The following is a 57,671-nucleotide window of genomic DNA, read 5'->3' as shown; positions in this document are numbered from 1 at the left end:
CAGCGTCCACACGCAGGGCGCCTATACCGGCGAAGTCGCCCCGGTCATGCTGGCCGATTTCGGCTGCGACTGGGCGCTGTGCGGGCATTCCGAACGCCGCGCCATGCACGGCGAATCCAGCGCCTTGGTAGCCGCCAAGGCCGCGTCCGCGTTGGCGGCGGGGCTGGCGCCGGTCGTCTGTGTGGGCGAGACCCTGGCCGACCGGGACGCCGGCCAGGTCGAATGCGTCATCGGCGATCAGCTCGACCCGGTCCTGGCGCTGGGCGCCGAGGCCCTGGCGCGCATGGTCATCGCCTATGAGCCCGTCTGGGCCATCGGTACCGGCCGCACCGCCACGCCGGAACAGGCCCAGGCCGTGCACGCCTTCATCCGCGCGGCTCTGGCGCGGCACGGCGCCGGACGGACCCGCATCCTCTACGGCGGCAGCGTCAAGGCCGCCAACGCGGCGTCCCTGTTCGCCCAACCCGACATCGACGGCGCCCTGGTGGGCGGCGCGTCGCTCGTCGCCGATGAATTCCTCGACATCGCGGCCTCAGCCGCCTGATCCGAGATACCCATAAGGTCCGGAGTTCTATCATCATGCAATGGCTTTCCTCGATCCTGCTGACCCTGCAGGTCATTTCCTCGATTCTGGTCATCGTGCTGGTCCTTCTGCAGCAGGGCAAGGGTGCCGACATGGGCGCCGCCTTCGGCAGCGGATCCGCCGGCAGCGTGTTCGGCTCGGCCGGCGCGGCCAACTTCCTGTCGCGCGCCACCAAGTGGGCGGCCATCGTCTTCTTCGTCACCACCGGCGGCCTGGCCTGGGTGGCCCACCATCCCGCCGGCTCGCCCATCGAGTCCGGCATCATGCAGGGCTTCACGGCACCGGCCAAGGAAGCCGCCCCGGCGGGCTCCGCCGTCCCCGACGTGGGCGGCGGCAATGCCGTCCCGTCCGTGCCCGCCGCCCCGTCCAAGGGCGCCGAGTCGTCTTCCGCGCCGGCCGCGGCTGTGCCCGCGGCGCCTTCGGCGGGCGACGCCTCGGTGCCGTCCGTGCCGGCCCCGGTCGAGAAGAAATAAGGCGGTTTTCGCCGGTCCGGGCGAGCTCTTCGCCAACCGGGGCCGGTGCGTTTTTTCATGCTAGAATGCCCGTCTTTGCCGCAAGGCAAAACGCCGTCGTGGTGGAATTGGTAGACACGCTATCTTGAGGGGGTAGTGGCGAAAGCTGTGCGAGTTCGAGTCTCGCCGACGGCACCACAGTTAAAAATCAGGCTGTTCCAGAACAGCCCAGAAAGTACCGGAAACCCGCATGAACATTAGGTTCTTGCGGGTTTTTTCATGTCTGGGTGAATCAGGGCGGGTCAGACAATCCCATGTTTTTGGGTATCTGTTTGGGTATGTTAAAAATCACATACCCAAGGATGGCCCAATTAAAGACCCGACATGCCCAAAATCGCCAAACAATTATCTGACCTGGCAGCCCGCAAGGCGAAGCCGCGAGATGCCGCCTATAGCTTGCCATCTGGACAAGGCCTTCATCTTGTTGTGTTGCCGTCCGGTACCAAGCAGTGGCTGGTTCGATTTCGCACGCCAGAAGGCAAGCGCGGCAACCGGGTCATCGGCATCTATCCCGACATGGGCGTGGCAGACGCCCACAAGGCCACAGAGGCGTTGCATCAGCAGGTCCGCATGGGTGACAGGCCCGAAGGTTTGTACGATCATCAGCGGGCTGCCCTGGCGTCTCAGACTGCGGAGCAGATCGCCGCGCAGCAGGCAGCAGAGGAAGCCAGAAAATATTCCTTTACCGTGGTGTCCGACGCCTGGCTGGAAGATCGCAAGCCTGGATGGGCACCGGCCACCTATGACAAATCAAATTTCATCGTTCAAAGGCGTCTGCAGCCGGAACTGGGGCATGCGGATATGCGGACCCTGGCCAGCAAGGACGTGGTGCCGGTATTGATCCGCCTGGCACATGACACGCCGTCCATCGCCATCAAGGCGCGACAATGTCTGAACGGAATCATCGAATATTGCATCGTCCGTGGTATTCGGGGTGACGACCAGGTGCTGCGGCTGCATCGGGTATTGCCGCGGCATCGAGGCAGCCACATCCCGGCGATTACCAAGGTCCAGGAGATCGGTCCCTTGATGCGCGCCATCCTGGCCTACGAGGGGCGCGTGGTGCGCGGTGGCCTGCTGCTGGCTGCCTACACGGCCAGCCGTCCAGGGATCGTGGCATCTGCCCGTTGGGAGGAAATGGACCTGGATCGTGCGGAATGGTTCATTCCGGCCAGCAAGATGAAAACGCGTATCGAGCACGTTGTCAGCCTGCCGCGCCAGGCGGTCGCCATGCTGCAGGAAATGCGGCAGTACGGCGGTGGAGATTTCGTGTTTCCTGGTGTGGGCAAGCGCGGCAATCCGCACTTGCACCGGGATGCGCTGAGCAAGGCCCTGCGCGATATGGGATTCAAAGGGCAGCACGCCACCCATGGGTTTCGTGCCATGCTGCGCACTGTGGCGCGTGAACGCCTGAAGGTGGATATTGATGTGCTGGAGGCCCAGTTGGCGCATGCCAAATCCGACGAGGTGCAGGCGGCCTATGATCGGGCCAGGTTCGAAGATGAGCGCCGGGTGGTCATGCAGACCTGGGCCGATTTTCTGCACGAGCAGGCGGAATATGCCAATGTCGTGCAGATGAAGCGGGCGTAGAAATTGGATGGTCGGCCTAGCTGGCCAGGGTTTTATTGCGCTCGATCAGCGCATGCAGGCTGGCCGCCGTGATGCCGCTGGAACGCTTGCTGATCTTGACCAGTTCCAGCTCGCCTTCGTTGACCAGCCGATAGATGGTGGACCGAGATACGCCCAGTTTGGTCTCGGCGATATGGATCCGATAGAGTAGGGCATTGCCGAGAAGAGGTTGAGGTGCCGAGGTGGGGGAAGTGCTTACCATCGTCATGAGTCGATCCTTCTGGATAGCCGTGAAACAGTCTGGCTTGGGTGATAAAAACAGATTTCTGCTTTGGTAGATGCCCAGAGGGGCACCTGCCAAAGCGGGCTCTCCGGAGCCCTTGGGGCCGACCCGCCAAGATGCCGCGATGGGGGTCGGGTGCCTGGATCATCCCCGGCAGGGCCAGCCGCTGGCCCGCCAGTGGCGGTTCGTCTGGATGCCGGGGACTGCGGTCTTTCCCGCTGTCGTCAAGGGATTACGTCGCCATCCTTGAGGGTGGACGCTGTTTGGCGCTCCGGGCGCTTCCGCGCAGGGAAGTCCCCGCCGCACGCAGCCATCCACGCCCCACGCGAGGGGCTGGCTGCGATTGGCGGATTTCATCGGTTTTGCTTCAACCCCGATGCGTTACAGGTTGCTGCGCAATCGCGTGCCGCGTGATCGGGCAGGGCGCAGTATTCATCGCTTGTTTCTTGTTAAAGAGCTGGTCTGCCTGAAGCAGTTAATGCCATTGTCAGCATGTTGGTAAGTTCTGTCAATAGGCAATCAGCTGATTGATTTTCTAAGCGATTCAAGGTTCTACTGAGGGTGATTGAGCTTAGCGGATACCTGCGCGAGCTGGAGATACGGAGCCGGGACAAATTGTTTGTGCCTGTGACTACCCCACGTTCGGGTGATGGGCATAAAATCGCCAATCCCCCTAGGGGGTCGAAAAAATGTTTGGTTCAGGCCGGTTCAGCTTGTTTCATGCAATAAGCGCCGTGTTTTGACTGGCCGTTACAATTTGGCCGGTAATGGATGAACCTTTGCGCTGCAAAACAGCACAAAACAACAACCCCCCGTCACATCCAAATAACGGATTTATCTTATAAAATCCATATTATTAGTATGGTTATGGAAGCATATGGCCGATTTTCAACCTGTTCGAGATGCCTGTGAAGTCATGGGCGGAATGACCCCGTTGGCCAAAAAGCTGGGGTTGCCTGTACAGGTGGTCAGCAGCTGGGCAGCAGGGACGCGTCCGGTGCCCATTATTCGCTGCGTGGAGATCGAAGAGCTGACAGGAGGGGCTGTCACCCGCAAACAACTGCGGCCCGATGACTGGTGGCAGATCTGGCCCGAGTTGCGGGGGGAGGATTAACCTAAGCGGCCTTTCAGCAGAAAGTAGTCATCGATGGCTGCTTGCCATCGACGTGATTTTATTGTCACAGCCGATCCAATACTGTAAAGTGCAGTACATTTTCAGTGGTTGCCGGAGAGGCTATGAGCAATACCAAGACCGCTACGCTCACGTTTCGTGTCGATCCTGGGCTCAAGAACGGGCTGCGTATGGCTGCAGACCAAGAGCACCGATCTCTTTCCAATATGGTGGAGTTCCTGATTCGCGACTATTGCGAGCGTAAGGGGATCCCGGTCTCGCCCTCCGAAGAAGTCAAGAACAACAACGGAGTGCAGTCATGATCAGGACAGTCAAACAGGCCTGCCGATTCAATCCCATCATTCGTGATTACCGGATGAGCCAGGCGATTGAAAACCTCGCGGATCTCATCAACGATGCAGGCGATGGTCGCGAATTTTTCTCGCGCAACTTTGTCACCCATGGTATGGAACAGCTGTTCCGCGAAGGGTTGCTGCGTCTGTCTGGGAAATCCGACCAGGGGGTCTTCGAACTGACTCAGGCCATGGGCGGCGGTAAGACGCACATGATGATTGCCCTCGGGTTGTTGGCCCGACATACCCATCTCCGCAATGAAGTCTTGCCCGCTGATCTGGCCTCACGACTTGAATTTGGCCAAGCACGCATTGCCGCCTTCAATGGCCGTAATAATCCGGATAATTACGTCTGGGGTGACATCGCCACCCAACTGGGCGAGGCAGAAGCCATCCGGCCCTATTGGGTCAATGGCCCCAAGGCGGTGGATCAGCGCCAGTGGAAGGCGATTATCGGCGATCAGCCCACCCTGATTCTGTTGGATGAACTACCCCCTTATCTGGACAACGCCAGTACGCACAAGCTGGGGGATGGCACGCTGGCCAATATGGTGGTCTACAGCCTGTCCAGCTTGATGAGTGCGGCGCTAGAACTGCCGAACTGTGCCATTGTGATTGCCAACCTGTCGGGCAGCTACAAGTCTCAGACCAAGGCGTTGACGGATGCGATCTCGAATCTGCAGCAGGAAACCCGTCGTCAGGCGATGACGATCACACCGGTGCAGCTGGCAGGCAATGAAATCTACGAGATCCTGAAAAAACGCCTGATCGACGAGCTGCCGGATGAACGGTCTATTTCTGAAGTGGCTGAGGAGTACGCGCAGCAGATCAAGAAAGCAGAGGACGGTGGCTACATCATTGCCAGCAGCATCGAACAGATCGCCGAGCAAGTCAGGGAAACCTATCCCTTTCACCCCTCATTCAAGCACCTGGTGGCGCTGTTCAAGGAAAACGAAGGGTTCCGTCAGACACGGGGGCTGATGCAGTTCACCGCCCGCCTGCTGAAAAGCGTGGATGAACGTGCGGCCGATGATGTTTTCCTGATCGGTACCCAGCACCTGAACCTGAATGACGACCAGGTCAAGGACGAGATCGAACGCATCGCGCCCAAGCTGATGCCGGCGGTGACACGTGACATTGCTGATGCAAGCAACGCCATTGCGGAACGTATTGATCTGGAGTTGGCTAGCGACGCCGCACAGCAGCTGATGACGATTCTGTTGTCATCCAGCCTGTCGCGTGCCGTGGGTGGGCGTATTGGCCTGTCGGAAAGCGAGCTGATCGAATTCCTGGCGGCCCCGCAGCGCAAACCTGACGAGTTCCTGCAAGCTTTGCAGCGGCTACGTGAATCTGCATGGTACCTGCACCGTGAAGAGCAGCGTTTCTTCATCAAGGAAACGGAGAATCTTTCACGGCAGATCGAACGCAACGCTAAAGAAGTTCCCCAGCCCAAGGTGGATCAGGCGCTGATCAATCGCCTGACCGGGGTGCTGTCACCCAATAGCCGCATCGCCTATCAGGATGTACAGGTCTTGCCACGGTTTGAAGATTTGCGGCTGGGCGGCCCGCGCACGCTGATTGTCGTCAAGCCTGATGGCAAGGTGCCTCCCAGCGAGCTGCAGAATTTCTTTGATTATCAACAGGAAAAAAACAATCTGCTGGTCCTGACTGGGCAGGACAGCCTGATGGCGGATGCTGTAGAGGAACGGCTGCGCGAACTGTATGCGATCGAACAGATTTCCAAACGCTTGAAATCCGGCGATACCCTGTACGAAGAAGCGCGTGACCGCCTGGAAGAAGCTGAAGGCCGCTTTGGCAAGGCCCTGTCCGCCGCCTACAACTGCCTGTATGTGCCCATGAATGACGCGACTGACGGGCGCGACGTGCTGGGCAAGGTCAGCATCGATCAGGGACTCAAGCTGGGGCAGGGGGACCAGTCTGCTGAGGCGCAGATTGAAGCGCTGCTGGCCAGCCCACGGGCCGACTATAAACTGATTGCCGCGCTGGGCAGAGACAATTTTGATGAGTGTTTTGCCTTGGCAGAGACCTACCTGTGGCCCTCGGGCAGGGATAATCGGCGTACCCCCTGGAAGGACGTGGCCGCGCGTGCCAAATGCTCGCCCATCTGGCCCTGGATGCCGGGGGCCGGTGGCCTGGATGCGCTCAAGGCCGAGGCGCTGAAACAAGGCCGTTGGCGTTTGGGTGAGGATGGCTATGTTGAGAAGGGGCCGTTCCCCAAAGACAAGGCCACCGTTAACGTGTCGGTGATCAATGTCCGGCAGGAGACAGGTGAAACCGTTCTGTCCCTGACCCCGCGTCATGCAGGGGGCAGCCCTGCCGTCTATTGGTCTACGCGCCCCGACGTGTCCGAGCAGGATCAGCGGGTGGATGATCTGGATAATTTCAGCACGGGTGAAGGCACCGTGTACTTTGTCGTACGTGAGCCGACGGGGCAGTACGAGAGTGGTCCCGCCACACGTTGGCTGGCTGACCTGAAGATCCGCCACCAGGTCGAACCCATTGCGGATAAGCGCAAGGTGACCTTGGCGGTGACGCCCCATGCAGAGATTTTTTACACCCTGGACGGATCCAATCCCAAGGACGGCATCCGCTATGAAGCACCGTTCGAGATTGGCTCGGCCAGTTGCCGTCTGCTGGTGTTTGCACAGGCAGGTGAGGCCAACAAGACAGCCGATTTTCCGATCCCCGCCAGTGGTGACAAGACGGTCCAGGTTGTGGATACCGCACCCGCCCGCCTGCAGGGCAAACGTATTTCATTGGATACGACCGAACGTGTCTTTGGTGTCATCAACCGCTTTCGCGATCAATCCGGTGCCCGCTTCAAGGGCGTGCGCGTTGAAATTGGTGAGGGCGAGAACACGGTCAGCATCCGCTTTCAAGAACGTGAAGTCACGGCCGCCATCATCGAGGGCGTGGTCAATAAGCTGCGCGAACTCTTGGGTGAACCGGATGCCCTGGTCAACGTGATGGTTGCCGACGGCATTCAGTTCGATACGGGCTTTGACCTGAAAGAGTTCGCGCGCCTGGCTGGGGTTGAACTGAAGCCGGGTGATGTCAGTCAGGAGCAGTGATCGTGGTAAAGCCTGCAGGCAAGACCAAACCCCAGGCGCGTGAGCCCATCCCGCACACGCTGGGCTTTGGTGTGCCTGCCACATCGGACCCTCATCACTTCAGGGTGGTCATCCCCAAGGCCAATTCCGCCAAGGTGCAAATCAGCGAACACCTGGGGTTGCAGGCAGCCAGTCAGGATGCAGCGGTCATCGACCGGGTATTGCTGGATCGCCCCCGCTGGACGGCGATCCGTGCCGAGGTGCAGCGGGCCTTTAACGCCCGCCTGGCCGCCCATGGCCTGAAAACGGTCACCTGGCGGGTGGGTGATAACCCGGTGGATCGTCTGCTGGGCAAGGAACTCTGCGTTCTGGCTTGGGCTGTCGAGCAGATGGACCCGGACAAGATCCCCGTGGCGGTGCGCAACTGGTTGGCCCTGCGTCCCGAAGAGCGTTGGTGGCTGTTTGGCATGACCGCCATGAGTACCGGCGGTTTGGCCGATGCGGACAGAGGCTGGCGTGCCGCCTTGAAGCATGCCTTGGGCGATGTAGCGCAAAGCGAGCTGTTAGCCCCCAGAGCCCGCAAGAGCAGCAGCAGTCAGACGGATTCAGTACAGTCCAGCCTGGGGCTGTTCGGCGAGGATGTCTGATGGATGCACAAAGCCTTTTTGATCAGCTTCAGCTGCTGGATGAGTCGGAGCGCGTCGAAGCCAAGACCGCTACCAAGATCGGCACGTCGGTGCTGGAGACCGTATGCGCTTTCGCCAATGAGCCAGGCTTGGGCGGGGGCTGGCTGCTGTTGGGGGTCGAGCAAGATGAATCGAAACGCTTGCCAGCCTATCGGGTCAGAGGGATATCCAACCCGGACCAGCAGGCCAGTGACCTGGCCACGCAAGCCCGTACCGTTTTCAATACCGCGATTCGCCTGGATATTCGCCCAGAGATCCTAGACGGCAAGACCGTCCTGGCGGTGTTTGTGCCCGAGATCAGCCCGTCGGACAAGCCCGTTTATTTCAAGGCGCAAGGTTTGCCCAAGGGGGCCTTCCGGCGGATTGGCAGTACAGACCAGCGCTGCACAGAGGATGACCTGGCCCTCTTTTTTGAGGGCCGTAAGCACGAGAGCTTTGATGCCAGTATCGTCCCGGATGTGATGGTAGAGGATCTGGCACCAGAGGCCATCACGGTTTTTCGCACAGCCCGCGAGCGCATCAGCCCGACTGCCGAAGAGCTGCATTGGAATGACGATGAACTGCTGCAGTCACTGGGGGCGCTGCGTCGTGATGGTGCTGGGGCCTGGCAGCCGACGGTCGCCGGGTTGATCTTGTTCGGCAAGCAGGTTACGTTGCGCAGCGTGTTTCCGATGACGCGGGTCGATTACATTCGCGTGCCGGGCCGTGAATGGGTGCCAGACCCCGACCATCGGTTCGATACCCTGGAATTGCGGGATTCCTTGCCCCGATTGGTCCGCCGGGCCCAAGCCGCGATTATGGACGACCTGCCCAAGGCCTTTGGCTTGGCAGAAGGCGAGATTCAGAGGCAGGACCGGCCCTTCATGCCGGATCGTGTCATTCGGGAAGCCGTCGTCAATGCCCTGGTGCATCGCAGCTATCGCTCGCACGCGCCTGTGCAGATCATCCGTTATAGCAACCGCCTGGAGATCCGCAATCCAGGCTTCTCACTGAAGGCCCCAGAGCATCTGGGGGAGCCTGGGTCCGTGCCGCGCAATCCGAAAATTGCCGCCGCCATGTATGACGCGGGCTTTGCCGAGACCAAGGGCAGTGGCATTCGTGTCATGCGCGACTTGTGTCGGGAAGCGGGCCTGGTTCCGCCGCTGTTCGAGTCCGATCGCGGGCAGGATCAATTCGTCTTGCGGCTTTTCTTCCATCATTTTCTTGGGGAAGCCGACCTGGCCTGGCTGGCTCGATTCAAACGCCTGCATTTATCTGACAATGAAGCGCGGGCGCTGATTGTGGCGCGTGAGAGTGGTGCCCTGGACAATGCCAGCTACCGTGAGCTCAATCGGGTGGACACGCTGACCGCCAGTCAGGCGCTCAAGCGACTGCGGGATGCTGGGCTTCTGGAGCAAAAGGGGCGCGGATCGGCTACTTGGTACCAGCCAACCGCCGAGATGTTGGGTGATGTGCCTCAAGAGGACTCAACGGCCCCGCATGGCGTCCCTGGCGGTACAGCACCGTTACCTAGGGACTTGGGCTCCTTATCTAGGGACCTGCCCCTCTTGTCTAGGAACCCTGATGCCTTAGCTGGCCAGCTGAATGCGGCCACTGATACGGCCCGCCAAGCTTTGCTGGCCGCGTTGCCAGGGACATTGGGGGTGAAGATTGGCAGTCTGGGCAAACGTAGCCCACCGGCAGATGTGAAAAATGTATTGCTGGCGTTGCTGACCCATCAAACCTGGTCCCTGAGCGACTTGGGCGTGCTGTTGGATCGCAATCCCGAGTATTTACGGCAGAAATACCTGCAACCTTTGTTGAGCAGTGGTCAGATCGCGATGATCCGCCCTGACAAACCGAATGATCCGGACCAGGCCTATCAGGCCGTCCATCAAAAGTGATGATGACCCCATGAGTGCACAGACAGCCCCCGCCCTGGTTCCTTTTGCGTTGAAAGATGCACCTGCTTTAATCGAGACGGTGTTTCCAGCGCAGAAGGTGTCGTTTGAGGCGCAGAAGGAACGGATGTCTGGGCGTGCTCAAACGCTGACTGGGCTGGGTTCATTTTGGAAAGGCCGGAAGCCTTTGATTCTGGTGCGTGCCATCGTGTTGGCTAGCCTGTTGCCGACCACTGAAGACGCCCAGGCCGATCTCGCCATCTTCGAAAGGATAATGGCTTTCGACGACGAGGGCTTGGTGCGTCGTGCTTTGGCGGCCAATGCCTTCTCGGTGACTAAGCTGCAGGAGATGATCCCGATCGCCGACCCGGAACGTTACTTCGGCGCACGCGGCTGGCGGCGCGACGTCACCGAAGATGACAAGCTGGCGCTGTATCGGCAGGCACTGGCCACACTGTCGAGCTACGAAGAAAAGGCGGGCATTGGCAAGCGGCCGGAAGAAGTGGATCAAGATTGGCTCTATGCTCCTGTGTGGGCCGAGATCAATCGCCATTACGCCCATATCGGGTTGAATGTCAGCTCATTCGATGAACTGGTCGAGCAACTCGGCATCCTCAGGTACGGCCATCGCCCGCGCGTGGGTGACACCTTCAGCGGCGGCGGCTCCATCCCCTTTGAGGCCGCACGCATCGGCTGCGACACCTATGCCTCCGATCTCAATCCCGTGGCCTGCATGCTCACGTGGGGCGCTTTCAACGTCATCGGAACCAGCGCTGCTCAGCGCGCTCAGATTGACCTGGCCCAGAGCAAAGTGGCGCAAGCGGTGGATGCCGAGATCACCAAGCTTGGTATCGAACACGATGAACGTGGCAACCGTGCAAAGGCCTACCTCTATTGCCTGGAAACACGTTGCCCGGAGACGGGGTGGCTCGTGCCCATGGCACCGAACTGGGTCATTTCGCGCTTCAAAGGAGTGATTGCTGTCTTGGTTCCGAACTACAAGGAGCAGCGTTTCGATATCCAGATCAAGTCGGGGGCATCGAGCAAGGAAGTTGCTCTTGCAGAGATTGGTACCGTGCAAGGTGAGTCACTTGTCTACACGCTTGACGACAAAACCTACCGTACCTCAATCAAAACCCTCCGGGGTGACTACCGTCTTCAAGACGGCACAACGGCCAACAAGCTGCGTCTGTGGGAGAAGAGTGATTTCCAGCCGCGCATGGACGACATCTTTCATGAGCGGCTCTATTGCATTCACTGGATTACTAAAGAAAGCATCGGCAATCCGCGCTTGGAAACGTTCTTTGCCGCGCCGACACTGGCTGATCTTGAGCGCGAACAGAATGTAGAAGATCTTGTTGCCGAGAATCTGAGCCTTTGGCAAAAAGAGGGGTTTGTTTCGGACATGGCTATTGAGTCCGGGTACAACACCGATCAGCCGATCCGAGAGCGTGGATGGACGCACTGGCATCATCTGTTTAATGCACGGCAAATCCAGATGCTGCAATGCATTTTGCGACACGGGCAAATGACAAATACGTGGCTGGCTAGCCTTGGCATCTTGAACCTGCAGTCCAAGCTGTGCGCGTGGCACAACGATGGACGCAAGGGCGGGCTACAGAATGTCTTTTCTAATCAAGCACTGAACACGTTGTACAATTGGGGTTCGCGTGGTCTCGTTGATCTCATCGATTACATCCAGCTTGATACCAAACAGTCACCTGTCCGACAATCGCTCACTTTGAGCGCAACCCCTGCGGACAAGCTCATTGAGCGTTCGGAGCTCTGGATCACCGACCCGCCATACGCCGATGCGGTGAATTACGACGAAATCACCGAATTCTTCATCGCCTGGCTCCGCAAGAACCCGCCTGCACCCTTCGACGATTGGGTGTGGGATTCGCGCCGTGCGCTGGCGGTCAAGGGTTCGGGCGAGGATTTCAGGCGCGGCATGGTCGCTGCCTACAAGGCGATGGCCGAGCATATGCCCGACAACGGCATGCAGTGCGTGATGTTCACGCATCAGAACACCACTGTCTGGGGCGACCTGATCGGCATCTTCTGGGCTGCGGGGCTGCAAGTGGTGGCTGCCTGGTATATCGCGACTGAAACCACCTCGGAACTCAAGAAAGGTGGCTACGTTCAAGGCACGGTCACCCTGATGCTCAAAAAGCGCCCTGCAGGTGAGCGTGTTGGTTTCAAGCAGCGCCTGTTGCCCGCCGTACGTAAAGAAGTCGAAAAGCAGATCGAAACCATGCTGCACCTGAATGACTCTGTTCGGGATCAGCACGATGAGCCCGTGTTCAATGATTCTGATCTGCAAATGGCGGGTTACGCAGCTGCTCTGAAGGTCTTGACGGTTTACACCAAAATTGGTGACGAGGATGTCACGACCTTTGCCTTGCGCCCACGCGCAAAGGGTGAAGTGACAGTGGTTGATGAAATCGTGCAACAGGCGGCAGAGACAGCCTCCAATTTATTGGTCCCAGAGGGCCTGGCCTCGGATGCCTGGCAGCGGCTGACCGGTATCGAGCGTTTCATGCTGCGCATGATGGACATGGAGACAGCAGGGGCTGCCAAGCTGGACAACTACCAGAATTTTGCCAAGGCATTTCGGGTGGATGACTATGCCCGCGTGATGGGCAGCATGAAGCCCAACAGCGCCCGTCTGAAGCGAGTGACGGAATTCGCTTCGCGCGACCTGAGCGACGCCACTGAATTGGGTGCAACGCATCTGGGGCAGCTCATCATCGGCCTGCAGCAGATGCTGAAGGACACCGAGGCGCAGATCGTCGTCGATCAGCTGCGTGCTGAGATGGCCGACTTTCTGGAGATCCGACCACACCTGGTTGAGTTATTGGCTTTCATCGAGCAGACCACTCAGGAACCGGAGGTGCGCAGTGCGGCCGAGGTGCTGGGGGCACGCCTGAAGAACTTGCGGCTGGGTGATTGAGCGTTGGATATAGGAAGATCATGAAAGCAGATTTTTTGGATGCGCATCTGCGACATTGGGAAGATGCCGAGCGCCTGTTCCAGGCAGGACGCCTGGCGAATGCTGACCATCTGTATGGGATGGCAGCAGAATGCGGCTTGAAGAGCTTGATGCTTGAATTTGGAATGCCTTTTGATATATTGAAAGATCGCCCCGATGAGCGAAAGGATCGTGAACACATCAACCTGATCTGGACCCGATTCGAAGTTTATCGTAGTGGTTCGGCGCGAGGGACGGGCTATGTGTTGTCAGCCGCAGGCACGGAGCCCTTTGCTGACTGGCGTGCGTCAGATCGCTATGCCCATCAGTCCGGATTTTCCCAGGATTTCGTACAGGGTCACCAGAAGGGCGCATCGCTGGTCATTGATCTGGTCAAAAAAGCACAACGGGAAGGATGGCTGGCATGACACGAGGGATTTTCCACTTGGTTCCCGAGCCTGTCGTAACCTTTGACCGCATCCTGGAGTCAGTCCAGGACTGGCTCAAGGGGCATCATGGTTCGCTTTCTGATTTGCTGGGGCATGATGGAAGCTGGCTGCTGGTCAATCGTGATCTGAATGGTCGTGTCCGGCTCATTTTGCCGGAGTCTTGCCGTCAAGATGATGCCCTGCGCGGCATGTGGGAGCATCTTGCCTCGCAGTTGCTGTCGCGCCTTGGTCCACACGCCTATCCTGAACCTGTTCAGGTGCTGTATGAGCATGACCTGGATCTGGCGTGCCAGGGGGCAAGCCGCTATCCCTTGGGCCGGTTTTCCAACGTCTGGATGCTGGACCGTTTGGCAACCGAGACAGACTGGGCGCATATCGAACCAGAAACGACCGGAGCCCCCCGCATTGTTTTTTACTCGATCAAAGGCGGTGTGGGCCGATCGACTGCATTGGCTGCCACAGCCTGGCAGCTGGCCCAATCGGGCAAGCGGGTGCTGGTGCTGGATCTTGATCTGGAATCCCCGGGGCTGTCATCGGCCTTGCTGTCTGCCGACGGCCAGCCAACTTATGGCATCACGGATTGGTTGGTTGAAGACCTCGTCGACAATGGCGATGCTGTCCTGGACGCATTGGTGGCTAAAAGTGATTTGTCGCATGACGGTGAGATTCATGTTGTGCCTGCGCATGGCGCGGCCTATGGGGAATATATTGCGAAACTGGGGCGTGTCTGGATGCCGAAGGTGCATGCGGATGGTCGTCGAGAATCGTGGTCGATGCGGCTGAATCGCTTGCTGGTTAAGCTGGAAGAAAAAATCCAGCCTGATGTGGTGCTGATCGACTCACGGTCCGGGATTGATGAAATTGCCTCGGCCTGCGTCACCGAGCTGGGTGCTAATCTGATCTTGTTGTTTGCATTGGAAGGCCAGCAGACCTGGACAGGCTACCGCATGTTGTTTGAGCAATGGCAGCGGGCCGGGGTGGCTGAACATATTCGTGAGCGTTTGCAGGTCGTGGGAGCCTTGGTGCCTGAATTGGGCCCGCTTGATTATCTGGCTAGCCTGCGTGAGCACGCGCATGATGTATTCATCAGTACGTTATATGATGAACTCAAGCCTGTGAAACTGGGGGTAGGCCGTAAGCTTGATGGGACATGGCAAGTGGGAGGGCTTAGTGAGGGCTGGAGCTTTGACGTGGCGGATGAAGGAGCACCCCATTACCCCTGGGCCGTAAAATGGCATCGCAGCTTTGCGGGCTTGCAGTCGTTGCAGGGCCGCCTGGCGGTCATTGACCAGCCAGAAGTTCAATCCCTATTTGGCCCGCTACTTGATGGGGTTGCCCATGTGGTGGATATTACGAGGCAATTGTCATGACAACGGTGCAGGAAATCCGGTCAGCCATCCTGGCGGCGTCGCTGGAGACCAGCAACCACGGTGAAACGCCAGAGGAAGGCACACTGTATTTGCCGCTTTCACATCTCAAGGCGCTTAGGCTGGATGCACATATTGTCGTCGGTGGCCGTGGTGTCGGTAAATCGTTCTGGACGGCTGCCTTGCAGTCACCCGCTTTGCGGGAGCAGTTGAGTGCCAATGCCTCAGAACTGAAGGGCATAGAAGTTTTTACCGGGTTTTCCGAAAAGCCTGCGATTGAAAATTACCCAAATGCGGATACGTTTTCGAGGGTTTTGGCAAACGACGACGATCCTTTTGATTTGTGGCGTTCCGTGGTCTTGCGCTGGGTCGCGGGCCGGGCTGGGGCCAAGATACCCGATGACACTTGGCCGGATACGGTCAATTGGTTGAAGAATAATCCCGAGTCTGCCGCGCGTTTGATGCAGCAGGCACGTAGCTGGAAAGGGCTGATCGTTTTTGATGCACTGGATCGTACCAGTGATGACTGGTCGAAGATGGATGCCATTGTCCGAGGCCTGTTGCGCACGGCTTTATGGTTGAAGGCGTTTCCTGGCTTGTATGCCAAGGTGTTTCTGCGAGAAGATCAGGCCGAACGGACTGTATTTGCCTTTCCAGATGCTTCGAAGCTGACAGCGACCAAGGCTGAACTCAGTTGGGCGAGACACGATCTGCATGGTCTACTTTGGCAGCGCCTGATCAATGCGCCGGGGGTTGGTGGCCAGGTCTTACGCGATCTCTGTGGTCATACCGGTCTGCAAAATCAAATATGGCATTTGTTACCTGAGATGAAGCGTGAATCTGATGCTCAGAAAACCGCTTTTGAAAGGCTTGCAGGTCCTTGGATGGGACGCGATAAACGCCGGGGGGTGCCTTATACCTGGTCTGTAGGGCATCTTGCGGATGGACGTGGACGGACCTCGCCGAGATCATTTTTGGCAGCGATTCGGCAGGCGGTGGAGGACTCCAACGGAAGATATGATGAGCATGGCTATGCCTTGCACTACGAGAGCATCAAGCGAGGAATCCAGAAGGCATCTGAGATCCGAGTGCAAGAAATTGCTGAAGATTACGCCTGGGTGCCTGAGGTGTTGTCAGTGCTGGAAGGGATGAATGTGCCGGTTGAGTTTGAAATGGTAAGGGCAAAATGGGAAGAGTGTTTTCCTCAAGGTAGGCCAAGTATAAATCCGGGACAATTGCCCGCTCAGCATCTTGATCGTGGCTGGGAGGGGATCCGCGAAGACTTGCAGCGCCTCGGTCTGCTGGAAGTCAAGAGGGACGGGCGCATGGATATGCCGGATTTGTATCGTGTGGGCTTTGGTTTGGGCCGCAGGGGTGGCGTCAAGCCTCGAAGTTCAACGGCATGAGCATCCGGCGTTTCTCCTCGCGTACGCATCGTCTGGATGCCAGCTTTCTGATGCCGCACCTGGCCGGTGCCAAGAGCTACAAGCGCATTGCGGGTTATTTCACCAGTTCCCCCCCTGTGTCAGACTAGTTGTCGCATCGGATTTGGAACGATTAGATGAATTTGACGACCTACAGCACGGCCTTCAAAGAGGAGGCGATCCGCAAGACCCTGCAGCGCGGCACGCGCACGGTGGCTGACATGGCCCAGGAGTTGAACATGTCGGTCCATACGCTGAAGAACTGGATTCGCAATCCGAAGATGGCTCATTTGCGCAGGCAATCCTCAGAAGAGGCCCCCGCCAGTCGGTGGACATCCGCACAGCGGCTGCAGGCCCTGCTTGAGACCCATTCTCTGGCCGAAGAGGCGCGCAACGCCTGGTGCCGGGAACGGGGCATCTTCGCCCATCAGCTCACGGCCTGGAAGCATGAGCTCGAACAGTCGGGGAACAAGCCCGCAGCCGATATCCAGGAGCTGCGTCGGCTCAAAGAGGAACTGGTTGGCGTGCGCCGTGATTTGGCCCGCAAGGACAAGGCGTTATCGGAGGCGGCAGCCCTGCTGGTACTGCAAAAAAAATACCAGGCGCTGTGGGAGGACGAGGACAAATGACCTCACTGACACAGCGCCGACAGATCATGGCATTGATTACTGAGGCGGTCACGGCTGGTGCTCGACAGGCACGCGCCTGTGAAGCAATCAATCTGAGCGCACGCACACTGCAACGTTGGCGGCGGGCCCCGGAGCAAGGCGATGGGCGCCCCACGCGGGTACAGCGGCCCTGCAACCGCCTGAGCGATGCCGAGCGTGATCGCATCCTGCGGGTGGTCAACAGCAGCGAGTACGGCCACCTGCCCGCTTCTCAGATCGTGCCACGCCTGGCGGATACGGGGGTCTATCTGGCCAGTGAATCGACGATCTACAGGCTGATGCGTACCGCCGGGCAACTGGTGCATCGCACGCCTGATCGCACGCCTGGCCCGGTGCATCGGCCTCGGGCGCTGACGGCTACTGCGCCAGGGCAGCTCTTCAGCTGGGACATCACCTATCTGCCCGCCACCGTGCGGGGCCAGTACTACTACCTGTACCTGTTTCTTGACCTGTTCAGCCGTCACATCGTGGGCTGGCAGGTCTATGACACCGAGGACAGCGCCCGTGCCAGTGAGCTGATGCGCGATATCTGCCGCCGCGAGGGCATCCTCCCAGGGCAGGTGGTGTTACACAGCGACAATGGCTCCCCGATGAAGGGCGCCACCATGCTGGCGACACTACGGGAGCTGGGTGTGGCGCCATCGTTCAGCAGGCCAGCGGTGAGCAATGACAACCCGTACTCAGAGTCCTTGTTCAGGACTCTGAAGTACCGCCCCCGCTACCCTCGCAAGCCCTTCACCGGTCTGCTGGCTGCCCGGGCCTGGGTCGGTGAGTTCGTGCGCTGGTACAACACCGAGCACCGGCACAGCGCTATCGGCTTCGTGACGCCTGAGCAGCGTCACTGTGGGCGCGATCGCGGCCTGCTCGAACGGCGCCATGCCCTCTATCGGGCGGCCCGCGAAAAGCACCCGGAGCGCTGGAGCGGCAGGACCCGCAACTGGACAAGAGTCGACGAGGTCTTCCTCAACCCGCAGAAGGGTCACGCGTCCTGTGCCAAGCGAAATTCAGACCTCAAGCGGGCGGCTTGAGTCACTCAGAAAATGCGACAGATAGGTTGACAATCACCGTTCCTTGTTTGAAGTCTCGGGCGAGGTGCTGGAACAGATCCCCGAGGTCAAGATCGTCTGCAACGTGGATATCCACCCGGATGATCTGAAGGTTGCCCAGTTCCGAGAGAGCAAGATCCTGGGCCGTTGGAACGAGCGCAGCCTGGAAGCCGAAGCCCTGCTGAACCGCGAGCGTTACCGGCGTCTGGATGCCTTCCTAGCCCGCCACGGGCAGGCGGTACGCATTGCCCCGGATGAGGTGTGCGGGTTTGTGCACGGCAAGGCCGGCGTGATCACCCTGGCTGATGGCCGACGGCTGGGCTTTATCGGCTCGATGAACGAGACGCGCAACGGCTGGCAGCGCCACTATGAAATTCTCTGGGAGGACGAGTCCCCCGAAGGAGTGGCCTGGATCGAGGCAGAGTTCGATTTCCTTTGGAATGCCGCCAAGCCCTTGCCGCAGGCTGTTATCCGTGAGGTTCACCGGCGCAGCTACCGACGCGAGATCGAGTTCACGGAGGTCGATGACGATGAGGCGCTGGCGCCAGCTGCCTTGGTGGAGTCCCCACTGTACCGCGAGGGCCAGCAACTGCAGCCGTGGCAACAGGGGTTTCTGACGGAATGCCTGCGGCATCAGCGGCTGTATGGCGTGGTGCGTCTGCTGCTGGCTGATGAGGTCGGCCTGGGCAAGACCTTATCTTTGGCGACGGCCGCTTTGACGCTGTGCCTGCTGGCCGACAAAGAACAAGGCCCCAAGCGGCCGGTTGTCATCTTTGCACCGGCCACCCTGACCGAGCAGTGGCAGACCGAGATGCTGGATAAGCTGGGTATTCCCACCGCCCGCTGGGATACCGTGGGGAAGGCTTGGCTGGATGCGGATGAACGGGTGATTTCTGCCGCAGGACGTGAGCAGATCGTGCATTGCCCACTGCGTATCGGCATCGTGTCCACTGGCCTGATGATGCGCGATTCTCTGGAAAAACAGCACCTGCTGGGCATGCGCTTTGGCGTCGTCATTCTGGATGAGGCGCACAAGGCCAGAAGCCGCCAAGGGTTCAGCAGGGATGCAGGAACACCGAATGCGCTGCTGGCTTTTATGCGCGAAATTGCTGCCCGTGCAGATCATGTGCTGCTGGGTACGGCGACGCCTATTCAGACAGACCCACGTGATTTATGGGATTTGCTGGGGATATTGCACCAGGGTCAGGGGCATTTTGTGCTGGGGCATGATATGGCACCCTGGCATCGCCCAGAAGAGGTGCTGGGCATTCTAGCGGGGAGTTCGCGGGTACAGTCTTTGGATCATGCCTGGAGCTTGCTGCGTTCACCGCTGCCGCGTACTGAGTCCACCAATGAATCTCGTGCACGGCGTCTGTTTTCTGCGATCCGTGAGGATTTGGGACTGCAGAACGGAGAATGGCAGACCCATCGTGCTTTGGCTGATCTCAGCGAAGATACCTGTGAAATCCTGGAAGAGGAACTGGACCGACTGGTTTCCGGAGCCAGCCTGTTTCAGCGTGAGAACCCCATCGTTCGCCATGTCGTATTGCGCAAGCGCCAGCAGCTGGAACAGGCCCGGGATGCATCGGGGCAGCCGTTGTTGACCCCGGTTGGAGTTGCCGTGTATCCCGACCGGGTGTTGGTCAAACAGCCGCGTACCTTTGATGTTCTATTTGAAGGCAAGGCATTGCGAACCTCAGAAGATTTTCGTGCTGCCTATGATGGTGCCCGTGCTTTCGGTCAGGTGCTGGCCAAGCGTGGCCGAGGCAGCGGCTTCATGAAAAACATGCTGGAACAGCGGATCTGTTCCAGTATCTATGCCGGGCTTTCGACAGCCCGGCGCCTGGTGCAGGGTGAGTCCGTGCACGATGAGGAGGACGAGCAGGAAGAAGATGTCCAGCTTAAAACCCAGGAGGAGCACGAGGTGCTGGGTGCGTTGATCGCCCGACTGGAACGCCTGGACGGTGATCCCAAGATGCAGGCGGTTGTCCACTTCCTGGATGCAGAAGGGTGGCGAGAACTGGGTGTCATCGTTTTCAGCCAGTATTACGACACCGCCAAATGGCTGTCTGATGCCCTGGCTGCCCGGTACCCCGATGAGGTCATTGGCCTATACGCCGGGGCCGGGCGTAGCCGTCTCTACCAGGGGGGTGATAGCGTCAGCGCTAAGCGGGAAACGCTCAAGCGAATGGTGGCCGAGCATCAGATTCGCATCATGGTGGCGACTGACGCCGCCTGCGAAGGCCTGAATCTGCAGACCTTGGGCACCCTGATCAATGTGGATCTGCCTTGGAATCCGACAAAGCTGGAACAAAGGATCGGCCGAATCAAGCGCTTCGGTCAAACCCGAAAAACCGTGGACATGCTGAATCTGGTGTTTGAACAGACCGTGGATGAAAAGATTTACGGGCGTCTGTCAGAGCGCATGAAAGACCGTTATAACCTGTTTGGGGCTCTGCCGGATACCATCCGCGATGAATGGATCGAGGATATCGAGACCCTGGGGGAGCGGCTAGATGAGTATATCAACGCACAGAAAAACGCCACGGGCTTTGATTTGCGGTACACAGGCACCATGATTCCACCTGAAAAAGACTGGCGAGAATTCACCGATGTGCTGTCCCGCCGGGACCTGGCTACGCTGATGAGTGCGGCGTGGGGGTGAAGAGATGCAGTGCGCAAACTGTGTGTTTCATGGGGTAATGAGTGCCTAAGTTCGAGATTTTCAGGCAGTTCCGACAAGTCTTTTTGAGTGCCTTTTATGGAATAATCGACGAGATTTCTTCGTGGTGGTCTTATCGCGTAGCACGATCAGTATGGCATCTCGAAAACAGGAATTTGAGCCGACAGCGCCCGCCTCGCGATGAAACGGAGGCGCAGGATCAATATGACGGTCTATATGTACTTGATGTTAATGTTTCCTATCATGAAACCAGGCATATAGAACGACTTTGCATTAAGTATGGGGTTTCCCTTCCGGATAAATGTAGCGACGAGATGGTGGTGCTCTTCGAAGAGCCTGGCATCAGAGTATTTACCCAGGAAGGAAAAAATCGGCTTTTACATGAAATAGCGATAGCGCGAAAAGAACGGTTGGAAAATTTCCGTTCATGGGTATATGCGTTCTCTGGCCTGCTTGGTATCTTGATAGCATTTATTTCATTTTTGATGGGTGCTTTTGGATGATGCGAAAGTCGTGTGCCTGATCAATAGGATGTTGAGCCGAGCATCCCCGTTATTCAGACCGTCCTCCGTCCGGTAGCGGCGCTCAGCCGCGCGGCCGGTATCCGCAGTCCATCTCCACGGCGCAGGCAGCCATTGCCCTGATCTCGCCGCCTAAAACGCCGACTGTATCACTGCACTCCTTTCTGCAAGGGGTGCGCGTTGCCGGGTACTCACCCGGTCCCTTCGTTTCTCTTCGTTCTCCTTCGGGCTGCGGCTTGCGTGCCCGCCCCTTTCCGGTCGTCCCTTCGTGATCCCCCGAGTTCGACAGTTAGAACCGCAACTCATTGATTTATAAAGAAGCGCCTTAAAAACGCTCCATTACAGATTAACGAAGGCCTCAGTTGCTGTGAGCTTTCCAACCTGCAGGCTCTTCAGGATGGCCGCCTGTTCGGCATCGATCGTCGAGATGCCCGTGATGGATTTGCCGCCCGGCAGCACGACCCGGTGGGTCTGGATGCGACGCAGAATCGACAAGGCGCGCTCGGGCGAGACCACGTCGGCCACGGGCTGTTCGCGCAGCCGCATGCGTATGACCCGTTGCAACACCAAGGCAATAAAGCAGATCATGGCGTGTGCCCGGATGCGATCGGGGCGTCGGTGGTAGACGGGTCCGATCTCAATTTCGGACTTGAGCACCTTGAAGCCCCGCTCGATGTCGGCCAGGGATTTGTAGCGGCTAATCACATCGGCTGGCGCCAGATCGCAGACGTTGGTGATCAGTAGCAGCTTGCCATCCATGGCGCGTGCCAGGGCCAGCGCCTTTTCATTGACCTGGTAGGTGAAGAGCTCACTTTTAAGGTCTACCCGGATGATGCGTGCGAGATGCGCTTCGCAGACCGCGTGATAGAACCGGGCGCGCGCGCCACCATCGGAGAGCTTGCGGCCTTTGCCGCGTACCCCAGCATCCTGGGCGTCCAGTTTGCCGACCCACTGGGCGGCCTGGGCTTCGAGCGCTGCAATTTTCTGATCGCGCTGGGCCGTTTGTTCGGCAGCCCGGTACCGATCATGGGCAACAACCAACCGCAGCCCTTGCCACGCCTGTTCGCCCACGATCTCGGGGCTGTCGCTCTCGATAGCCGCTTGGTTGATCGGTTCGAGCAGCTCGGCAAACTCGTTGTACCGTCGGCCGGGGACCGCCAGAATGAATTCCAACGGCTGGCCATTGGGCAGGCGCATGGCTTGCAAGTCTGCGAGGTTGTCAATCGACAGCAGCCCTCGATCGGCGACGGCGATTACCCGGCGCACCGGGAAGCGATCCATGACCTTTTGCAGCGAGGCCTTCAGCGTCCCCACTTCGGCCGTATTGCCTTCAAAGATCTCGTGATAGAGCGGGATGCCTTCAGCGGTTTGCACCAGCCCCAGCATGAACTGACGGGCAATGATGCCTTCCTTGGACTTGCCAAACTGGCGAATGTCATCCGTTTGCTCAGAGAGCCCTTCGGCACGAATCGTGGTCATGTCGTAGAAGACCACCGACAATTCTTCACTTACCAAGGGTTTGACGGCTGCGACCAGCGCCTGATCGATGACGGCCTGGTGCTCCACCATCGCGTCCATGGTGCGCAGCAATTGCTGGTGCTCAACCGATGCCAGATCGGTATCGGGAAAGCTGACGGTCTGTAGCCAGCGCAGGGTCCCAAGCTTTGAATCGGCATCGCTCAGGCGATTAAAGACCATGACGCGCAGTAGCGCCTCCAGGTCGATTTTGTGGCGGGTGCGCTGGCGCAGCACCTGACGCAGGCGATCCAGGCCCAGCTGCTTCCAGATCTGAGTCAGTGCCCAAAGGTCCCCGATGGCTCGTGAAGAATCGAAGCGGGCGGTGCCATCATCAAGCGCTGGTGAAGGCTCTATGCCCAGGATGCGCGCCAGGCCTTCGTGCAGGGACTTGATGGAATCACCCATCTGGTCCAAACGGCCAAGTGTCGCCACAGTGCGCTGCTTGGGGCACCCAGCGTCGTCGCGGTAGGCCTCCACGAGCTGCACATAGCGGCGGGGGCCTGACTTGGTGACTTTGATAAACATGCCATTACTATAATCACATATACACAGTATAGTCAATGCGCAATTATGATAACGTGCCATTACAAAATTATCGTTGTAATTCTGTGAAAGCCGCGTCGTTACTGCGTTTCGATCAAAAAGCAGGGGTCAAACTGTCGAACTCAGGCGGCCGAGGCTTGAGCTCAGGCCGAACTGCCTCCTTCCGCAGCGTCCATGACCTCATACTGCAGATAGTCGGACAGCCGCTTGTCTTCGGTGACTTCGTCGTGAGGAACCACGAGGTAGCGCCAGGGCTTGCCGCCGACTTCAGCCGCATGTTCACTGGCGTGCCGACACCAACGAGAGGCGGCAGCGCTTTTGGCCTGGACTTCAGCGGAAGCCAGATCGACGCGTGCTTTGGTTTCGACCATCAGGATCATTCCATCCAGCTCGGCCACGAAGTCGGGAATGTATTCCGGCTGTTCGCTGCCCAGCTTGTAATAGATCTGGAACTGGCCCTTGGCGGGCTTGAACCATTTGAGGGCGTCACGTTCCAGCAGCAAGGCAAAATGATATTGCCCCCGTTTTTCGTAGTCCTTAGTTCGGGGTTCAGGCAGCGATTTTATAGTGATTCGCGTGCCAGATTTTTTCGTATTCCATTGGACTGGTGTAGCCCAGTGCCGAATGCAGTCGCCGGTGGTTGTAGAACGTAATCCAGTCCATCACGGCAACTCTGGCTGCGCGGTGGGAAGCAAACTTTCGGCCATCAAAGCAAGCGGCCTTCAAACGCGCCCAGAGGCTCTCTGTTGGCGCATTATCCCAACAGTCTCCCTTCCTGCTCATCGACGGATGGATCTTCCAGGTGCGCAGCGCCTGCTGGAAGTCATGGCTGCAATACTGGGCGCCCCTGTCGCTGTGGAAGATCAGTCCCGGTGCCGGTCGGCGGCGCAAATAGGCCATCTCCAGGGCATCCTTGACCAAGCTGGTCTGCATGTGCGGCTTCAGGCTCCAGCCAACGATCTTACGGCTGAACAGGTCGATCACGGCCGCCAAGTACAACCACCCTTGGTCCGTACGCAAATACGTGATGTCGCCGCACCAGATCCGGTCCGGTTGCGGCGGATTGAATTGCCGCTTCACCAGATTTGGGGCTACTGGCAAGGCATGCCTGCTGTCGGTCGTCACAACATATTTGCGTTTGACGCGAGCGCGTATTCCGTGGGCTTTCATCAGCAACCGAACCCGCTCCTTTCCTACCTTCAGCCCACGTCGCCGAAGCTCCCGATAGATCCTCGGCCAGCCGTACTCTGCCTTCACCTCACGGTGGATGACGCAAATGTGAGCCAGTACCCGTTCATCGGGCAAGCGAGTACCTGCCGAGACACGTCCAGAACGCTGCCAGCCGTAGTAGCCGCTTTCGCTGACACACAACACCCTGCACATCGCACGAATCGGCCAGCGACCTTTCATTTTTTGAATCCAGGCGTACTTTGCAGCGTGTCCAGCGCAAAGTACGCCGCGGCTTTTTTTGCAATGTCACGCTCCATCCGAAGCTGGGCATTCTCAGCTTTCAGACGGGCAATCTCCATCTGTTCCACCGAGACTGGCGCTGTCGCTTTCGTGGGCCCTGGGCCTAGATCCCCGAGCTCGTGTTGACGTACCCAGTTGCCTAAACTTGCCTTCGGAATCCCCAGCGAATCGGCCACGGCACGGATTGACGATCCCGCCAGCACCTGACGCACACTCTCTTGCTTGAACTCCTGCGTGTACTTCGCACGCCTTCTCAAATCTGTCATTTCTTACTCCTTGAGTTCCAATTTAACTGGAACTAAGGACTTCGTCATTCAGGGGCAAGCTCAAAACGCCGTTCGGTGTCCGAGTCGAACTTCTGCAGGGGGTACAGGCAACGGGTGAACCCACCGAACAGCATCTGTTTGATGCGGCTGGTTTCCGTAACGGTTTCCCTCAGGTTATGTGCAGCCTGCGCCTCCGTAGCGGTGTAGTTGCATGGCTTCAGCTCGGTGAAGCCTCTGCTGACCTGAACCTCGTAGCCCGCGGCTTTTTCCCAGAAATGTTCCATCATCTGGGCGCGAATCAGGCGGGCGAGCTCCTTGCCGTAGGTATCGAAAATCTCGTGCAGTTCACTGTCCGAATAGTTCTGCTGCTGGTAATGCTCGACGGCTTGTCCGGCGAGGTCGTAGAGCAAGTTGGCCTGAGTGAAGTAGTCGATGTCGTCGAAGTCGATCAGCTTCTTGACGATGTAATCTTCAAAGCGGTTTTCCCGCAGGCCACTTTCACGGCTCAGGGTGAATTGTTCGCTGGTACGCAATGTCTGGCCGACGATTTCGCGCTGCCCTGGCTGGAAGTTGGGCAAGGCCCCCAGGCGGAACGGATGAAAGCCTGTGGTGACTTCGCCGGTAGGCACAACGGCGATACGCGGAATGTCGATGATCTGCTGAACCAGAATTTCAGTGGTCTTGGCCACGACAGCGGACAGATCCAGCGCTGGCGCTTGGTCGTCGGCTCCTTGCAGCAATTGCCTCTGTTGGGGTTTCAGACGCTTTTCCACTTCTGCCAGAATCTCTTGCTGGATTTCCGGCTTCAGCAATGCCGCGCTGGTCGGCGCCAAGTCGCGCTTCACCTCATAAGTGGCGAGGACTTCCCGAACGACATGGGCAGCCTTGAATTCTGCTTCGGTCGAAAAGACCGGCTGAATCTGTGCCTTGGCTTGTTCGCCACCAACCCCAGTACCGGCATCCACCGTTGCCAACGCAGGCGGGACATGTGGCGCATGTTCATCCTGCAGTCCCAGGCGGGTCAGCAGATTGGGCAGCACTTGAACGCTGACCTTTTTGTCCTCGCTACTGGGCGCTTCCAGGATCACCTGCTTGAGGCGGATCGGCGAATCGCCACGGTTGGCCTCGTCGATGATCTCCTGAAACTTGTCGTGCGCCACGATGTTGAGGCGATCCACCGCAGCCACACCCGTACGCTTGCCATAAGGCAGGCGCAGGCCACGCCCGATGGATTGCTCAATCAGCGTGCGTGCATTGGCGGCACGCAGCGGCACGATGGTGTAGAGGTTGGTGACGTCCCAGCCTTCCTTGAGCATGTTGACGTGGATGACGATCTCCGTGGGTTCCTCCGGGTTCTCCACATTCAGTAACGCCTCGATCATCTTCTCTTCCTCGGCACCAGTGCGGCTGGAGTCCACCTGGATGACCTTGCCAAGATAACGCCCACCGAACAACTGCTCTTCAATCAGCGCCTTCAACTGCCCGGCGTGCGTCGTATCGCGTGCGATCACCAGGATGAAGGGTTTGACAATCTTGACGCCGTTCTCGCGAGCATAAGTCAATAGCTCGACTTTGGTGGCTTCGTGCAGGCGAACGCCATCTTCCAGCTTGATCCTCTCGATTTCTTCCGCCGTATGATTACTGGCCTTGAAGTTGCGCTGGGTGGCGGCGGCCGGCTCTTTGACGAAGCCATCTTCCATGGCGCGTGCCAAGGGATAGTCCATCACCACGTTTTTGAACGGTATGGGGGCCTTGGCGGATTCCACAAAGGGCGTGGCCGTCACCTCCAACCCGAACAGCGGATTCAGTTCGTTGATTGCCCGCATACCGGCCTGGGCACGATAGCGATGCGATTCGTCCATCAACAACACCAGGTCCGGCAGATTGGCCAGATGGTTGAAGTAGCTTTCGCCCAGCACCTCGCGCATGCGCTTGATGCGTGGCTCCTTGCCGCCGCGCACCTCGGAATTGATCTTGGAGATATTGAAGATGTTGATCCGCACCTCGCCGAACAACTCGCCACCCGCGAGGTTCTGCTGGTCGTAGTTGTCGCCGGTGATGACCCTGGGCGCGTTGATGGCGAACTCCCCGATGCCCTTGAACACGTACTTGGGGGTGTTCGGCGTGAAATCGGCAATCAGCTTGTTGTAGATGGTGAGGTTCGGGGCCAGCACGAAGAAATTGTTGATGCCATGTGCCAGATGCAGGTAGACGACAAAAGCCCCCATCAAGCGCGTCTTGCCGACTCCGGTGGCCAAGGCGAAGCACAGCGAGGGAAAGTCCCGCTCGAAGTCTTCCAGCGTCGGAAACTCGGCTTTCAGGGTCGTCAAAATTGAGGCAACGTCTCTGTCCTTGCCCAGCATTTCAGGTGCGGCTTCCAGAGCGCGTACCAACCGCGCCAGGGATTCGGCTTGTGGAGGCCGCAGCGACAAGCGGCCAGTGACGTGGTTCTGAGCACGCGAACTCATGCTTTCCCCTCATTCTTGCTCTGGTCGCTGCCCTGGCTGGGGTGATCAACCTCAAGCTGCTTCAACATCCGGTCGAAATCGCTCTCGAACAACCTGTCCTGCACGATGCGGTATTTCTCGAATTCGCTCTCGGCATGTAATTTCGCCTGTTCATGCGAAATCTTTCCCGGTCCGGTCAATATCTCGTTGCCATTGAATTCCAGGAAACCATCCAGTCGTCTGGCCCAGTCCTGCATGGACATGGGGATTTTTCGAATCGCTTGTAGCTCCGCAAAGTCCAGATAAACCGACACGATCCGTTCCAGATAATCCAGCTCCTGCGTATTCAGGTAGTTCTTGGCCACCGAAACATCCGACTTGACGATCTTTCCATGAGGTGCGGTTTCCCAGTGTGTCAGCCCCATATTTGTCTTGTCTGCGTTGGCACGTGCAACGATCAGTTCTGCGGCAGTGTGACGATGCACTGCCCAGTGCAACTTGTTCTGTACCAGCGCGAAAAATGCCCGTGTGGTCTGTGCGTCTCTATCGTAATCGAAGGCAGTCGCGTACAGATCCGTGATCTTCTGGTAGAACTTGCGTTCCGACAGGCGAATTTCACGGATGTATTCCAACTGACGATCGAAATACTCATCCGTGAACATGTGGCCCTTCTTCAGGCGATCCACGTCCATGGCCCAACCCTGGATAGTGTAGCCCTTGACGATTTGCCCTGCCCACTTGCGGAACTGCACCGCACGCTCGTTGTTAATCTTGAAGCCAACGGCGATGATGGCCTGGAGGTTGTAATGCTTGGCGCGGTAATTCTTTCCATCGGAGGCAGTTATTAAGTAATCCTTAATAACTGCCTCCGGCATTAACTCACCGTCATCGAACACGCGCTTCAGATGCTGATTGATGGCAGGTACAGTGACGTCGTAAAGCGCTGCCATCATCTTCTGCGTCAGCCAGATGTTTTCATCTTCATAGCGCATTTCCACGGACTGCGGTTGGTCACCCGTAGCCGCAATAAAGGTCAAATATTCAGCCGCGGAAGAGCGAACGAGGGACGTTGCCTGTTTCTTCTTCGTCATCAGGCGTCCTCCCCGTCGCCAAACAGGTCCGTCGTCCGACTATCGCTGGATTTTCTGACAGCCTTGGTCGTCTTCGCAGCAGGTGCTGGTGGTGGCGGCTCGGCCAACGGCAAGTTCGCCACATTCAGGCTGTAGTCGTCATGGCCCCACTCGCAACGGGCCAGAACCATCTTCGGAATCTTCTTCAGCGTCAGGTTCGGCCAGCGCGCAGTGGCCGCTGCCGCGCTGATGCCGTGGAAGGCCGAGCAGCACACCAGCAGGCTTTGCTCCGTGCCCACTTCATCCGACAAGGCCTGCAACTGGGCGGCAGACAGGTTCTGCGTCGTGACGTAGAGAAAGTCCCGTTCACTGGAATGCCCCTGCTGCCACCAGCGGGTTTCTGACGGTGCATAGGTAAAACCTTCCAGCTTGCACAGCGCCTCGGCCAATTGCGCGGCGTTGTACTCCGGGTTGATAACTGGATTGCCCCAGCGATCCTCCACGATCAGGCTGGGAGCGAGACGGTAGTAACGGAAGCCGCCGCCGCCTTGCCAGTCCACCGCCTTGGTGATGCCGCCTGGGTCTTCGCCGTCGATGACCTTCTTCAGGCGCGGAATGATGTGGGTGTGGCAATGCTCGCCCAGTTCGACCATGATCCAGCGGCGACCCATTTTGTGGGCGACCGCGCCGGTGGTGCCGGAACCGGCGAAGGAGTCTAGGACGAAATCATTAGGCTTAGTCGCAAGTTCGATTATCTTCGCAATTAAACGCTCTGGCTTTGGGGTTGCAAAAACGTCTGCATCGTCAATGAGCGCTTTTGCTTCTCTCTTAGCCTCATCGTTGTGCCCAAAATTCTGGTAGTCCCACCAAGTGGTAGCAGGAATCGTATCGGACACGTCTGCGAGGAATCTTTTGAGCCGAGGAACATTGTTGCCGTGTTCACCGAACCAAATTCTATTCTCAGAAATTAGCTCATCTATCTTTTCTTTTGTAAATCTCCAGCTAGTTCCCTTCGGTGGCCAGTGCTCCTTCCCTGTCGGAGAAATGATTGGAAAAATGGCGTAGTCTCGAGCCTCATTGCGTTGCAACGGACCAGAAGTCCAGTTCCCTCGCGGGTCGCTATCAGGATTTTTATAACGAGCATCTTGCGTTTCTGTGCGCGAAAACCTCCCGAGATTAAATCCAGATCTATTTTTTGAGTAGACCAGGATGTAGTCATGGGATTCTGAAAAAAATTCAGAATCACTTTTTACAGCATATTTTTTTTGCCAAGCTAACGACGCAATGAAATTTGTACGACCAAAAACCTCGTCGCAAATCACCTTGAGGTAATGGCATTCATTGTCATCAATCGTGATCCACAACGAACCGTCGTCCGACAATAGCCGCCTGATGATCTCCAGCCGATCTCGCATCAATCCCAGCCAGATCGAATGCTCCAGCCCATCGTCGTAGTGCGTGAAGGCACTCCCTGTGTTGTAAGGTGGATCGATAAGCACACACTTCACCTTTCCCGAAAACTCCTGCTCCAGCGACTTCAACGCCAGCAGGTTGTCCCCGAAAATCAGCCTATTATCAAAGACGTCGCTATCCGAAACGCGCTGCTTGGCGTAATAAGACTTCTCTGGGTATTCAAGCAGAATGCGCGGCTCCAGCTTGGGACGTTTCTCCTTCCCAATCCAGGTAAGTTCTAGTTTTTGCTTATTGGCCATATTTCTTCCGACTAAACTGAGGCGTCCAGATCTTCGAGGATGCGTTTGTAGCGTTGGCGAAACGCATCACGCCCACCTTCCATGATGTTGCAGATGCGCTCTCGCACAGCGCGTTCCTGCAATCCGCCAGCGTCGTTTTGTTGAATCTGTCCTGCGGTAAATACCATTGGCAAAACCAGCTCGGCATCGCCATTCACCACAATGTTCGGATTGTGGGTCACAATGATAATTTGGCGACGTGATTTGTTGCTGCGAATTTGATTAACCACCAACTCTGAAACCAATGCATTATCGAGATCGTCTTCCGGCTGGTCCAACAATAAGGGCTCATCGCCGTGTGACAGCAGAAATGATAGAACAGAGGATGTTTTTTGGCCTGCGGAAGCTCGCTCCAACGACTGGAAGTTTTCGTTCTGATTGCGCCTGAACTCAACTTTCACTAAGTCTTGCGGGAACCACTCCAGCAAGGTATCGCAGTCATCAGAGCTCAGTCTACTAATGGCCGTCACAAGTCGGCCATGCAGGGCATGACCAAGAATTTCTCGGTTGCGTTCCAGAATCCCAGCCTTCAGGCTGGTGACACGTTTGTGTGTAGGGTCATGCAAGCCGCCCACCACCAACTTTCCTAACAATCCCGCTTTTTGTCCCGACGCCTCATCTATCGAGAGGACATCCTCGACAAAGGTTCCATCCTGCAATCGCAAGATGGAACGAAACTCGTCGTTAGACTGATCGACATCCGCCTGTTCATCAATTGTGATGCGCAAGTTCGGATTGGATACCAGAACATCATTAACGAACTTTCGTCTTAATCTCGTCAGCTTGCGGCGATGCAGCTTTAACCGTGCGTAAGCCGCAAGAAGCTGCTTCTGCAATGTCAGCAACTGGGCCTGCTGAGCGGCGATCTGAGCTAAGGCTGCTTCCAGCTCTTGCTTACGCCTCAAGGCTGTTTCAGCTTCTTGCGCCGTGCCGATGCCCTGATCTCTCAGTCGGGCAACTTCATCACGGTATACCGCAATTGCCCTTTCGGTTTCCTGCAAATAGTCCACGACCGGCTGGCTTTTCTGGAACCCTGCAACCAGTTGCTGCATTTCAGCAATGATCTGGCGCACTACCTGATATTTTGCATCCAGTTCATTAGCTACTGTGGCAGCTCCTTGCTGGATATCCGACGGGTCGGGGACTTGCAAAGCAATGTTGCCCAATCGATTCTGGGTGTAGGGATTATCCTGTTCCAGGACTTCGTCCAGTTTACGGATGGGAGCAAAGAGGGTCTCGACAAAATCGTTGACCTCCTTCTGCGCCTGCTGATTATCCCGATACACCTTGACCTGTCCAGCAACATTAGATTGTTGATAGGCCAGCGTCTTGCGCGAAACCTCACGAAGTTCCGTTTCCAGTTCCGCCTTCTTTTCGATGCTCTGCAACAGTACTCGCTCCTTGCCACGCAACTCTCGCAAGAAACGACACTGCTCTTCGTGTCTTTCCTTCCATGCCTGAAATCCAACCTCCGGAGCACGGTCGATATAAGTCAGTAAGGCGCTAGGACGTTCCGCCAACTCGAAAATCTGTTTCTGGCTGAATACCTTGACCGGAAAAGACTTTGCAGCCTGCTCGATACTTAACCCAGTGTCTTGCCAAGCACCAGCATCCAATCGCTGCGCTTGGAATCCGGCAGGCTTCCATGTAAACAAATAGGTTTCATTGATATTCGTCGACGGATCGTATTTTTCGACGGTAGCGACAAGTATTGTGTCTTGCCTAACCATGCCTGAGTTTCCCCTCGCGCCGCCTGGAGTGCGGAAACGCTGGAATGCACGGACAACATCACTTTCTTGCGCAGTGCCAAGCTCCTGAATATCTACTTCGCGTGCAATCGCTAGCCGGAGTGCCTCCAGCAAGGTGGACTTGCCACTGCCGCGCCCACCAATAATGGCGTTGAACCACGGACTGAACACAATCTCCAGTGGCTGCCGCCGCAGATGAAGCTGCTCAATCCGCAGCGAAGTAATCCTATGCAAAGGTGCTGCTGGTTTTTCTTGAGCGCGCAACAGCGAGCTTGTCGGGTCAAGCAATGCCAGCTTCAGTCCTTCGATACTGGGCTGTGCCATCTTCAGCCACACACGACGAGTACCTGCCCTATTCGTTCGGTGCGCATCGGAACCGTCAACAATGGCCCGACCTCTCACCTTATCCGCGAAATTCTGGGCAGCACGGGAGCTCTCATCATGAATCTCGATGGCATCAGCCTTTTCCAGAATTTGCTCAATAGAACGGACTGGCCTGGTGGGAGTAAAGCTCTCCGTGCTTGTATCTACAGAACCGTGAAAGATGCCGTTGATCTCTTCGGCGTGAGCCAGAATGACCACACCGCCGGTTTGGTGAATGTAGTCGCAGATAGCAGAAGCACCCGCATTGCAAATCCCGTGTGCGTTGTTGGCATCGTTGTTGTACTGCGCCAAGGTCAATAGACCATGAATTTTTGCAGCCCCTTCTTCCGGCCCATACGCAGCCAAGACATGCAGCCCTTCAGAGGAAGTAAGTTCAGCGCCAGGAAACAGGTGGATTGTGCGGAAGTCCGCATGACGAGGCTGCTCGCCAACCATTGCTTCTAGTTCTTGTTTCAAGGAATCAATCCAGCCACCTGAGTTGTGATCAGTGACGGCAACGCAATCCACACCTGACCGCATGTAAGCCAGTAACCAATTCCGTGCGGTCAACGTCGCACGCTCTCCCGCATCGTAATCGCTAGATGCAGGCGTATGGTTGTGGAAATCGAATGACCACCAGTTAGAGCCAGGAAATTTCCTCATTTCAACTCCCACTCCAAGATAAATAAATTCTTTTCATCAACTCTTTGTTGAAGCTGATTTTCGAACTCGCCAATCAACTTATTACGATGTTCTTCTACCTCATCCTGCCTAGCGAACAGCTCCCTGCGTAGTCTGCTGCGCTTGGTTTCCAGTTCTCGCTGGCGTTTCTGATGTGCCAGCTTTTCTTCCAGCGTGGGTGACGCAGCGGCGGTGCGGCGCACCTCCTTGATCTCGCCGTCGATAGCCTTGATTTCCTGCTCCAGCCCGAGCTTCAGGTCATCGGCCCACGCATCGAGCTTCTGTACCTCTTGCTCGAAGTAGCCCAGGTTGCGCTGATTGATCTCACGCAGTAGTACGCTTTTCCGGCTTTCGACGTTGGCGACGAGTTCGGCACAAGCTTGCAGGTGCGCATCGCCTTCGACCAGCGCTGGCAGGCGCAGCAGTTTTTCTGGATCGTCCTCTGGCAGCGCTTCGCCTGTCTTGGTGCAGGCGGAAACAACCAGGTGCTGCTCCTGATCGTTCAGGGTTTCGACGGACAAAAGGGTTACGCTCAACCAGCCGCTCTGGCCGCGCCATTTCTCAAGGCTGACGAGCCGTTTGCCATAGGCGGTGTAGTCGAACGCCAATCGTGTGGGGGCTTGTAGGTCTCGTGCCTTGGCGCGCTCAATGGCCCATTCCGCCAAGGGATGGCCCATACGGTAAAGATGCGCATCGCCGCTGCGTCTGGGCAGTTCATAGCGCCCCGCCATCACTGCCTGTTCCCGGCTGCCGGTGGCGAGACCTAGCCCATCGGGCAGGCTGTGCAGGACAAAACCATTGGCCTCTCCGGCAGTATCGAAGCGAGCATGATCCCGCAGCTCCGTGCGGCTCAAGTCCATCAGCAGGCGCTCGTACTTGGTCAGCACTGCCTGGCTGTCTTGGCTGCGGATGCGCAGTTTCTCCTGCACTTCCTCGTCGAAATTCTCCAGCAGAAGCTGCCGTGTTCTGAGCATCGCTTCGTCGATCTCGCTGGCAAGTTCGCGCTGGAGGTCTTCGAAGCGGCTGCGGATTTCTTCGGGTTCGCGGCAGTTTTGGTAGATGGCGGCGATCCGCCGCTCGAAATCCACACCGGAGCCAATGGCTCCCAGCACTTCGTCACTGGCACCGAACACGCCTTCGAACAGCTTGAACTTCTGCGACAGCAACTGATAGACACGCGCATCCGCCTCGTTGCTGCGGTCCACGAAGTTGACCACCACCACATCGTGCTTTTGCCCGTAACGGTGGCAGCGACCGATGCGCTGCTCGATCCGTTGGGGGTTCCACGGCAGGTCGTAATTGATAACCAGAGAGCAGAACTGGAGGTTGATGCCTTCCGCGCCTGCCTCCGTCGCGATCATAATGGTGCCGCGCTCTTTGAAGTGCTCAACCAGCGCGGCACGAGTGTCAGCGGTTTTAGAGCCGGTAATGCGGTCGCTGCCTTCATGACGTTGCAGCCAGTCTTTGTAAATGGCCTGCGCTCTGGCATCGCTGTTGGTGCCGTTGAACAGCACAATGCCGTCGCCGTAGGTTGTTTCAGCCAATAGGGAGAGCAGGTAATTCTGGGTGCGCTTGGACTCGGTGAAAATGATGGCTTTCTTGCCCGCATCTAAACGCTCCAGCTCAGCGAAAGCCTTGTCCAATGCAGTCAACAGCGCCTGCCCTTTGGCATTCTGTCGAATGCCTGTAGCCAATTCCTTGAAGCGCCGGAGTTCGGCCGCTTCGTCGGCAATGGCTACCCGCTCGTTGGCACTGGCATCGGCATCATTGGCGTCTGTGCCATTCCATTCTTCGGCGGTTTCATCCAGTCCTTCGTAGTCGTCATCCAGCGACTCTTTCAGGTCAGGAACATCAGGCAACTCATCCAGTTGTCCTTGAAGGCGGTTGGCCATGGTCTCCAGCGCCCCGGCAATGGCGTGGCTGGACGAGGCCAGTAGCTTCCATAGCACCAACGAGATCAGTTGACGCTGGCCTTCAGGTAGTGCCTTGAGATTCGGGCGACGCAGGTAATCGGCGACCAAAGTAGAAAGTTGCTGCTCTTCCTGGCTTGGGGTGAATTCTTCGACGATGGCAATACGTGCGGTATACGGCACGTACTGCTGAACTTGCCGGCGCAGCGTGCGTTTGCAAAGTGGTGCCAAACGCTCTCGCAGTGCCCTGTTGGACTGTTCGGTTCTGACGCCAGAGAATTGGGTTCGAAAGCTGTCGATATCGCCAAACACACGTTCGTCGATCATGCTCACCAAGCCGTAAAGCTCCAGCAGGGTGTTTTGCAGCGGTGTTGCCGTCAGCAGGACTTTGGCATCGACGTGCTCCAGCGCGTCGCGGATCGTCCGGGCAATGACGTTGCCGTTCTTGTAGACATTGCGCAGACGGTGGGCTTCATCCATGACCACCAGATCCCAATGAATGCGCTTGAGGTCATTGGCCTTGGCTTTGGCGAACTGGTAGGAGCAAATGACCGGCCCGCCTGTATGCTGGAAGGGTTGCGTGACACCTTCCTTGCGCATGGCGTTGTAGTTCTTCGCTTCGAGGATCAGCCCCTGAAGGTTGAACTTGTCCTGCAGTTCCTGGTGCCATTGCTTGCGCAGGTTGGCCGGCACGATGATCAACATCTTGCGACGTTGCTCCGCCCAATGTTGAGAAATGACCAGCCCGGCTTCGATGGTTTTTCCCAGCCCCACCTCGTCCGCAAGGATCACGCCACGCGATAGCGGGTTGCGACAGGCAAAGAGTGCGGCTTCGACCTGGTGCGGATTCAAATCCACCTGGGCGTCCACCAGTGCGTTGGCCAGAGATTCCACGCTGTCACTGGCTGCCTGTCGGGTCAGTTGCCAGGCGAAGTACTGACTTTGATGAGGGGTCAGGAAATGTTCCAAGTGAATGTCTCTCCAGACATCAGGCAGGCCAGTACAGCCGCTTCAGCGGCACGATTCGTTTGGTTTCGGCGTCGGTGGCGTCGTAGTGTTCGATCAGGGCACGCACCACATGATCCAGCGTCCACATTGCCAGCGGAATGGATGCCCGGTCCGCTTCGTACTGCGCATCCTTGGAAAAGCCCCCGGTGCTGACATGATATTGCCCCCGTTTTTCGTAGTCCTTAGTTCGGGGTTCAGGCAGCGATTTTATAGTGATTCGCGTGCCAGATTTTTTCGTATTCCATTGGACTGGTGTAGCCCAGTGCCGAATGCAGTCGCCGGTGGTTGTAGAACGTAATCCAGTCCATCACGGCAACTCTGGCTGCGCGGTGGGAAGCAAACTTTCGGCCATCAAAGCAAGCGGCCTTCAAACGCGCCCAGAGGCTCTCTGTTGGCGCATTATCCCAACAGTCTCCCTTCCTGCTCATCGACGGATGGATCTTCCAGGTGCGCAGCGCCTGCTGGAAGTCATGGCTGCAATACTGGGCGCCCCTGTCGCTGTGGAAGATCAGTCCCGGTGCCGGTCGGCGGCGCAAATAGGCCATCTCCAGGGCATCCTTGACCAAGCTGGTCTGCATGTGCGGCTTCAGGCTCCAGCCAACGATCTTACGGCTGAACAGGTCGATCACGGCCGCCAAGTACAACCACCCTTGGTCCGTACGCAAATACGTGATGTCGCCGCACCAGATCCGGTCCGGTTGCGGCGGATTGAATTGCCGCTTCACCAGATTTGGGGCTACTGGCAAGGCATGCCTGCTGTCGGTCGTCACAACATATTTGCGTTTGACGCGAGCGCGTATTCCGTGGGCTTTCATCAGCAACCGAACCCGCTCCTTTCCTACCTTCAGCCCACGTCGCCGAAGCTCCCGATAGATCCTCGGCCAGCCGTACTCTGCCTTCACCTCACGGTGGATGACGCAAATGTGAGCCAGTACCCGTTCATCGGGCAAGCGAGTACCTGCCGAGACACGTCCAGAACGCTGCCAGCCGTAGTAGCCGCTTTCGCTGACACACAACACCCTGCACATCGCACGAATCGGCCAGCGACCTTTCATTTTTTGAATCCAGGCGTACTTTGCAGCGTGTCCAGCGCAAAGTACGCCGCGGCTTTTTTTGCAATGTCACGCTCCATCCGAAGCTGGGCATTCTCAGCTTTCAGACGGGCAATCTCCATCTGTTCCACCGAGACTGGCGCTGTCGCTTTCGTGGGCCCTGGGCCTAGATCCCCGAGCTCGTGTTGACGTACCCAGTTGCCTAAACTTGCCTTCGGAATCCCCAGCGAATCGGCCACGGCACGGATTGACGATCCCGCCAGCACCTGACGCACACTCTCTTGCTTGAACTCCTGCGTGTACTTCGCACGCCTTCTCAAATCTGTCATTTCTTACTCCTTGAGTTCCAATTTAACTGGAACTAAGGACTTCGTCATTCAGGGGCAAGCTCATTTTCATGGGGCTCTCCGATTTCAGAGTAATTCGCGCAACAGATTGCGGGCGATGACCAATTGCTGGATCTGCGTGGTCCCCTCGTAGATGCGGAACAGCCGCACATCGCGGTAGAAGCGCTCGATGCCATACTCGCTCATGTAGCCGGCGCCACCGAAGATCTGCACCGCGCGATCCGCCACTCTGCCGCACATTTCGGATGCGAACATCTTGGCGCAGGACGCTTCCGTACTGACGGGCAGGCCATCATCGCGACGCCGCGCGGCATCCAGCACCATGCAGCGCGCCGCATAGATCTCCGCCTTGCTATCGGCCAGCATGGCCTGGACCAGCTGGAATTCCCCGATCGCCTTGCCGAACTGATGGCGCTGGGCGGCATATTGCAGCGCCTCGGCGAGCATGCGTTCCGCCACGCCGACGCAGATGGCGGCAATATGGATCCGGCCCTTGTCGAGCACCTTCATGGCGGTCTTGAAGCCGCGTCCCTCTACGCCGCCGATGAGGTTCGCGGCAGGAACCTTGCAGTCCTCGAAGATCACGTCGCAGGTATGGGCACCTTTTTGTCCCATCTTCCGGTCCCGCTTCCCGAGCGTGATGCCCGGGCTGTCCGCTTCGACGATGAAGGCCGAAATACCGCGCGCCGACCTGTCATCTGGATTTGTCCTCGCCATGAGGGTGAACAGCCCGGCCTGGGGAGCGTTCGTGATGAAACGCTTCGTGCCGTTGACGACGTAATGGTCGCCCTCGCGCCGGGCCGTGGTTTTCAGGGACGCGGCATCCGATCCCGAGCCGGGCTCCGTCAGCGCGAACGAGGCGATGAGCTCGCCCGTCGCCATGCGGGGCAGGTACTTCTGCTTCTGCTCGTCGGTGCCGTCGAAGACGATGCCTTGTGAACCGATGCCGACCGTGGTGCCCACCACCGAACGAAATGCGGGAGAGGTCTGGCCCAGTTCGAGCATGACCAGGACTTCTTCTTCCATGGTCAGCTGCAGACCGCCGTATTCCTCGGGCACCGTCAGCCCGAATAGGCCGATCGTCTTCATCTCCTCGATGATGGCTGCGGGAATCTCGTCTGTTTCCGCGACGGTCTCCTCGTTGGGAATCAGCCGTTCCCGGACGAAGCGGGACACATTGCTCAGCAAGATATTCAGTGTTTCCTGGTCTCTGATCATGATGGTTCGAGTGAAAATACGAAAGAGGGGCGGCGCCCGGGCTTCCGGGCGTCATACGGATGTGCGGCGGATTCAGTCCTTGGGCCGCCGGCCGGGGCGCAAGCCGGCGACGCCATGGCTCAGGACGATCACGTCCCGCTCTTTGACACGCACGTGAAATTGGGCGAGATCCGGCCGGCTGTTCCAGAATTGGATCTGCAGGGTTTCTCCAGGCAGCACCGGTGCGGAGAACCGGCCGTGCAGGTAGGCCAGGCGCTCTTCGTCGCCGCCGCATAGCGTGCGGACCAGGGCCTGGCTGGCGTAGGCATAAGTGCACAAGCCGTGAAGGATCGGGCGGGAAAATCCTGCGGATTTCGCCACGGCCGGGTCCGCATGGAGTGGATTGCGATCGCCATTGAGGCGGTACAGGAGCGCCCCTTGGGGCGGCGTGGTCAGCTCGCGGCACGCGTCTGGCGGCGTGTCCGGCACCTTGGGCAGCGGTTCCAGAGGCGGATCGCTGCGGCCGAAGCCGCCATCCGCCCGGCAGAACGTGACTTGCTGCAGCGTGGCCAGCAGTGTCCCGGCGGCGGCATCGTGGATCGTGCGTTCGGTCACCACCAGCGCTCCCTTATCCGCGCCCTTGTCGATCACGTGCGTGATCCGGCTGCGGCCTATCGCCTCGCCCCGGACGGGGAAGCGGGCGTGGTAGTGGATGCGCTGCTCGCCATGCACCACACGGGTCCAGGTGATACCGGTGCGTGGGTCTTTCATCCAGAACCCGGGGTACCCCAGCACCGCCGCCATGGAAGGAAAAACGCGCAGCCCCTCTTCGTAGACGTAGCGCAACTGTTGAGGGTCCAGGGGATCCGCGCCCAGGCCGATGCCGAGGGCGTAGAGGATGACATCGCGTTCGTCGTAACGTTGGCGGATCTCGTTGAAGCGCCAGTTCCGGATCAGGTCGTAATCGAGCGGCATGGCACTAGATGGGGTCCCAGCTGACGACTTCCGGGGAGCGTTCGAGCTTGTAGAAACTGTTCCGCATGGCCGGTATGGCGATGGACGCGACGGTTTCGGGCGTCCATCCCTCGGACATATGCACGGAGCGCACGGGGCGCGGCTGGCTGAAGAGCATGATCTCGTTGGCGCGCACGGAAAATATCTGCGCCGTGACTTCGCGCGCGGCATCGCTGCCGAGATAGACGACCAGCGGCGCGATCTTGCCGGCTTCCATTTTCTGAAGCTTCTGGACGCGCTCTTTCTCTTCCGGCGTGCTGGCGGGAATCGAGCTGGTCATGCTGGTCCAGGCGAAGGGCGCGATGCAATTGGACCGGACGTTGAAGCGCGCCATGTCCAGCGCAATGGATTTCGAGAGTCCGACGATGCCCATCTTGGCTGCGGAATAGTTGGCCTGGCCGAAATTGCCGATCAGCCCCGAGGTGGACGTCATGTGGATGAAGGCACCGGACTCCTGCTGTCGGAAGAAGGCCGCCGCGGCGCTGCTGACGAAAAACGTGCCGTTCAAATGGACGTCAAGCACCTGGGACCATTCGTCTTCGGACATCTTGTGGAACAGGCGGTCCCGAAGATTCCCCGCGTTATTGACGACGATATCGATCCGGCCGAAGCTGTCCACGGCCGCCTGGATGATCTTCCGGGCGGAATCGTGGCTCGAGACGCTGTCGTTGCTGGCGATGGCTTCTCCGCCGGCCGCCTTGATCTCGTCCACCACGGCCCGTGCATTGGCCTCGCTGATGTCGTTGACCACGACGCGGCCGCCCGCGGCCGCCAGGCCCAGCGCAATGCCTCGGCCGATGCCGCCGCCGGCGCCTGTCACCAGTGCCACTTTGTCCTTGACCAAACCGCTCATGGAGACCTCCTCGGGATCCTATTGTTGACATGCGATTCACAATAGAGAAAAAGCGGACCGGCCTCAACTTTGAATTTCGAAAGCAGGCGTTAATCAATGGTGAAGCATGGCCCGGCGGCCTGTCTCAGGATCCGGAGAACCGGGGCTGCCGCTTTTCCGCAAATGCGCGGACACCTTCGCGGTAGTCCGAACTCAGGCCCAGAGACTTCTGCAGCGAGGCTTCCAGGCCCAGCTGCTCGGCCAGCGTATTTTCCATGGCGGCCTGCAGGGCCTGCTTGGTGGCCGCGTAGGCACGCGTGGGACCGTGCGCGAGCCGTGTATGGACGGCTTCCATGGTGGCATCCAGCTCCCCGTCGGGCAGGCAGCGCCAGATCAGGCCCCATTGTTCCGCGGTTTCCGCCGATACGGGCTCCGCGAACAAGGCCGCACCCATTGCGCGCTGTGGACCCACCAGCCGGGGCAGGGCGTGCGTGGCCCCGGCATCCGGCAGCAGGCCGATCCGGGTGAAGGCCTGGATGAAGCGCGCCGAACGCACGGCGTAGACCAGGTCGCACGCCAGCGCCAGGCTCACGCCCGCGCCCGCCGCGACTCCATTGACGAAGCAGATGACGGGGACCGGCAGTGCCTTGATCCGCAGAATCAGCGGTTCATAGTTCTGCTTCAGGCCGACAGACAGATCCCGGGCCTGGCCTTCGGGCAACATCGGGCGCTCGTTCAGGTCCTGTCCGGCGCAGAATCCCCGGCCTGTTCCGGTGATCAGCAGCCCGCGCAGATCCCGCTTCGATTCCAGAAAGTCCAGGGCGGCCCGGAAGTCTTCGTGCATGATCTCCGTCAGGCTGTTCAGATGGTCCGGCCGGGCCAGCACGATGCGTCCCACGCTCTCGCGGCAGGAAAACTTGAGATGTCGATAGTTGTGGCCCATGGCCGAGTCCTCTGTTAGCAAGGTCGAAACGCTCATTTAAGCAAATCAGAATTCCCGTGGATCTCGTTTTGAAGAACACTTGTCTCGGCGAAACGGAAGGCGGCCGTCCATTTGCCGACGAGCCGCGACAGACAGAGGGACTTATGCCTGAGCACATTCAACCACCCGCGAACCCTCGGCCGTCCGAGGTCGGCGCGGATCTGTATTACCGGACGCGGCTCGATCAGGGCGACTTCCGGATCCAGCGTTGCCTCGCCTGCGAACGCAGCATCTTCTACCCCCGGATGATCTGCCCGCACTGCGGGGGTGACCGCTTGCAGTGGTTCCAGCCTTCCGGACGGGGCACGGTCTATTCGACGACGGTGGTGCGCCGCAAGGCCGAGCATGGCGGCGATTACAACGTCGCGCTCGTCGATCTCGAGGAAGGCGTGCGGATGATGAGCCGCGTGGAAGGCATTGCGCCGGATCGGGTGGCGATCGGCATGGCGGTCCAGTCCCGGATCGTCGATGGCGGGAGCGGCAAGCTGGTCGTATTCGACCCCATCGGAGAGCCATCATGATCGATCGACGACTCAGAGGCGCGACCGCGATCGTCGGCGTGGGACAGGCCGGCCTGGGTTTTGCCACCGGCTATACGGAAACGGAAATCCTGGTCCAGGCCGCGCATCGCGCCGTCAGCGATGCCGGGCTGAGCATGCGGGACATCGACGGCATCTGCACCGCCAGCGTGGCGGCGACCATGTGGGCGATGCCGGTGATCGAACATCTCGGGATCCGTCCGACATTCATCGACAGCACCATGCTGGGCGGCTCCAGTTTCGTGGCGCATCTGATGCCCGCCATCCAGGCGCTGGAGTCCGGTCAGTGCAATGCCGTGCTGGTGTGCTATGGCAGTACTCAGCGCACGTCCACACTGAGCCGCGCGGAGGTGGGCCGGGTGCGGAAGTGGCTGGATCCCCAGCCTTACGAAGCACCGTACAACCCGCTCAATCCGCTGAGCTCTTACGCTTTGGCCGCCGCGCGGCACATGCATCAGTACGGTACCACCCGAGAGCAGCTTGCCGAAGTCGCGGTGGCCGCGCGCCGTTGGGCGCAGCTGAATCCCGAGGCCCTGGCGCGCGACCCGCTGACCGTTGAGGACGTACTGTCCGCCCGCATGGTGTCGGATCCTCTGACGGTGCGCGATTGCTGTCTCGTCAATGACGGGGCCGGCGCCTATGTGCTGGTCCGTGCCGACCGCGCCCGTTCCCTGAGACGCAAGCCGGTGTATGTGCTGGGCAACTCCACCGCGGTCTGGAATCGCCAGATTTCCTCGATGGAGGACCTGACGGTCACGGCAGCCCGGCAGTCGGGCCGGATCGCGTTCGAGATGGCTGGCGTACGGCCCGCCGACATCGACGTGGTGGAGGTCTACGACGCCTTCAGCATCAACACGATCCTGTTCCTGGAAGACCTCGGCTTCTGCGCCAAGGGGGAAGGGGGCGAGTTCGTCAGCCAGGGCGGGATCGGCCCGGGAGGGCACCTGCCGGTGAACACCAATGGCGGCGGGCTGTCCTGCGTGCATCCGGGCATGTACGGGATCTTCATCATGATCGAGGCCGTGCGCCAGTTGCGCGGCGCCTGCGGCGAGCGGCAGATTCCGGATGCCGATCTGGCGCTGGTCAATGGCAATGGCGGCACCTTGTCGAGCCAGTCGACCGCCATCCTCGGCACGGAAGCCGCCTTGTAGCCCCATCAAAAATCACTGGAGGACGACAATATGAAACGCCATTTCCTGATCAAGGCGCTCGCCGCTGGAATCATGTGCCTGACGGCCGGTCTCGCTTTCTCGAAGACCACGGTCAAGGCGACCAGCTGGCTGCCGCCCAAGCATCCCGGCACGGTGGGGGGCTATGAACCCTTCATGGACTATGTGAAGAAGAACACCCATGGCGAGATCGACTTCAAGTTCTGGAGCGGCGGCGCATTGATGGGAGCCAATGACACCTTGCCCGGCCTGGAAAACGGCGTGGCGGACATCGGTGTGCTGGCCCTGACCTATTTCCCCGCGCAATTTCCCTACTTCCAGCTGATTTCCGATCTGGCCATGCTGTCGGAAAGTCCACCGGCCGCGGCCGGCGCGGTGTCCGAGCTGATCGTGCTGGATTGCGAGCCCTGCCGCAAGGAGTTCCTGGACAAGGGGCTGGTCTTCACGTCGGGCTATGCCACGACGCCTTATACCTTGATTTCCAAGTTTCCGATCCATGGGCCCGAGGATCTCAAAGGCAAGAAGTTCCGGTCCGCGGGCACGGTGTGGGATCGCTGGGTGAGTTATGTCGGGGGGACGTCGGTCACGGTCTCTTCGGCCGAGATGTTCGAAGCGCTGGATCGCGGCGGGCTGGATGTCGCTGTATTCTCGCCCTCCGGCCTGCAGTCCTTCAGCCTGTGGGACATTGCGAAGTACGACACCCTGCTGCCGCTGGGGAACTACGCGGCGATGTCGCTGTTCACCATGAATCAGGAATTCTGGCGGGACCTGAGCGACGAGCAGCGCCGCGTGATGCTGTACGGATCGGCCATCGGCACGATGGGGACCACCTTTGGCTACATGAACAGCGACAAGGCCGCGGAGGACAAGGCCGCCGAGCATGGCGTCACGCTGGTGCAGCCGAGCGAATCGCTGCTGAAGCAGCGCAGCGAGTTCGTCGAGGCGGATCTGAAGAAGATCGCGGAAATCGCCAAGACCCGCCACCGCATCGACGACGCGGAGAAATGGGTTACGCGCTATCGCGAACTGTTGAAGAAGTGGGAAGGGATCGTGGAGCGGACCGGCGGAGACCAGGCCAAGCTGGTCAAGGCCATGCAGGATGAAATCTATGCGAAGGTCGATCCATCCAGATACGGCATGTGATACCAGGAGTCCGGCATGCAGACACTGCTTGATCGACTGGAACGTGGCGCCGTCTTCGTCGGCGGCCTGGCGCTCGTCGCCATGATGCTCCATGTCAGCTTCGACGTCATCGGAAAGTTCGTTTTCAATACCCCGTTGCCGCTGACCATGGAGATGGCCACCTACTACTACATGACGGCCGTGGTGTTTCTGCCGCTGGCGGCGCTGGAGCGCCACGGCAGCAGCCTGGTCCACGTGGAGCTGTTCTACGACCGCCTGTCGCGGCGGGCGCGGACGGTGGTGCTGCCGCTGGCGCTTTCCCTGGCGGCCGTCTATTGCGCCTGCGCCGGCTGGGCGGCCTGGAAGCCGGCGCTCAGGGCGATGCGCTCCGGCACCTATGCCGGCAGCGAACTCATCGTCTCGATCTGGCCCACCCGCTTTCTTCCCGTCGTGGGTTTTGCCTTGCTGGCCCTGGCCTTGCTGCTCAAGACCGTGCTGATCCTGAGGCGAGGCCTCGAGGCCGTGGACCGGCCTGAAGATCTGCTCGAAACGATACACGAAGAGGGCTGAAGCAATGGATGGCATTACCCTTGGCTTGATCGCGCTGGCGGTCGTGGTCTTCCTGTTGGCGATGCGTGTGCCCGTGGGCGTGTCGCTGGGCGGAGTGGCCTTTGGAGGGATCTGGATCTATGCGGGTCCCCGTGCGGCGTGGGGCACACTGTCCCAGGTGCCGTATGAATTCACGGCGCACTGGACACTGAGCTCCATCCCGATGTTCCTCCTCATGGGCTATGTGGCCTATTACTCGCGGATCACGGAGGCCCTGTTCCGGACGGCCCAACTCTGGCTCGGGCGCCTGCCGGGCGGGCTCGGGATCGCGTCCGTCTCCGGGGCCGCGGGCTTTGCCGCCGTCACGGGATCCAGCATGGCGGCATCGGCGGCCATGGGCCGGATCGCGGTGCCGGAGATGATGCGGTTGGGCTACAACCCGGGATTTTCCGCCGGGATTGTGGCGGCGGCCGGGACTATCGGCTCGATGATTCCTCCCAGCATCCTGATGATCGTCTATGGCGTCTTCGCCGAGGTGTCGATCGGCCAGCTGTTCATCGCCGGCGTGATTCCGGGCATCCTGACCGCGGTGTTCTATTCCATCGTGATCGTCACTCGCGTCTCGCTCCAGCCCTCTCTGGCGCCCCGGCTGGACCACGTGCCGCCCTGGCGCCAGCGGCTGCGGTCGCTGCTGGAGATCTGGCCGTTCGTCCTTCTGGTGCTGGGCGTGTTTGGCGGCCTGTTCACTGGTGTGTTCACGCCGACCGAGGCGGGTGCTGTGGGTGCGTTTCTGGCCTGTCTCATCGCTGTCCTGAAGGGCGCCCTCAACTGGACCGTGATTCGCAAGGCGACCGTGGAGACCGTGCGCGGAACGGCATCCATCTTCTTCATCGCCATGGGAGCCGCCCTGCTGACCCGTTTCCTCGCGCTGACGGGCCTGCCGGATTTCCTGTCGGATCAGATCTCGTCCTTGCATGTCAGCCCTCTGATGCTCATCGTGGCCATTGCGGTCCTGTATCTGATCCTGGGCATGTTCCTGGATTCCCTGGGCTGCATGCTGCTGACTTTGCCGATCGTGCTGCCGATCCTGGAGCATCAGGGGGCCGACCTGCTGTGGTTCGGAATCCTGTTGGTGAAATTCCTCGAGGTGGGCCTGATCACGCCGCCCGTGGGCTTGAACGTGTTCGTCATCAAGGAGATCCTGGGAGACAAGGTGCCGCTGGCCAGGATCTTCGCCGGTGTGACTTGGTTCATCGTGGCGGATCTGATTCTGGTCGGCTTCATGATCGCCTGGCCGCAGATCGCACTGTTTCTTCCGCAATACGTGAAGTGACGGCGGGATGACGTGGATCGCGGCGCGGAGTGCGGTGTGATCCGACAGATTGAGCATGCAGGAGTATAGGGATGAATGACAGAAAGACGCCCCTGGACGGCGTGAGGGTGCTGGATCTTTCCAGGATACTGGCCGGTCCTTGGTGTACTCAGAATCTCGCCGATCTCGGCGCGGATGTCATCAAGGTCGAAAGGCCGGCAGGTGGAGACGACACGCGCAGCTGGGGGCCTCCCTTTCTCAAGGACGGCCAGGGCGGGGACACCAGCGAGGCAGCCTACTACCTGAGCACCAATCGCAACAAGCGCTCCGTCGCGATCGATCTCGGCACGGCGGAAGGTGCCGAGCGGATCCGGGAAATGGCCGCACAGTGCGATGTGCTGGTGGAAAACTTCAAAGTGGGCGGGCTGAAGAAGTATGGTCTGGACTATGACTCCCTCAGGGCCGTCAATCCCGCCCTGATCTATTGTTCGATCACAGGCTTTGGGCAGACCGGCCCCCTGGCGCCGATGCCGGGCTATGACTTCGTCATCCAGGGGATGGGCGGGCTCATGAGCATCACCGGCGAGCGTGACGACCGCCCGGGCGGGGGACCCCAGAAGGCGGGGGTGGCCGTGACCGACATCATCACCGGCATGTACGCCACCGTGGCTATCCTCGGTGCCTTGCACGAGCGGCATCGCAGCGGGCTGGGGCAGCACATCGACCTGTCGCTTCTGGACTGCCATGTGGCCATGCTGGCCAACCAGAACCTCAACTACATGACTTCGGGCGTCGCGCCGCGCCGTGCCGGCAATGCGCACCAGAATGTCGTGCCCTATCAGGTTTTCGAGGCGCGGGACGGAGAACTCATCGTGGCCACCGGCAATGACGCGCAGTATCGGGCCTACTGCGGCGTGATCGGCCGCCCGGACCTCGGCACGCATCCCGACTATGCGAACAACAGCCAGCGGCTCAGGAATCGTGTCGCGCTGATTGCGGAACTCGAGGCCATCATGCGCACCCGGGGCAGGGACGAGTGGGTGGCTGAACTGCAGGCGGCCGGCGTCCCGTGCGGTCCGATCAACAACCTGGAGCAGGTATTTCGGAATGAGCAGGTGCGGCACCGTCAGATCTGGCGGATGCTGCCGCATCCGCTGGCGGGGGAAGTCCCGACGGTCGCAAGCCCGATCCGCTATTCCGAGACTCCGGTCATGTATCGCATGGCGCCCCCCTTGCTGGGAGAGCACACGGCAGAAATCCTGGCCGAATTCGGTCTGGACGGCCAGGGCCGGACCAGCGCTCCGGGGAGCCTGGAATGAGTCAGCGCACTTCTGTTGCCGCGTGGGTCGGCCGTACGGAAACCTGCGTCGATCACATGGATGGTGGCCATGCCGAACGGGTCGCGCTGAGCCTCGGAGATACACCGCCCGCCGAGGGCGGGGCGTTGCCGGACCTGTGGCACTGGGCGTTTTTCGTCCGGGGGCAGCCTCATGAAGTTCTTGGGGCCGATGGTCATCCTCGCGGAGGCGGATTCCTGCCTCCGCTGGCCGACAACCGCAATCGCATGTGGGCGGGCGGTCGCGTCCGATTCCTCCAGCCGCTCATGGCGGGGCGGCAAGCCGAGCGTCGTTCCACTGTGGCCAATATCGTCGAGAAGGTGGGTCGTACGGGCAAGTTGCTGTTCGTCACCGTCGAGCATGAGTACCGCCAGGGAGGGGGGCTGTGTATCCAGGAAGTGCAGGACATCGTGTACCGCGAGCCTTCCCCGCCCGTTCTGGTGGGCACGCAGCCCGCGCCGGCATCGGACTGGCGCGAGACGATCCGGCCCGATCCCGTGATGCTGTTCCGATATTCAGCCGTCACCTTCAACGGCCACCGGATCCATTATGATGATCCTTACGTGCGCGAGGTGGAAGGCTATCCGGGCCTCGTGGTCCATGGCCCGCTGATCGCGACGATGATGCTGCGCGCGTTGCGCCGAGCGCATCCGGATCGCCGGGTCCAGTCTTTTGCCTACCGTGGCCTCAGGCCCCTGATCTCGCCCGCGGCGTTCCAGGTGGCGGGCAGACTCGATGCCCCCGATGCGGCGGAGCTCTGGGCGGAGCAGGACGGCATGCTGGCACATCGGGCCGACGTCCGTTTCGGAGATTGAGCCATGCAGCATACGTTTCAGACCCTCAGGACCGCCCTCTTCGTTCCCGCCACGCGCCCCGAACGCTTTGCAAAGGCCCGGGCCAGTGGCGCCGATGCGGTGATCATCGACCTGGAAGATGCCGTGGAAGCTTCGGCCAAGGACTCCGCCCGGGAGACTCTGCGCCAGTTCGTGCCCGTACCGGATACAGGAAATCCCGCCCCCTGGCTGGTGCGGATCAATGGGCCGGACACGAGTTGGCATGCCGCGGATCTTGCAGCCTGCCGCAGTCTGGCTCATGTCGGCGGCATCGTGCTGCCCAAGACGGAAACAGCGGCGCAGCTGGCTCGCGTTGTGGCAGCCGGCAAGCCGGTCTTCCCCATCATTGAGAGCGCCAGGGGGCTGCACAATCTGCAGGACATTGCAGACGCGCCCGGTGTCGCCCGGCTGATCTTCGGCTCACTGGACCTGATGCTGGATCTCGGGGTGACGTCTGGCACGCCGGCGGCGGCCGTGCTGCTTGACCATGTCCGGAGCACCCTGCTGCTGGCCAGCCGTGTCCATGGGCTGGCGGCGCCGCTCGACGGGATCCACGCGGATTTCTCGGATGCCGCCGGGCTGGGACGGATGGCGCGTCATGCCTGCGACATGGGCTTTGGCGGGATGCTGTGCATTCATCCGGCCCAGGTCGCGGAGGTGCACAAGGCGTTCGTTCCCGCACCGCGCGAACTGGAATGGGCATCGCGCGTCATGGCCGAAGTGGCTGCCGGCAAGCAGACATTCAAGCTGGACGGCCGGATGATCGACCTGCCGGTGATTCAGGAGGCCCGGCGGATACTCGCACGGGCTCCCGGGGCCTCATAGGAAACGGTCGATCCGGGGGCTGTTCTCCAGGTCCCAGACCCTGGCGATCAGCCGGTCGATCGTTTCGGGTGTGGCTGCGTCCTGATAGGCGCCCAGGCGCCGCGCCTTGTCTTCCAGTTCCGTGCGGTTGAGCGTGTTCTCCGGGTCGCCCTTCGGGGTGTCCACGCGGCCCGTCAGCGTCGCGCCCTGCCGGGTGGTGACGCTCACCTTTCCGATCCATTGGCGCGGGTACGCCGCATCGACTTCAGGGTCCAGCCGCATCGAGACCCTTCGGCAGAAATCCCTGATCTCGGGATCGTGCAGGTCCTCATCGAATTCCGTCAGGCCCGCGCGCCGGTGGCGCGCGATCAGGGCCAGCACCGTGCCCATGGAGAATTTGGACTGGTGGACGGTGGTGGGGTTGGTCACCGGGCCGAGCACGTCGATGGCGCCCTGGTGGACGTGCGCCACGACGGACTCGATGTCGCCGATGCGCAGGCCGTGGGTCCGCATCACCGCCAGCAGCGCATCTGCGGCGGGATGGGTATGTCGGCATGATGCATGGTATTTGAACGAGGTCTCCAGCACCGTCCAGCGACTGCCCAGCCCGTCCGTGAGGCGCGCCGGATCGCAGTCCCGCGACATGCCCGCCGCCATGCCCTGGGCTCCCTCCAGGATGTGAGAGGCCCCCGTGAAGCCCTTTCCGGCCAGCCAAGCGGCCATCAGGCCGTCGCTTCCCGCCTTGGCCGTGTGCAACTGTTTGGAGTCGGCGGCGTCGCGCAGGAATTCCCACAGGCCCGCGGCCTGGGTGCCGGCGGAGCCCAGCGCGTGCAGCATTTGTTGGCTGTTCAGATCGAGGAGCTTGCCAGTGGCCATCGCCGCGGCCAGGGTTCCTGCGGTGCCGGTCGTGTGGAAGATCTCGTAGTGTGGACGGCCGAGGTATTCCCCGATCCGGATGCCGGTTTCGTAGCCCGTCACGGCCGCCAGCAGGAAATCCTTGCCCGAGCGCCCGAGGGCCTGGGCCATGGCCATGGCCGGCGGGAAGACCACGGCGGCCGGGTGGAAGACCGAGCCATTGTGCACGTCGTCCTGTTCCACCATGTGCGCGGCAGCCGCATTGACCATCGTGGCGAACAGGGCGCTGGTTCCCTGGCGGCGGACCATGTCCTGCGCAGGGCCGTCGGCCGGTCCCATGGCCTGGGCATACTGGGCGAGAGTCTGAACGGCCCTGCTGCCGGAACCGGCTAGAATAGACGCCAGACAGTCCAGGAGCAGGTCTTCCGTGCGGCGGAGCACGGGCTCGGGGATATCATGAAACTGCAGGTCGGCGGCAAAGCGCGTCAGCTCGGCGCTGGGATGTGGCATCGTATTTCCTCGGGGGCATCGGGTCTGGTACGGGCAAGCAGGACGTGATGGCATGCGCCCGCACGCCATCGGCTTTCCTCGGCACGACTGTGCACCTTTGCCGCAGGGTTGCCTATTTTTGTTTATTGAAGAGCGGCTTAATCAGTCTGGAGGAGATCCGCCGGTTATGGCCTCCCATTTCGATCTGACCGACATGCAGCTGCTGGTGAACGTGGCAAGCGCCCTGAGCCTCACCAAGGCGGCGGAACACACGTTTCTGTCCCTGCCTGCCGCCAGCAATCGCGTGAAGAACCTCGAGGGCTACCTGGGGACCGCCCTGCTGTATCGCACCAGTCAGGGGGTCACGCTGACGCCAGCGGGCGAAGCCTTCGTCCGCCATGCGCGCATTGTCCTGCACCAGCTGCAGCACCTGCGTGGCGACATCCAGGAATACGCCCGGGGGGTCAAGGGGCGTGTCCGGATCTATGCCAATACGACGGCGATGAACGAATTCGTGCCCGCGGCGCTGGAGCGCTATCTGGTGGACCACCCCGACGTCAATATCGAACTCCGCGAGCGCCTGAGCTACCAGGTCGTCAAGGCCGTCGCCGAGGGCGCGGCCGACATCGGCATCACGGCGCAAGGCAGCGGGGGCGCGGGCGTGAGGTTCCTTCCCTACCGAACCGACCGCCTGGTGCTGGTGGCTCATCGGGACCATCCGCTCGCCAGGAAAAATGCCCACAGTTTTGCCAGCGTCCTGGACTACGATTTTGTCAGCCTGGCGGAATCCAGCGCGATCCACTCGTTCCTGTTGGCCGCCGCCGAGGACAACGGCCGTTTCCTGCGTCTGCGTGTGGAGGTCAGCAATTTCGAGACTTCCTGCCGGCTGATCGCGGCCCAGGTGGGGATCGGGGTCATCCCCGAGACCGCCGCGCGGCGCTATGTCCAGGTCTTGCCGTTGAAGATCATGCACCTGACGGACGGATGGGCCCTGAGGCAGTTGCACATCTGCATCCAGGAGGCGGCGGAATTGCCTGTTTTCTCCCAGGAACTGGTGGATCTGCTGGTCCGGGATTCGAACGCCGAGGACTATCAGGAAGATCCCGACCTTCAGATCGGATAAAGACGCGGTTTGTAAAAACCGAATTGTCAGGCTCCGTGGTTTCCTTCACTCTAGATGTCAGCATCGTTGGCGCAGCGTGCCGCGTATTGACGGAGAGGGATGATCCATGGTCAGCAGTCAGGAACAGTTTCGGGACATTCGGGATGCGGTCAGAGACTTGTGTTCCCAGTTCGGAGATGAATATTTTCGCCGTATCGACCACGAACGCGGCTATCCTGCCGAGTTCGTCGATGCGCTGACGAAGGCCGGCTGGCTTGCCGCGCTGATTCCCCAGGAATACGGCGGTTCGGGCCTGGGCCTGACCGAAGCCTCCGTCATCATGGAGGAAATCAACCGGGCCGGCGGCAATTCGGGCGCCTGCCACGGGCAGATGTACAACATGGGCACGATCCTGCGCCACGGTTCGGAAGCCCAGAAACGCCAGTGGCTGCCCAAGATCGCATCGGGCGAATTGCGGCTGCAGTCCATGGCGGTCACTGAGCCCACCACCGGCACCGACACCACGAAGCTCAAGACCACGGCCGTGCGCAAGGACGGGCGGTATGTGGTGAACGGGCAGAAGGTATGGATTTCGCGGGTCCAGCATTCCGATCTGATGATCCTCCTGGCGCGGACCACGCCGCTCGATCAGGTGCGCAAGAAATCCGAGGGCATGTCGATCTTCATGGTGGACCTGCATTCAGCCATCGGCAAGGGCCTGACGGTCCGGCCGATCCCGAACATGGTCAATCACGAGACCAATGAGCTTTTCTTCGAGGATCTCGAAATTCCCGAGGAAAATCTGATCGGCGAGGAAGGCAAGGGATTCAAATACATTCTGGACGGGTTGAATGCCGAGCGCACGCTCATAGCGGCGGAGTGTATTGGCGATGGTTATTGGTTCGTGGACCGCGCCAGCAAGTATGTCGGTCAACGCATCGTCTTCGGACGTCCTATCGGCCAGAATCAGGGAGTTCAGTTTCCCATTGCGCGTGCCTATGTGAATGTGGAGGCGGCCAGCCTGATGCGTTATCAGGCATGCGCCTTGTTCGATGCGCATCAGGATTGCGGCGCACAGGCGAACATGGCGAAGATGCTGGCCGCGGAAGCCTCTTGGGAGGCTGCCAATGCCTGCTTGCAGTCGCATGGCGGTTTCGGTTTCGCCTGTGAGTACGATGTGGAAAGAAAATTCCGGGAGACCCGCCTCTATCAAGTCGCGCCGATTTCCACGAATCTGATTCTGTCCTATGTCGGCCAGCATGTGCTCGGCATGCCACGGTCGTTCTGAGGGAGCGCGCGATGTTGCCCTTGGAGGACATTACCGTCATCACGCTGGAGCATGCCATTGCCGCGCCGTTCTGCACGCGCCAGCTGGCCGACCTGGGGGCCCGGGTCATCAAAATCGAAAGACCTGGCAGCGGCGACTTCGCACGTCACTATGATGAGCGAGTGCGCGGCTTGTCATCGCACTTCGTCTGGACCAACCGCTCCAAGGAAAGCCTCGCCTTGGACGTGAAACAGGCGGCAGCCGCCGAGATTTTCGAGAAGCTCTTGTCCGGGGCGGACGTTCTTGTCCAGAATCTCGCGCCTGGCGCGGCATCCAGATTGGGGCTGTCATTCGATGCCTTGCATGAGCGTTACCCGGGGCTGATCGTTTGCGATATCTCCGGGTATGGCGATACGGGTCCCTATCGTGACAAGAAGGCTTATGACCTGTTGATCCAGAGCGAGTCCGGATTTCTGTCGGTGACTGGATCCCCCGACGCGCCGGCCAAAGCCGGGTGCTCGATCGCGGATATTTCCGCGGGAATGTATGCATACAGCAGCATTTTGGCCGCCTTGCTTCAGCGCGGCAAGACCGGCAAAGGTCGGCGGATCGAGGTGTCGATGCTCGAGAGCATGGGCGAGTGGATGAGCTACCCCATGTATTACAGCTTCGAAGGCGCGCCCCCGCCCCCCCGCAATGGCGCTTCGCATGCCACGATCTATCCGTATGGTCCGTTCACGGCGGGTGACGGAAAGGCCGTCATCCTGGGCCTGCAGAATGAGCGGGAATGGCGGATTTTCTGTGAGCAGGTCCTGGAATTGCCGGAGCTGGCGGATGATGCCCGTTTTTCATCGAATTCCCGCCGTGTGGCCTCCCGCGTTGCGCTGAAACAGCTCATTGAGCAGACGTTTTCTGCCTGGACGGCCGACGAAGTGGCGCAACGCCTGGAGGCCGCCCGCATTGCCAGCGCGCATCTCAACGAGATGGCCGAGGTCTGGCGGCACCCGCAGCTGCATGCCCGCAAGCGCTGGGTCGAAATCCAGAGCCCGGTGGGCCGCCTGCCCGCCCTGTTGCCGCCTGGGGCCGCGGATGCCGGCGACGTTCGCTTGGGCGCCGTTCCCGCATTGGGAGAGCACACGGACGCGATCCTGCGTGAACTCGGGTTTGATGGGCAAAGGATCGCGGCTTTGCATGCGGCGGGTGTCCTGTCGTGACCAGGACGGCCAATCAGCGGGAAAGAACAGGCGCGCGCGCCGATGTCATCCCGGATTCCCCCAATCCCGCTCCCCCACGTGCTCGTGCAGGTGCCGCACGAAGGCCTGGGTGGCCGGCGGCGGGCTGGCGTGCAGGCGGCTGTAGATGAAGAACTGGCGGCGGATCACCGGATCCTGCAGCGGGCGCATGCGCAGGCCGTACAGGTCCACCAGGGTCCGCGCGTAGGGTAGCCCCGCCGTCACGCCCAGCCCCGCGCTGACCATGCTGAGGGCGGTGCTCATGAAGGCCACTTCGTGGCTGGGGTGGATGGCGGGAATGTCGGCCATCCGGTACAGGTCCAGGGCCAGCCGGTCGGTGAACTGGCCCTGCAGGGCGATCAGGGGATAGCGCATCAGGTCGGTCCAGCGGATGCGCTTGAGCGATTCCAGCGGGTGGCCGGGCGGAAACACGGCCATGAAGGGCAGGTCGAACAGGGGGTCGGCCGACAGCTCGGCCAGTCCTTCGCGGTGGGGGCCGATGCTGACATCCACTTCGCCGCGCATTGCCTGAGTGATGGCGTTCTCGACCGCGCAGTCCAGGAGGTGGACCTGGATGTCGGGGTGTTCCCGGCGAAAGCTGGCGATGACCTCCGGAATCAGGGTGCTGGCCATCAGCTGAGGGGCGGCGATGCGCACGATGCCGCGCCGCAGGCGCTTGAGGTTGTCGATGTTCTCCAGCGCGCCGTCCAGATCGCGCAGGATGCGGGTGGCGACGGAATGGAATTCGCGTCCGACCTCCGACAGCTGGATGCGGCGGGTGTTGCGGTCCACCAGGCGCACGCCCAGCTGGGATTCCAGTTCCTTGATCAGACCGCTCAGGGCCGACTGGGTGATGTGCAGGGATTCGGCCGCCCGGGTGAAGCCCCCGGTGCGGGCCAGCGCCGTGAAGGCGCGCAATTGGCGCAGTGTTACTTCCATCGGATCACCCTATGAATCGATGAATAAAAACTGTTTGAATGATAACTGGAAACTGCGTCTAATGGGGCATCGATCACAAGGATGCGCTGGCGCTGCCGCGCCGGCATCCAGCATCCGGACCGGAGACAACGCCATGCCTTCCCCAAGGGAACCTCTGAAATTCCATCCCGATCCGCAGCGCCCGCGCACCGCTCGACTTGTTCAGAGGTTCCCTTGGGGTGAACACCGATGATCCATCATGCCGCCCGCCTGATCGTTCGGGGCTTCGAGATCCTGATCGTCGCCTGCCTGGCGATCATGGGCATCCTGGTCTTCGGCAACGTCGTGCTGCGCTACGCCTTCAATTCCGGCATCGCCATTTCCGAGGAACTGTCGCGCCTGCTGTTCGTCTGGCTGATCTTCATGGGCGCGGTCCTGGCCTCGGCGCGGCGCATCCACATCGGCTTCGACACGCTGCAGCGGGCTGTCGGGCCCCGCGTGCGCCGGGCGCTGGTGGTCTTCACCGGTGCGCTGATCCTGGCCGGCTGCGGGATATTCATCGTCGGCGGCTGGCGCCAGACCGTGATCAACCTGGGCAACACCTACCCGGTCCTGGGCATTTCCTATGCCTGGCTGTACGGGACGGCGCTGGTGTTCGGGGTGGCGCTGATCTTCCCGGTCTGCAACAACATCCGCCGGGCGCTGATCGGCATCGACGACGGCCTGACCGAAGACCTGGCCGACCGCATCGAGGGACTGGCCGAGCGCATTGAAGATGAATCCGCGAAGGAGGCGAAATGACCGCGCTCGTCTTCCTCGGCTCGCTGCTGGGCCTGATCGCGCTGGGCCTGCCGATCGCCTTCGCCCTGATGTTCGCCGGGGTGGCGCTGATGCTGCTGACCGGGCAGTTCGACGCCCAGATCGTGGTGCAGAACGCCATCTCCGGAGCCGACAATTTCGTGCTGATGGCCGTGCCGTTCTTCATCCTGGCGGGCGAATTCATGAACGCGGGCGGGCTGTCCAAACGCATCGTCGACATGGCCAGCGCCTTTGTCGGCCACCTGCGCGGCGGCCTGGGCTACGTGGCGATCTGCGCCGGCATCCTGCTCGCCAGCCTCTCGGGCTCCGCCGTGGCGGACACGGCGGCGCTGGCGGCCATCCTGGTGCCGATGATGCGCCAGGCCGGCTACGACCCCGCGCGCGCCTGCGGCCTGATGGCCGCCAGCGGCATCATCGCGCCGGTCATCCCGCCGTCGATCGGCTTCCTGATCTTCGGCGTGGTGGCCAATGTATCGATCACCCGCCTGTTCCTGGCCGGGATCGTGCCCGGCGTCCTGATGGGACTGTTCCTGACCGTGGCCTGGTGGTTCGTCGCCCGGCGGCAGAAGGCGGCGCTGACGCCCCGCGTGCCCTGGGGGCAGCGGCTGCGCCTGCTGGGGCAGGGCGGCTGGGCGCTGATGCTGCCGGTCATCATCATCGGCGGCCTGCGCTTCGGGATCTTCACGCCGACCGAGTCCGCCGTGGTGGCGGCCGCCTACGCGCTGTTCGTCGGTTTGGCGGTGTACCGGGAACTGAACTGGCGCAAGGTCTACGAATGCCTGCTGTCCACGGCGCAGACGACCTCGGTCGTGCTGCTGCTGGCCGCGCTGGCGATGGTCGCGTCCTACATGATCACCATCACCGACATCTCCGGCCAGGTGGGCGGCTGGCTGCAGGGGCTGTCGGATCATCCGATGGTCCTGATGGCCGCCATGATGGTCGTGGTGTTCTTCGCCGGCATGGTGCTGGACTTCATCCCCATCGTGCTGATCTTCACGCCGGTATTCCTGCCGATCGTGCAGGCGGCCGACATCGATCCCGTCTATTTCGGCGTGATCTTCATCATGAACTGCTCGATCGGCATGATCACGCCGCCCGTGGGCGTGGTGCTGAACGTCGTCAGCTCCGTAGGCAAGGTGTCCATGGCCCAGGCCACGCGCGGCATCGGGCCGTTCCTGCTGGCCCTGGTCTCGCTGCTGATCGCCCTGATCCTGTTCCCCGAACTGGTGACCGTGCCCGCCCAATGGTGGCGCTAGCGCCCGGCGCCCCGTCCGATTCCACCAAGGAGACATCCCATGAAAATCCGCACCACCCTGCTCGTCGGCCTGCTGGCCGCGACACTGTCCGGCTCCGCCTGGGCGGCCGTCACCGCGAAATTCGCCGTGACCCTGCCGGAAAAATCCCACCAGGGCCAGGGCGTGGCCAAGTTCGTCGAACTGGTCAAGGCCAAGAGCCATGGCGAAATCGACATCAAGCCCTATTACAGCGGCGCGCTGGGCAACGACGTGCAGGTGACCTCCGCCCTGCAGGGCGGTACGATCGAGTTCACCGTGCCCCAGACCACCACCCTGACCGGCATGGTCAAGGCCTACGAGATCCTCGATTTCCCCTTCCTGTTCAAGAACAGCGAACAGGCGGAGAAGGTGCTGGACGGTCCGGTGGGCCAGCAGTTGCTGGAGACCCTGCCCGCGCACGGGCTGGTGGGCCTGGCGTATTGGGAAAACGGCTTTTTCAACGCCACCAACAGCAAGCATCCGATCGCCAGGGTCGAGGACTTCGAGGGCCTGAAGTTCCGGTCGATCCAGGCGAAGATCACCCAGGAGACCATCAAGGCCCTGGGCGCCAATCCGGTGCCGCTGGCGGTGCCCGAACTCTACACCGCGCTGGAGACCCGCACCATCGACGGCCAGGGCACGCCCAACGCCGTGATCGCCGCGCTCAAGCTCTA

General features: G+C 59.9%; 44 protein-coding genes, 1 tRNA gene and 2 pseudogenes (2 of these 47 running past the window's edge). 30 read left to right on the top strand and 17 right to left on the bottom strand.

Translation table 11 applies throughout. The annotated features are described in order from the left end of the window. The 4 genes from tpiA to ACTPOE_RS16230 form a co-directional block, all read left to right on the top strand. A protein-coding gene (tpiA, locus tag ACTPOE_RS16245; protein WP_458873261.1) for a triose-phosphate isomerase crosses the window boundary here: on the top strand, nucleotides 1-544 show its 3' portion. Its footprint begins 206 nt before the window's first position; 544 of the gene's 750 nt are visible here — the last part of the coding sequence; its start codon lies beyond the left edge, outside the window; its stop codon occupies nucleotides 542-544. 35 nt (nucleotides 545-579) lie between these two features. Continuing rightward, complete coding sequence (gene secG / locus ACTPOE_RS16240; RefSeq protein ID WP_458873260.1) at nucleotides 580-1,056, top strand: preprotein translocase subunit SecG; 477 nt, start codon at nucleotides 580-582, stop codon at nucleotides 1,054-1,056. Between the two features lie 92 nt (nucleotides 1,057-1,148). After that, nucleotides 1,149-1,233: transfer RNA gene (locus ACTPOE_RS16235), tRNA-Leu, on the top strand. A 186-nt stretch (nucleotides 1,234-1,419) separates the two neighbouring features. Then, entirely contained in the window at nucleotides 1,420-2,685 is a 1,266-nt protein-coding gene (locus ACTPOE_RS16230; protein WP_458873259.1) for a tyrosine-type recombinase/integrase, read from the top strand. Between the two features lie 16 nt (nucleotides 2,686-2,701). Here ACTPOE_RS16230 and ACTPOE_RS16225 read toward each other — a convergent pair whose 3' ends face one another. Further along, the gene (locus ACTPOE_RS16225) at nucleotides 2,702-2,932 is read right to left on the bottom strand and encodes a helix-turn-helix transcriptional regulator (RefSeq protein ID WP_458873258.1); all 231 of its coding nucleotides are present in this window, start codon (nucleotides 2,930-2,932) and stop codon (nucleotides 2,702-2,704) included. A gap of 892 nt (nucleotides 2,933-3,824) precedes the next feature. Between ACTPOE_RS16225 and ACTPOE_RS16220 the strand changes: the two genes are divergently transcribed. The 12 genes and pseudogenes from ACTPOE_RS16220 (at nucleotide 3,825) to ACTPOE_RS16165 (ending at nucleotide 21,159) form a co-directional block, all read left to right on the top strand. Continuing rightward, nucleotides 3,825-4,061, top strand: coding sequence for a YdaS family helix-turn-helix protein (locus ACTPOE_RS16220; protein ID WP_458873257.1), 237 nt, complete (start codon nucleotides 3,825-3,827; stop codon nucleotides 4,059-4,061). Nucleotides 4,062-4,183: 122 nt separating this feature from the next. Next, nucleotides 4,184-4,381 carry a type II toxin-antitoxin system antitoxin gene (locus tag ACTPOE_RS16215; protein ID WP_458873256.1) on the top strand — a complete coding sequence of 66 codons (198 nt, stop codon included), beginning with the start codon at nucleotides 4,184-4,186 and terminating at the stop codon, nucleotides 4,379-4,381. Next, nucleotides 4,378-7,503 carry an anti-phage-associated DUF499 domain-containing protein gene (locus ACTPOE_RS16210; RefSeq protein WP_458873255.1) on the top strand — a complete coding sequence of 1,042 codons (3,126 nt, stop codon included), beginning with the start codon at nucleotides 4,378-4,380 and terminating at the stop codon, nucleotides 7,501-7,503. The genes ACTPOE_RS16215 and ACTPOE_RS16210 overlap by 4 nt, the downstream gene beginning before the upstream one ends. 2 nt (nucleotides 7,504-7,505) lie before the next feature. Then, nucleotides 7,506-8,129 (top strand): anti-phage-associated DUF3780 domain-containing protein, encoded by a 624-nt coding sequence (locus tag ACTPOE_RS16205; protein ID WP_458873254.1) that lies wholly within the window; start codon nucleotides 7,506-7,508, stop codon nucleotides 8,127-8,129. Then, the gene (locus tag ACTPOE_RS16200; protein ID WP_458873253.1) at nucleotides 8,129-10,051 is read left to right on the top strand and encodes an ATP-binding protein; all 1,923 of its coding nucleotides are present in this window, start codon (nucleotides 8,129-8,131) and stop codon (nucleotides 10,049-10,051) included. Before ACTPOE_RS16205 ends, ACTPOE_RS16200 begins: the two co-directional genes overlap by 1 nt. 10 nt (nucleotides 10,052-10,061) lie before the next feature. Beyond that, nucleotides 10,062-13,001 carry an anti-phage-associated DUF1156 domain-containing protein gene (locus tag ACTPOE_RS16195; protein WP_458873252.1) on the top strand — a complete coding sequence of 980 codons (2,940 nt, stop codon included), beginning with the start codon at nucleotides 10,062-10,064 and terminating at the stop codon, nucleotides 12,999-13,001. Between the two features lie 20 nt (nucleotides 13,002-13,021). Then, nucleotides 13,022-13,447, top strand: a complete 426-nt coding sequence (locus tag ACTPOE_RS16190) for a hypothetical protein (RefSeq protein WP_458873251.1) — start codon at nucleotides 13,022-13,024, stop codon at nucleotides 13,445-13,447. After that, a complete protein-coding gene (locus tag ACTPOE_RS16185; protein WP_458873250.1) occupies nucleotides 13,444-14,838 on the top strand; it encodes a ParA family protein in 1,395 nt (464 codons plus the stop codon). Before ACTPOE_RS16190 ends, ACTPOE_RS16185 begins: the two co-directional genes overlap by 4 nt. Beyond that, nucleotides 14,835-16,241, top strand: a complete 1,407-nt coding sequence (locus tag ACTPOE_RS16180) for a hypothetical protein (protein ID WP_458873249.1) — start codon at nucleotides 14,835-14,837, stop codon at nucleotides 16,239-16,241. Before ACTPOE_RS16185 ends, ACTPOE_RS16180 begins: the two co-directional genes overlap by 4 nt. Before the next feature lie 155 nt (nucleotides 16,242-16,396). Then, a pseudogene (locus ACTPOE_RS16175) lies at nucleotides 16,397-17,955 on the top strand (IS3 family transposase). A gap of 43 nt (nucleotides 17,956-17,998) precedes the next feature. Continuing rightward, a complete protein-coding gene (locus ACTPOE_RS16170; protein ID WP_458873248.1) occupies nucleotides 17,999-20,638 on the top strand; it encodes a phospholipase D-like domain-containing anti-phage protein in 2,640 nt (879 codons plus the stop codon). Nucleotides 20,639-20,679: 41 nt separating this feature from the next. After that, a complete protein-coding gene (locus ACTPOE_RS16165; RefSeq protein WP_458873247.1) occupies nucleotides 20,680-21,159 on the top strand; it encodes a hypothetical protein in 480 nt (159 codons plus the stop codon). 357 nt (nucleotides 21,160-21,516) lie between these two features. Here the strand turns inward: ACTPOE_RS16165 and ACTPOE_RS16160 are convergent, their stop codons facing one another. The 14 genes and pseudogenes from ACTPOE_RS16160 to ACTPOE_RS16095 all read right to left on the bottom strand — a co-directional run bounded on the left by ACTPOE_RS16160 (nucleotide 21,517) and on the right by ACTPOE_RS16095 (nucleotide 41,337). Continuing rightward, on the bottom strand, nucleotides 21,517-23,220 hold the full coding sequence (locus ACTPOE_RS16160) for an IS1634 family transposase (RefSeq protein WP_458870344.1): 1,704 nt from the start codon (nucleotides 23,218-23,220) through the stop codon (nucleotides 21,517-21,519). 161 nt (nucleotides 23,221-23,381) lie between these two features. Continuing rightward, nucleotides 23,382-23,741 (bottom strand): hypothetical protein, encoded by a 360-nt coding sequence (locus tag ACTPOE_RS16155; RefSeq protein WP_458873246.1) that lies wholly within the window; start codon nucleotides 23,739-23,741, stop codon nucleotides 23,382-23,384. 46 nt (nucleotides 23,742-23,787) lie between these two features. Continuing rightward, nucleotides 23,788-24,974, bottom strand: a protein-coding gene (locus tag ACTPOE_RS16150) for an IS3 family transposase (protein ID WP_458869997.1) whose coding sequence is annotated in 2 segments (ribosomal slippage) — nucleotides 23,788-24,710 and nucleotides 24,710-24,974 — 1,188 coding nt in all. Because the reading frame shifts where the segments join, the coding sequence is not laid out codon by codon here. A 44-nt stretch (nucleotides 24,975-25,018) separates the two neighbouring features. Beyond that, nucleotides 25,019-27,442 carry a DEAD/DEAH box helicase gene (locus tag ACTPOE_RS16145; protein WP_458873245.1) on the bottom strand — a complete coding sequence of 808 codons (2,424 nt, stop codon included), beginning with the start codon at nucleotides 27,440-27,442 and terminating at the stop codon, nucleotides 25,019-25,021. Continuing rightward, the gene (locus ACTPOE_RS16140) at nucleotides 27,439-28,512 is read right to left on the bottom strand and encodes a virulence RhuM family protein (RefSeq protein ID WP_458873244.1); all 1,074 of its coding nucleotides are present in this window, start codon (nucleotides 28,510-28,512) and stop codon (nucleotides 27,439-27,441) included. The genes ACTPOE_RS16145 and ACTPOE_RS16140 overlap by 4 nt, the downstream gene beginning before the upstream one ends. Then, nucleotides 28,512-30,203 (bottom strand): site-specific DNA-methyltransferase, encoded by a 1,692-nt coding sequence (locus tag ACTPOE_RS16135; protein ID WP_458873243.1) that lies wholly within the window; start codon nucleotides 30,201-30,203, stop codon nucleotides 28,512-28,514. The genes ACTPOE_RS16140 and ACTPOE_RS16135 overlap by 1 nt, the downstream gene beginning before the upstream one ends. 11 nt (nucleotides 30,204-30,214) lie before the next feature. Further along, the gene (locus ACTPOE_RS16130) at nucleotides 30,215-33,016 is read right to left on the bottom strand and encodes a TrlF family AAA-like ATPase (protein ID WP_458873242.1); all 2,802 of its coding nucleotides are present in this window, start codon (nucleotides 33,014-33,016) and stop codon (nucleotides 30,215-30,217) included. After that, nucleotides 33,013-35,913: an SNF2-related protein gene (locus ACTPOE_RS16125; protein WP_458873241.1), complete on the bottom strand. Its 2,901-nt coding sequence runs from the start codon at nucleotides 35,911-35,913 to the stop codon at nucleotides 33,013-33,015. Before ACTPOE_RS16125 ends, ACTPOE_RS16130 begins: the two co-directional genes overlap by 4 nt. Nucleotides 35,914-35,932: 19 nt before the next feature. After that, nucleotides 35,933-36,142: pseudogene (locus tag ACTPOE_RS16120) on the bottom strand (restriction endonuclease); the annotation flags it as partial. A 4-nt stretch (nucleotides 36,143-36,146) separates the two neighbouring features. Then, nucleotides 36,147-37,333 (bottom strand): IS3 family transposase gene (locus ACTPOE_RS16115; protein ID WP_458869997.1). Its coding sequence is split into 2 segments (ribosomal slippage): nucleotides 36,147-37,069 and nucleotides 37,069-37,333, totalling 1,188 coding nucleotides; the frame shifts between segments, so codons are not numbered across the junction. Nucleotides 37,334-37,417: 84 nt separating this feature from the next. Next, nucleotides 37,418-38,569: an acyl-CoA dehydrogenase family protein gene (locus tag ACTPOE_RS16110; RefSeq protein WP_458873240.1), complete on the bottom strand. Its 1,152-nt coding sequence runs from the start codon at nucleotides 38,567-38,569 to the stop codon at nucleotides 37,418-37,420. Between the two features lie 72 nt (nucleotides 38,570-38,641). Continuing rightward, a complete protein-coding gene (locus tag ACTPOE_RS16105) occupies nucleotides 38,642-39,523 on the bottom strand; it encodes a MaoC/PaaZ C-terminal domain-containing protein (protein WP_458873239.1) in 882 nt (293 codons plus the stop codon). Between the two features lie 4 nt (nucleotides 39,524-39,527). Beyond that, a complete protein-coding gene (locus ACTPOE_RS16100; protein ID WP_458873238.1) occupies nucleotides 39,528-40,415 on the bottom strand; it encodes an SDR family NAD(P)-dependent oxidoreductase in 888 nt (295 codons plus the stop codon). 124 nt (nucleotides 40,416-40,539) lie between these two features. Beyond that, nucleotides 40,540-41,337 (bottom strand): enoyl-CoA hydratase-related protein, encoded by a 798-nt coding sequence (locus ACTPOE_RS16095; protein WP_458873517.1) that lies wholly within the window; start codon nucleotides 41,335-41,337, stop codon nucleotides 40,540-40,542. A 143-nt stretch (nucleotides 41,338-41,480) separates the two neighbouring features. On the opposite strand from ACTPOE_RS16095, the gene ACTPOE_RS16090 reads away from it, so the two are divergent. The 8 genes from ACTPOE_RS16090 to ACTPOE_RS16055 all read left to right on the top strand — a co-directional run bounded on the left by ACTPOE_RS16090 (nucleotide 41,481) and on the right by ACTPOE_RS16055 (nucleotide 49,062). Continuing rightward, entirely contained in the window at nucleotides 41,481-41,897 is a 417-nt protein-coding gene (locus ACTPOE_RS16090; RefSeq protein WP_458873516.1) for a Zn-ribbon domain-containing OB-fold protein, read from the top strand. Continuing rightward, entirely contained in the window at nucleotides 41,894-43,066 is a 1,173-nt protein-coding gene (locus ACTPOE_RS16085; RefSeq protein ID WP_458873237.1) for a thiolase, read from the top strand. The genes ACTPOE_RS16090 and ACTPOE_RS16085 overlap by 4 nt, the downstream gene beginning before the upstream one ends. A 30-nt stretch (nucleotides 43,067-43,096) precedes the next feature. Further along, entirely contained in the window at nucleotides 43,097-44,227 is a 1,131-nt protein-coding gene (locus tag ACTPOE_RS16080) for a C4-dicarboxylate TRAP transporter substrate-binding protein (RefSeq protein ID WP_458873236.1), read from the top strand. Between the two features lie 15 nt (nucleotides 44,228-44,242). After that, complete coding sequence (locus tag ACTPOE_RS16075; RefSeq protein ID WP_458873235.1) at nucleotides 44,243-44,776, top strand: TRAP transporter small permease; 534 nt, start codon at nucleotides 44,243-44,245, stop codon at nucleotides 44,774-44,776. Between the two features lie 4 nt (nucleotides 44,777-44,780). Further along, nucleotides 44,781-46,088: a TRAP transporter large permease gene (locus ACTPOE_RS16070; RefSeq protein WP_458873234.1), complete on the top strand. Its 1,308-nt coding sequence runs from the start codon at nucleotides 44,781-44,783 to the stop codon at nucleotides 46,086-46,088. 71 nt (nucleotides 46,089-46,159) lie between these two features. Next, nucleotides 46,160-47,386 (top strand): CaiB/BaiF CoA transferase family protein, encoded by a 1,227-nt coding sequence (locus ACTPOE_RS16065; protein ID WP_458873233.1) that lies wholly within the window; start codon nucleotides 46,160-46,162, stop codon nucleotides 47,384-47,386. Then, nucleotides 47,383-48,219, top strand: a complete 837-nt coding sequence (locus tag ACTPOE_RS16060; RefSeq protein ID WP_458873232.1) for an HTD2 family dehydratase — start codon at nucleotides 47,383-47,385, stop codon at nucleotides 48,217-48,219. The genes ACTPOE_RS16065 and ACTPOE_RS16060 overlap by 4 nt, the downstream gene beginning before the upstream one ends. A gap of 3 nt (nucleotides 48,220-48,222) precedes the next feature. Next, the gene (locus ACTPOE_RS16055; RefSeq protein WP_458873231.1) at nucleotides 48,223-49,062 is read left to right on the top strand and encodes an HpcH/HpaI aldolase/citrate lyase family protein; all 840 of its coding nucleotides are present in this window, start codon (nucleotides 48,223-48,225) and stop codon (nucleotides 49,060-49,062) included. On the opposite strand, the gene ACTPOE_RS16050 is transcribed toward ACTPOE_RS16055, so the two are convergent. Next, entirely contained in the window at nucleotides 49,057-50,406 is a 1,350-nt protein-coding gene (locus ACTPOE_RS16050) for an MmgE/PrpD family protein (protein ID WP_458873230.1), read from the bottom strand. The genes ACTPOE_RS16055 and ACTPOE_RS16050 overlap by 6 nt on opposite strands. Before the next feature lie 166 nt (nucleotides 50,407-50,572). Between ACTPOE_RS16050 and ACTPOE_RS16045 the strand changes: the two genes are divergently transcribed. The 3 genes from ACTPOE_RS16045 to ACTPOE_RS16035 all read left to right on the top strand — a co-directional run bounded on the left by ACTPOE_RS16045 (nucleotide 50,573) and on the right by ACTPOE_RS16035 (nucleotide 53,968). Next, on the top strand, nucleotides 50,573-51,508 hold the full coding sequence (locus ACTPOE_RS16045) for a LysR substrate-binding domain-containing protein (protein WP_458873229.1): 936 nt from the start codon (nucleotides 50,573-50,575) through the stop codon (nucleotides 51,506-51,508). 106 nt (nucleotides 51,509-51,614) lie between these two features. Then, nucleotides 51,615-52,775 (top strand): acyl-CoA dehydrogenase family protein, encoded by a 1,161-nt coding sequence (locus ACTPOE_RS16040; protein ID WP_458873228.1) that lies wholly within the window; start codon nucleotides 51,615-51,617, stop codon nucleotides 52,773-52,775. 11 nt (nucleotides 52,776-52,786) lie between these two features. Next, the gene (locus tag ACTPOE_RS16035) at nucleotides 52,787-53,968 is read left to right on the top strand and encodes a CaiB/BaiF CoA transferase family protein (RefSeq protein ID WP_458873227.1); all 1,182 of its coding nucleotides are present in this window, start codon (nucleotides 52,787-52,789) and stop codon (nucleotides 53,966-53,968) included. Between the two features lie 45 nt (nucleotides 53,969-54,013). Here the strand turns inward: ACTPOE_RS16035 and ACTPOE_RS16030 are convergent, their stop codons facing one another. After that, entirely contained in the window at nucleotides 54,014-54,925 is a 912-nt protein-coding gene (locus tag ACTPOE_RS16030) for a LysR family transcriptional regulator (RefSeq protein WP_458873226.1), read from the bottom strand. Nucleotides 54,926-55,153: 228 nt separating this feature from the next. Here ACTPOE_RS16030 and ACTPOE_RS16025 point away from each other — a divergent pair, with 228 nt between their 5' ends. The 3 genes in view from ACTPOE_RS16025 to ACTPOE_RS16015 are tightly spaced (at most 39 nt apart) and all read left to right on the top strand, a layout consistent with a single transcriptional unit that may run on beyond the window. Further along, nucleotides 55,154-55,705 carry a TRAP transporter small permease gene (locus ACTPOE_RS16025; protein ID WP_458873225.1) on the top strand — a complete coding sequence of 184 codons (552 nt, stop codon included), beginning with the start codon at nucleotides 55,154-55,156 and terminating at the stop codon, nucleotides 55,703-55,705. Then, nucleotides 55,702-56,979, top strand: a complete 1,278-nt coding sequence (locus tag ACTPOE_RS16020) for a TRAP transporter large permease (RefSeq protein WP_458873224.1) — start codon at nucleotides 55,702-55,704, stop codon at nucleotides 56,977-56,979. The genes ACTPOE_RS16025 and ACTPOE_RS16020 overlap by 4 nt, the downstream gene beginning before the upstream one ends. A 39-nt stretch (nucleotides 56,980-57,018) precedes the next feature. Beyond that, a protein-coding gene (locus ACTPOE_RS16015) for a TRAP transporter substrate-binding protein (protein WP_458873223.1) crosses the window boundary here: on the top strand, nucleotides 57,019-57,671 show its 5' portion. It continues 328 nt past the right edge of the window; only the first 653 of its 981 coding nucleotides appear in the window; its start codon is at nucleotides 57,019-57,021; its stop codon lies beyond the right edge, outside the window.

The sequence above is a fragment of the Castellaniella sp. WN genome (assembly GCF_054457555.1).
Note: the sequence above shows the minus strand (reverse complement) of the source record. Positions and strands in the feature narration are given on the sequence as shown.

Coding starts and splice junctions, on each gene's coding strand:
- ACTPOE_RS16130 (WP_458873242.1), bottom strand. CDS start 33,016: ATGAGGAAATTTCCTGGCTCTAACTGGTGGTCATTCGATTTCCACAAC.
- ACTPOE_RS16145 (WP_458873245.1), bottom strand. CDS start 27,442: ATGAGTTCGCGTGCTCAGAACCACGTCACTGGCCGCTTGTCGCTGCGG.
- ACTPOE_RS16095 (WP_458873517.1), bottom strand. CDS start 41,337: ATGGGCCACAACTATCGACATCTCAAGTTTTCCTGCCGCGAGAGCGTG.
- ACTPOE_RS16030 (WP_458873226.1), bottom strand. CDS start 54,925: ATGGAAGTAACACTGCGCCAATTGCGCGCCTTCACGGCGCTGGCCCGC.
- ACTPOE_RS16065 (WP_458873233.1), top strand. CDS start 46,160: ATGAATGACAGAAAGACGCCCCTGGACGGCGTGAGGGTGCTGGATCTT.
- ACTPOE_RS16200 (WP_458873253.1), top strand. CDS start 8,129: ATGGATGCACAAAGCCTTTTTGATCAGCTTCAGCTGCTGGATGAGTCG.
- ACTPOE_RS16085 (WP_458873237.1), top strand. CDS start 41,894: ATGATCGATCGACGACTCAGAGGCGCGACCGCGATCGTCGGCGTGGGA.
- ACTPOE_RS16020 (WP_458873224.1), top strand. CDS start 55,702: ATGACCGCGCTCGTCTTCCTCGGCTCGCTGCTGGGCCTGATCGCGCTG.
- ACTPOE_RS16210 (WP_458873255.1), top strand. CDS start 4,378: ATGATCAGGACAGTCAAACAGGCCTGCCGATTCAATCCCATCATTCGT.
- ACTPOE_RS16080 (WP_458873236.1), top strand. CDS start 43,097: ATGAAACGCCATTTCCTGATCAAGGCGCTCGCCGCTGGAATCATGTGC.
- ACTPOE_RS16230 (WP_458873259.1), top strand. CDS start 1,420: ATGCCCAAAATCGCCAAACAATTATCTGACCTGGCAGCCCGCAAGGCG.
- ACTPOE_RS16050 (WP_458873230.1), bottom strand. CDS start 50,406: ATGCCACATCCCAGCGCCGAGCTGACGCGCTTTGCCGCCGACCTGCAG.
- ACTPOE_RS16185 (WP_458873250.1), top strand. CDS start 13,444: ATGACACGAGGGATTTTCCACTTGGTTCCCGAGCCTGTCGTAACCTTT.
- ACTPOE_RS16195 (WP_458873252.1), top strand. CDS start 10,062: ATGAGTGCACAGACAGCCCCCGCCCTGGTTCCTTTTGCGTTGAAAGAT.
- ACTPOE_RS16100 (WP_458873238.1), bottom strand. CDS start 40,415: ATGAGCGGTTTGGTCAAGGACAAAGTGGCACTGGTGACAGGCGCCGGC.
- ACTPOE_RS16035 (WP_458873227.1), top strand. CDS start 52,787: ATGTTGCCCTTGGAGGACATTACCGTCATCACGCTGGAGCATGCCATT.
- ACTPOE_RS16055 (WP_458873231.1), top strand. CDS start 48,223: ATGCAGCATACGTTTCAGACCCTCAGGACCGCCCTCTTCGTTCCCGCC.
- ACTPOE_RS16110 (WP_458873240.1), bottom strand. CDS start 38,569: ATGATCAGAGACCAGGAAACACTGAATATCTTGCTGAGCAATGTGTCC.
- ACTPOE_RS16135 (WP_458873243.1), bottom strand. CDS start 30,203: ATGGCCAATAAGCAAAAACTAGAACTTACCTGGATTGGGAAGGAGAAA.
- ACTPOE_RS16060 (WP_458873232.1), top strand. CDS start 47,383: ATGAGTCAGCGCACTTCTGTTGCCGCGTGGGTCGGCCGTACGGAAACC.
- ACTPOE_RS16160 (WP_458870344.1), bottom strand. CDS start 23,220: ATGTTTATCAAAGTCACCAAGTCAGGCCCCCGCCGCTATGTGCAGCTC.
- ACTPOE_RS16070 (WP_458873234.1), top strand. CDS start 44,781: ATGGATGGCATTACCCTTGGCTTGATCGCGCTGGCGGTCGTGGTCTTC.
- ACTPOE_RS16190 (WP_458873251.1), top strand. CDS start 13,022: ATGAAAGCAGATTTTTTGGATGCGCATCTGCGACATTGGGAAGATGCC.
- ACTPOE_RS16040 (WP_458873228.1), top strand. CDS start 51,615: ATGGTCAGCAGTCAGGAACAGTTTCGGGACATTCGGGATGCGGTCAGA.
- ACTPOE_RS16025 (WP_458873225.1), top strand. CDS start 55,154: ATGATCCATCATGCCGCCCGCCTGATCGTTCGGGGCTTCGAGATCCTG.
- ACTPOE_RS16180 (WP_458873249.1), top strand. CDS start 14,835: ATGACAACGGTGCAGGAAATCCGGTCAGCCATCCTGGCGGCGTCGCTG.
- ACTPOE_RS16105 (WP_458873239.1), bottom strand. CDS start 39,523: ATGCCGCTCGATTACGACCTGATCCGGAACTGGCGCTTCAACGAGATC.
- secG (WP_458873260.1), top strand. CDS start 580: ATGCAATGGCTTTCCTCGATCCTGCTGACCCTGCAGGTCATTTCCTCG.
- ACTPOE_RS16045 (WP_458873229.1), top strand. CDS start 50,573: ATGGCCTCCCATTTCGATCTGACCGACATGCAGCTGCTGGTGAACGTG.
- ACTPOE_RS16220 (WP_458873257.1), top strand. CDS start 3,825: ATGGCCGATTTTCAACCTGTTCGAGATGCCTGTGAAGTCATGGGCGGA.
- ACTPOE_RS16075 (WP_458873235.1), top strand. CDS start 44,243: ATGCAGACACTGCTTGATCGACTGGAACGTGGCGCCGTCTTCGTCGGC.
- ACTPOE_RS16140 (WP_458873244.1), bottom strand. CDS start 28,512: ATGACGAAGAAGAAACAGGCAACGTCCCTCGTTCGCTCTTCCGCGGCT.
- ACTPOE_RS16090 (WP_458873516.1), top strand. CDS start 41,481: ATGCCTGAGCACATTCAACCACCCGCGAACCCTCGGCCGTCCGAGGTC.
- ACTPOE_RS16215 (WP_458873256.1), top strand. CDS start 4,184: ATGAGCAATACCAAGACCGCTACGCTCACGTTTCGTGTCGATCCTGGG.
- ACTPOE_RS16225 (WP_458873258.1), bottom strand. CDS start 2,932: ATGACGATGGTAAGCACTTCCCCCACCTCGGCACCTCAACCTCTTCTC.